Below are 47,052 nucleotides of genomic sequence, written 5' to 3'. Positions count from 1 at the left end.
CGCGGAATCCAATTCCAATCTGGATCACCTTTGTGCCCTTGCGATCTCGTACGGCAGTGAATGGTAATTGCTTTCGCACCTACTTGTTCAACCATTTTAGCGACATCGAAAATTTTTATGCTTTCAAGATCCCAACCAAGACGGGTTTTTACTGTAACCGGAATTTGTACTGCTTTAACAACTGCCGTAATCATTTTCTCCATGTAGGGAATATCTTTCAGTAATCCCGCACCAGCACCATGTCCAACGACATTCTTAACCCAGCAGCCGCAATTAATATCTATCAGGTCTGGATTTTTTTGTTCGGCGATTCGAGCTGCTTCAACCATTGAATCGATGTTCGCACCATAAATCTGAATTCCAGCAGGACGTTCCTCATCGAGCAAGCGTAATTTTTTGTGTGTCTTTTCAGATTTACGAATCAGCCCTTCTGAGTTCACGAATTCAGTATAGACAATATCTGCACCAAGTCTCTTGCATATCAATCTGAAGGAAGCATCCGTAACATCTTCCATTGGTGCAAGAAGTAATGGTTTATCGATATTTATATTTCCAATTTTCACTTAAAATGATTAAAGCTTATGGATGTCTAAGATATAACAGTAATATAATCTCTGTTTTAAAAATAAATCAAATAAAATAGAAAAGAAAGACTTTGAGATTTAAGATTTTCCTCTGAAAAGATGCCACCTCCTCAAAATCAAATCACCATTTAGAGAGATGGTATCTTTCTCATTTCAGTAATAATCCAACTTTTCTGCAGCAAATGCATTCCAGCAGTTTGGCTTTTTTAAGCTGACTTAATTGGACCCTGAAGGTTGTTCATCAATTCAGAATTTCACCAACCTTCAAGCTCTTTTTCTTTTATTGAGACATTTTTACTGAAACTCGAAAGAGTGTTAAACTAATTATCAAACCTATAAATGTAAAAATACCTGCTGTTATAAATGGGCTTTGGTACCCAAAAAAATTGAAAGCAAATCCACCCCAGAGCGGACCAAGAACTCTGCCAAGCGAACCCATCGAATGATTAATTCCAAGCACTTTTCCTTGCTCAGTCGGTGAAGCTGTCTGCGAGACCAAACTGAAAATAACAGGACTTAAAATCGCAACACCAAACATTGTAAATCCAAAAAATATAATTAATAGTAATAAAGAGTTGCTTTGCGGAATCAAAAAAAGTCCAATCGTCATAATGATTATCCCAAAATAAAGGAGAGACTTCTCTGTATATTTTCTTGTAAGTACTCCGATCAAATATCCTTGAACAAAGATTGTAATTAGCCCTATTACCCCAAAGAGATAGCCGATTTGTGAATCTGTCAATTTCAACATTCGATATCCTAATATAGGTGCCGTGCCGTATGTGTTGGCAATTGAAAATGTTAAAATGAAAAAGATTGTAATTAACGCACCAGTTTCTCTCTTGGAAAAAGCAGCAATATAACCTTCGATGTTGAGTAGTGAAGTTTTTCCCCTCGGTTCATCAGATCGGAATTGCAGTGATTCATCCAGCACAAAGTGTGCAATTAAAAATGCGATCAACGAAAACCCTGCTGCAGCAAGATTAGGAACAAGAAAACCATAGACACTCAAGGCGCCGCCGATGAAAGGACCAAGTACGAAACCGACTCCGAATGCTGTGCCGATAAGTCCCATTCCTTTGGCACGTTCACTTTTATCTGTGACATCTGCTATGTATGCTTGTGCAGCAGAAAGACTTCCACCGCCAATTCCAGCGACACAACGTGCGAACAGAGCAATCCAATAATTTGTAGCGAATGCATAGAGCATGTAAGCAAAAAATGAAACAACGAGCATTGAAGTGATAACAGGCTTTCTTCCAATTCGATCTGATAAGCGTCCTAAAAATGGTGTCGACAAAAATTGGAAAAATGAGAATGCTGCAATGAGCATCCCGATCTCGAATTCATTTGCATGAAAATAGATCTCAGAATAGTGCGGAAGGATTGGAATAATTATTCCAAACCCAATCAAGTCAATAAGTACAACAAGAAAAATAATCGATTTGCGTGCAGATTTCATAATAAGTTACTTACTCTTCCTCATATACAACGGGTTTATTGATTACTTTTATTTTATCGACTTGAAATTGGAGCTGCTCTTCGGATGGAAAAAGATTTTGGAAATCTGATTTTGCGAAAAATATCTCGAAACGGGAAATATATTCTTCAAGTTTTTTCAGGTAATAAGAGACATTTTCGACAGGCGAATTTGAATTATAGTACTCCATAAGCTCGCAATTTTCATAAATCGTGACGTTTGGATCGCTTCCAGTGATGAAGTAAGTAATTTTATCTCCAGGTTCATATTTGCTTCCGTAATATTTTATTGCAAGCTCATAGGCAGCACTTTTCGTTCGCTTTCCACTTTCCACGGCACTTGTATAAACCGAGTAAGCATCTCGGAGAGTTTCTCTTTTTGATAAATCTTGAATCGAAATTGCGTGATTGATTATATCAGCACGTAAGTTCATATAAACTTTTGGTATACCATCGAGGTTGTTCGTAATTATTGATTCGATACAAAACTTTATAAAGTTCCTTGCATACTTTTCAATTGAACGGGATATGAGAGACGATCCCTTGATTATGAGTCGATTATCATAAGTTAATAAAGCGTAATTTTTTTTCTTATAGCTCATCATTTGCGAAAATCTGCCGCTAAAACTTAAATTTATTCCCTCAGGCAATTCATCATTAATTTTATCAACCAGAGTTTTCTCTGAAATTTCATCCGAACTTTCATCTTCTAAAGTAAAATATAGTCCATCCGTATCAACTTCGATTACTTTACAATTCTCTTTTACAAATTTGTCAATTATTTCTTTGAGAATCTTCTGTCCGGAATTAGTTACAGTATCAGCTTTTTCGTAATCATTAAAAATTCCTTTGAAGTAACCAAGATAGCCGTAAAACGAATTAATAAAAATTTTAAATGTGGATTGCATTGAATCGTATTTCTGACGAAGCTTCGTATTTTTTTCTTTTTGCATCAAATGCTTTAGTTTAATCCTCTGCTCAGTTAACTCTTTTAATAATTTTAGAAAGATTTGTTTTTCATCAGATTCGGGTGAGAGTTTTTGGCTGAGAATTATGGAAGGATACAGCGATTCAACGTCTGCGTGAACGATATTATTATAAACTCCAGTATAAAAAATATTTGTGTAACCGCCGGTTGTCTGTCCTCCGACTTTTGCCTGCGGGAGCGCTCGTTTTTCTCTAAGATATTCCCTCACCATTAATAGTTCAATCCGAGTGGATACGCCAACTCTTATAAGTTGATCAAAATCAAGCGGAAGCATTTGAGCCTGATAAAAATAAGACGGAAAAAGAATCTCACTCAATCCTTTAACTTCGTTGACATCATCTTTTGCATATTCGATTAATATTTCCGGATCGTTATCCCAATACCAGCTAATTTTCTCCCCTTCGATGTAAATACGATCTTCTGCCGCAACATTAAAATGCTTTGCCGAATATTTTAAACCGTGGTCTTCCATATCGCGTTTAACTGAATCATATTGAATGACGAGCGGCAGTGTGTCAACTATCTGTCTCCCAACGATGGTTACATAATCGAATCTTGATTCCCAGCCGGAAGATGAATCGACTGATTCAACCAGCGGGACACTTTTATCGCGACCAATTCGAAACTCCACCTCATTATACTTACACCTTGCACAAATATAAGGTAGATCAAATGAGAGAATATTATGCCCTTCAATAATATCTGGATTGCGCTCGATGATAGTATTCATCAATTCGATTAACATTTCTTTTTCAGAAAGTTTTTCTCCGGAAATCACCTTTTCCCAACCGCTATTATCCGATAACACGATTACAATAATTCTATCCGATGGTCGTGATGGCTGACTGAATCCTTTCGTGAAGTAAGTTTCGATATCGAGCTGCATTCGGATTAAGTCTTCGTATTCAAGCCCTTTGAAAAACGTTTCGCCGCTTTGCAGTAGAAATTGTGTTACTGGATCGGTTTTGATATAAATCTCTGGTACATCGGAAAAAATTGTCGTGGGAACATTTTCGATTTTTAAATTCCTATAGATTGTTCTTACAGCCCGCCACATACTGTTCCAATCATCAAATACACTCAGATACTGGTACTCTCCGCTTCCCTCCATTTTTTTTTGCCAAAACTTTTCATTAAATCCTTTAAGGAGAATATTATCTGTTAGGTAAAAAAATGGATAGAAATCTTTCTCTGACTGAATAATATAATTTCCTTCTCTGCAGTAGAGTCTCATCCTATTGGCTGAAATTTGCTGAACATAGATTATATGCTGTGTGTTCCCATGACCCATTATAAGTGGATCAAACTTAATCAATCGGGTGATTTTGTCCCTCCTGAGGATTTTTTATTTGATAAAATTTTATGTTCACCTGAAAGCTGATTCCAAGTATCCGACCTCGCTTGTTCCATTAAAGAAAGATCCTGTTTCGAGTATAATTCTTTGTTATAGCTTGTCAGGGGAATTATTACGTGGGAAGTCTTTGCATTAATTCTTTCTATATGAACCCAAGTCGGATGAGATTTAACCAAAGAAATGCGGCTAGTATTTGTTACCAAATTCTTTTCGAGCTCAATTTCAAGAATTACTCCTGCTTGCTTAAATCTTCCTCTTTGATTTGAGATGAAATTTCCGAGTGAAAACGCAACAAGTCCAGTATCGAGTTTTGATTCATCACCAAGTTCTATTAATTCCAGAGGTTGAATAACATGTGGATGTGAGCTAATGATAATATCTGCACCAAGTGAAAAAGTCTTCTCCACTATACTTTTTTGCCAAGAATTAGGATAAAGTTGATATTCATCACCGAAATGAAAATAGACAAGAACTAAATCCACCCCTAATATTTTGCATCGATTGATATCAGAACTGATCTGATTATCATTAATCTGATTTACAAGATAACTTTTCGCTTCAGGCAATCGAACTCCATTCGTGCCATAAGTGTAAGCTAAAACAGCAATTTGGAAATCAGCGATTTTCAATACTCTAATTGAGTCTCTATCATTGGAAGATAAAAATGTACCAACTCTTGTGATCCCGAGATCATCAATTAAATTGGCTGTACGAATCAATCCCTTCTCGCCTCTATCGAGACAATGATTATTGGAGGTCACTAATACATTAAAACCAGCATTTTTAATTGCATGTAAAAATTCATCAGGCGAGTTGAAGAGTGGATAACCAGAATATGCACCTCCTGCAGTTACAGTTTCGAAATTGCCAATAACTATATCTCCGCTTGATAGTAATTCACGAACGAATCTAAAACTTGGATTGAAGTCATAGCTTTTCAACGAATCAATATAAGCACCCTCTGCTTGAGGTTTATGGCACATTAAATCGCCGACACAAAGGATATTGATGGTTTTAATTGAATCACTGTTCGTAATTGTAAACTGAGAGACGTTATTATCCGAACTCAACAGTTGGAAGAGAGTAGAAATGTATACGATAGAGATCAAAGCCCAAATTTTGAACATCGCATTGAGGATAAAAAAGAGGCGTAATTATTTAATAGTCAAGAATTCTTAACATTGTAACCTGCAAAAGCAGGGTAACTTTTAAAAAACTACGCCTCTAAGTTAAAATTTTAGCTGCTTTTTTCAGCTTTTCGGTTAATTCTTTCTTGCTGAATTTCATTCCGAAAATCTTGGGCTTTTTTTCTTAATTCCTGCAATCCTTTTCTTAAACGAGTTCCAGCGGCATTTTGCCCCTTCATATAGAATTTCTCGTAATCAGGCTGCATAGAGTCTATAAAGAACTTTAATTCTTCTAATTTGCTCATTTATTCCTCCTATTTTTTGGAAAAATGTAATTATTCATAGGACAATATAAACATTTATAATCCGAAAACAAGCTTTTTCTAACATTTTACCACTTTTTGTTTTTTTTCAAAGAATAGCGATGAGCTGACTCAAGTTGCTTCATCATCTTATCTAACTTTAGATATAGTTTTTTATGCTTTCTTCTCTTTTTTGCTGATAACGAATAGGAAGTAATTATAGGCATTGCAATTGTCGTGTCGCAATAACATACAACAGCATCAGGGAGTCGATTCGGATCAACTTTCCCCCAGCTAACAGCTTCTGCCGGTGTAGCGCCTGAAAGTCCACCCGTATCTGGTCGAGCATCAGTAATTTGCAGAAAATAATCGTGTCCTTTTTCATCAATTCTTAAAACTTCTTGAATTTGGGGTTCAGTTTGAAGCATAAAATTTTTTGGAGAGCCTCCTCCAAATATTAAAACTGCACTTTTTCCTTCGTTTAGTTTAGCATCCAGCACGATTGCAGTTGTTTCATTAACATCTTTATTGACATCAAATTTTAGTTTACTTCCATGAAATTCTAGCGCTGCTACATTCATACCTATTGAACTATCTCCAGGAGAAGAAGTATAAACGGGAACTTTGTGGAGATACGCATTTGATAAAAGACTTTGATGGGGGATTTTCAGCGCTTTCTCCCTTTCATACACAAATTTTCCTAAGATATAATGAAATTCTGCAGTACTCATTTCTTTCTGAAATGCGGCGGATCTTAGGACTTTTCTATAGAAAGAATCTGTGGAAAGAAGCACATTATAATCAAATACTATGTCATAAATCCGAACAACTTCATTTTCACGAAGTGAAACGTCATTATAAAAAGGACTCCCTTTGTGCAGATTTAAACCAATTCCGAAATGCGTATCATGATATAAATTTGCACCTGTGCTCACAATCCAATCAATAAAACCAGCTTTAATTAATGGAACAATGCAAGTTCCACCCAGCCCGGCAGGAGTTAATGCGCCAGTTAAGCTCATCCCGACTGTGACATCCGGTTCTAACATTTTATCAACAAACAACCTGCACGCATCATGCAATCTGCCGGCATTATATGCTTGAAAATAATTATCCACTAAATCCACTATTTTTACATTCGATGGAATTGATTTAGTCGAGATCTTTTTTCCTGAAAGATATTTCTTTTTCATTTTATAATTTTTCCTTTTTCTGAGGATTTACCTATAACAAATATAAAAATCTCAAAGAGATTCCAAAATTAATTCGGAAATATCTTTAATCTCTACAAGATCACTTGCCGTTTCGAATGACTTCACTCCATCATTGAGCATAATCATGCAAAATGGACATGCAGATGCAATCACATCGGGTTTCAGTTTGAGAGCTTCTTCGACGCGCTCAACGTTGATCCGTTTCCCTTCAGTTTCTTCGAGAAACATTCTCCCACCTCCAGCTCCGCAGCAGAATCCTCGATCTCGCGTTCGATTCATTTCCACTAAATTAACTTTGTTTATTTTGCTGATCGAATTACGCGGTTCATCGTAGATTTCATTGTAACGTCCAAGATAGCACGAATCGTGATAAGTCACAGTTTTAGCTAATTCATTTTGTAGATTTATAGAACCTTCCTTAATCAGTTTTCCAATTATTTCTGAATGGTGATAGACTTCGTAATTACCGCCAAACTGTTTGTATTCATTTTTCAATGAATGAAAACAATGAGGACACGCAGTGATAATTTTTTTGATGTTGTATTTTTCAAGAGTCTGGATATTTTCTTTCATAAGAATTTGTGCAAGATATTCATTACCCAATCGACGAGCGGCATCTCCATTACATTTTTCCTCCTTGCCAAGGATCTTAAAACTTATCCCCCCTTTTTTCATTAATTGAGAAAATGCTCGGCTGACTTTTTTATACCTTTCATCAAATGAACCGGCACAACCGACCCAAAACAAATACTCTGCATCGTTGTTATGATTTGCTATTGGAATATCCAATCCTTCGGCCCAATCTGCACGTTCTTCATAACTGAAAGCCCAAGGGGTAAAATTTGTCTCAAAGTTTTTGAATACAACGTTTAATTCATTCGGGAAGTTAGCTTCGGATAAAACTAAACCTCGCCGCATCTCAACAATTGAATCTACATGTTCAATCATCACGGGACACTCATGGACACAAGCATTACAAGTCGTACATGCCCAAATTTCCTCATCAGAAATATAATTATGCACAAGAGTTTTAATCTGATCTTCTCCCGTAATTGCAGAATTTTGCTTAGCTCTGTCTAAAACTCTTTGGCGAATATCCATAATCACTTTTCGCGGTGAAAGAGTCTTTCCCGTATTATTCGCTGGACAAGCTGAAGTACATCGCCCGCACTCAGTACAAGTGTAACCATCGAATAATTGTTTCCAAGTTAGATGCTCAACATCTAAAGCACCGAAATGAGTCAAACTTTCATCTTCGAGATTAATTGGAGAGATTTGATCCCTTTGTTGTTCAAGCTTAGCGAAATAAACATTTGGCAAGGAAGTAATTACATGGAAATGTTTTGAAAAGGGGAGGTAATTCACAAAAACAAATATCGTTACGATATGAATCCACCAAAATAGTTCGTAATAAAAATTCACATCAATTCCTGAAAAATCAAGATTTGCACTAATAGCAGGACTCATGAATCTCGAATCATATTCACTAATGTTTGTGTTAAAAACATTCTGAGCCACCATCGAAGTTATAACAATTAAAATCATTCCGAGTATGAATGCAGCATCAAGATTGCCGTCATGCTCGGATTTTAATCGTTCAACTTTCCGGATGAATCTTCTATAAATTGCTGCCAGAACGCTTAAAACGATTAACACACTGAAAATATCTTGTGTTGCCGTAATGATACTATAAACGCTCTTTAATCCAGAAAAATGAAAATCATGGATGAATCCTTGAATTATAGATTCAACAACAACAATAATTAAAGCTAAGAATCCCCAAAATATGAATGCATGCATGAAACCTGCGAATGGTTCTCGCAGCAGCTTAGATTGCCCTATACCAATGAGGATAACATTTTTGAATCGCAGTAAAGGCTTATCGAACCGATTATCTTTTTGCCCGATTTTCAGGTAGCCAAACATTCTTCTTAAGTTATAGAAGAAAAATGTGAATGCGGTGATTAGTATAATTGTGAATATTATTGTTTTCATAAATCTTTTTGGTTTAATTTTTCTTGAAAAAATTCAATGGTTCGTTCAATAACGAAATCGAATTTTTTATTACTTCCTTGAAATGGATGAACGATATCAAACGTATGACCGGTTTTTTCAATTAAAAGCAATTCGGAATTTTCAATCTTTGAGGATTGATAGAGCTCATACGCTTCAGCTACAGGAACGGCGAGATCTTGTTCACCATGAACAATAAGTGCAGGTGCATTAATTTTCGCGATTTTGCTCATCAGATCAAATCGATTCATGTTTTCTATTATATCTTCCAAAAGCACACTGTTCAAACGCATAACTTGATTTGTTCGAGTGTTCAAAACTTCGAAAAATCCATTTTTCATCCATGCACTCTTCTGTCTTTCTGAATATCTATCTAATTGCGAAACAGCAGCCCAAAGTGCCAAGGCTTTAACATCAGAGTTTTCAGCCGAGTAGATTAATGAAATCGCTCCACCTCTTGAGTGTCCTATCAATCCTATTTGATTATTTTTTGGTTTAAAACCCAAACCGCTATTTTTATAAAAGTTAACTACTTCTCCGAGTTCTTCAACTTCGAGTGTAATTGTATTATTGGCAAACTTATCCAATTCAGAAAAATTGAATAAGTCCTCCCCAACTCCATTATGAGAGAAATTGAAACCAACTGCGAAGAAACCAGATTCTGCAAGTTTTTCACATAGGAAAGGACCAAAACCCCAATCTTTAAATCCCTTAAAACCATGTACTAAAAAAACACATGGTGAAGTATCGGGGGCAGAAATAAAATAGGTCGATATCCTCACAAGATTTCCTCGGGAAGTTACCAATTGAAAATCTTTCTTCATGCAGTACCAATTTTAAAAAAGAGGTTTATAAAGTCAAGGAAATGCCAATAAAAAGATTAACCACTTTGACCAAGACAGATAATAAAATTAGTCGAATAGTTTTATTTTATCTGAAATTTATAAAATTCTTTGATATTAGAAGTTTTGATTTTATATTTGGTACAAATTTTTCAAAATTTTATTAGAATGAAGAAAATTTTATACATAGAAGACAATCCTGACTCACAAGAGCTCGTAAAAATATATTTTCGTGGTCTTGCTGAACTTGATTGTTTTGATATGGCAGAAAATATTATGCAAATAGTTACTGATAATCATTACGATTTGATTCTGATGGATATCAATCTCCCCGGCAGAATCGATGGAGTTGATGCAGTAAAGCTGCTTCGACGGGACGAACGATTTAAGAAGATTCCAATTATTGCTGTAACGGCGTATGCAATGGTAGGCGATCGGGAAAGATTTCTTGAAGTTGGATGTGATGACTATATTTCTAAGCCGTTCTTTAAACAGGCTTTACTTGATAAAGCGGTTAAATTCTTATAAACCCCTCACGAAAAGTGATAAATTCAATTCAAAACATCAAAGAAAATTTTTAAATCCACTAATAGGATCAACAATGCGAATAGAATTTTCAATTTTCTGTTTTGAGATACGAATGAATATTGAGCTCCCATTCCTGCCGAGAGGATAGCACCAATTCCAGCCGGAATACCTGCGAGCAGGAAAATATATCCAAGTGTAAATTGAGGCAGGCTTGAATTTTGCAATCCAGTTATAATATATGATACGGCCGCTGCGAATGCTGAAAAAATAATTATTATATTACTTGTCCCAATCGCTTTCTTAAATGGAAGTTTGAATATATAATGCAGAATTGGAACAGCAATGATTCCTCCGCCTACGCCCGCAAATGCCGAAAGTGAGCCAACCATTCCGCCAAAGATAGGAGCAAACAAATATGAATACTTTGCTGGTTTTTGATCCTCAACATCTTTGATCCCATTCTGCATGAATAGACGTATTGTAACAAGAATTAGTACAAAACCAAAAATCAATTTTAGAGTCTTCGCTGGTAAACTAACAGCAACAAAAGATAGTGAGGAACTCGCTACAACTGCAAATAAGCCAAAGAGTATTCCAACTTTGATATTAAGATTTTTGTTTTTAAGGTGTCTATAAGTCCCAGCCGATGAAGCTGCAGTTGAAGCAAAAAGACTTGTTCCGATTGCGAGAAATGGGATTATCTCATTTGAGAAGCCGTGGAACTTAAAAAGGTACAAAAATGCAGGTACCATTATTACACCGCCACCCAATCCAAAAGCGCCAGCAATAAAACCAACTAATAAGCCGAGCAAAAGATATGCTGCAGCAACGAGAATTTCCATTAATTTATATTCAAAAGTTTATTGTACAGCTTTCGGTTCTTTAATATTTTTACCGTTTCCATAAGTTGGTGGTCGGACTTCAACAAATATTTGATTCTGCCGTTTTCACCATTAAGATGACTTGCAAGTTCTGAAATTAATATCCAGTAAATTTCATCGGCGTTTTTATCTATCAAATTATTCACGGATAAATTACTTTTGTTTTTTATTGCATGAAGCTCTGAAATAATTCCTGCTAAATTATTATCTTTTCCGGCAATTTCAATGACGTCGTCAAGTTCCTTTTCGAATTTTGATTTGTAGTTAATCTTATTTAACAGTAGATAAGATTTAAAATCTTGAATAAATGTGTCCTTCGGTATTTTGGCTAAATTAATATTTTGATTCTCATTCAAGTATTTAGCAGCAAACTTGAAAAATATAGCTCTCTTGTAAAAATCCAGCGCAATATCAGAAAGCTCAGGATTGATTATTACTGAATCCGGAGTCACACCACCCGAACCTTTTACTATGCGATTATTTTTAGTTTTATAATTTGTATTTGTAGAATCAGCCGATTTAATTATTACACTTTTAGACATAGCTGAATGTTCAGATTTTTGGATACATCTCCCGCTGGGAGTGAAATATTTTGCTGTAGTTAATTTCAAAGTTGCCTTGTAAGGCAAAGGAAGTATGGATTGCACGAGACCTTTGCCAAATGTCGGACTCCCTGTAATTATTCCTCTGTCTAAGTCTTGCATGCATCCAGCAACAATTTCACTGGCACTTGCCGAATTCTCATCAACGAGAACGGCAAGCGGAATATTATTGAAAACTGGGCTTTCAACTGAAGAATAAGATTTATTTGATTCTGGGGCTCTACCTCTCATTTCGACTAATTTTTCACCCGGGATAATAAATTTTTCAAGGACATCTACGGCACTTTGCAGCAATCCTCCAGGATTTGACCTTAAATCTAAAACAACCATTTTAGTTTTTTCTTTATGATTTAAAGAATTTAATGCTTCTTCAATCTCTTCCCCTGCTCTGCGGGAGAAACGATCGAGCTTGAGATATAAAATCCCATCTTCACCTGGGATGAAATCTGCAAAAGATAAATTCTTAACCTGAATTTCTTCTCGTATCAAATGAAATTCTATTTCGGTAGATTCCTCTGATCTTCTGATTTTGAAATGAACTTCGGTGCCAGGCTCACCTCGAACCAAACTACTTATATCATCATAATTATCTCTATTAATTTTATTCCTATTTATTTCGATTATCACATCTCCGACTTTTAATCCCTGCCGCTGAGCAGAATAACCGGCCATTACTTCTGTAATTGAAATTTCATCACCTTTAAGGCCGATCAGAATTCCTACGCCTCCATATTTGCCGGTAGTGAGCAGGTCAACTTCTCCTTTCTTGCTTTCATCAATAAATACTGAATATGGATCAAGAGTTTGAAGCATTCCTTTAATACCACTTAGCATGAATTTTTCGGGTGATATTTCATCCACATAATTTAGCGTGACATCTCTATATACTTTGCCAAAAAGTTCTATGTTTTTGTTGATCTCAAAGTAAATGTCACTGCTTGCGACAAAAAATCCGACCGAAAAAGTTAAAAGAAACATTGATATCAGTATTATTTCAAATCGTTTCATAAGCTTTTATCCAATTCCATTTTCTCTTTTATTATATTGACAATCTTTTCGTGAATTTTATTGACGTTCTCGTAACCGTTTATGATGTGTACACGATTTGGCTCTCGCTTGCTTATCTCAACATATCCATCACGGACCCTGTCAAAAAATTCCTTACCCGTCGATTCTATTCTATCATGACTTTTTTTATTTGCCGTCTGTCTTCTAAGTGCTTCTTCATACTCAATATCAATAAAAAAGGTAAGATGCGGCAGACACCCATCGATTGCGATTTTATGAAGCGTATTTATGTCTTCTGGTGAAATCTCACGTCCTGCTCCTTGATAAGCTGTAGTCGAATCATGAAATCGATCTGAGATTACAACGTAACCTTCCTTTAACTTTGGGAGAATTGTTTCTTGAACCAACTGAGTGCGGCTGGCACAAAAAAGGAATATTTCACATTCTCTTACCATTTCAAGATTTTTTTTTGAGAGAAGAATTTTTCGGATCTCCTCTGAGACTTTTGTACCGCCTGGTTCTCTGACAATAATGACCTTTCGACCTTGCTCCAAAAAATACTTTTCAAGAAGTTTTACATGCGTGGATTTGCCTGATGCGTCTATGCCTTCAAATGTTATGAACATACTACTTTCGGATTATGAGGTTAATTTGATTTGGAGAAGTTTCTATTAATTCCGATCCTATCGGGGCGAAAATAATTGGCGTAACAATGTTCGTCGAATCTAAATTTACATTGCTAAGATCAATGAATGCTTTTATTGAATCTGTAGTAAGTCCAGTAAGAATTTTTATCCCCCCACGAAGTTTTACACCAATTTCATTAGGTATTAAAACGACAAACTTGCCTTCTGGAGAATTAACCATTTCGACTGGAATTGATTCAAAAGTCTTGTCTGCAATTTGTTCTACTTTGAATTTAACCTGTATCGGAATCTTTTCATATACAATCACATTCATCATTGTATCTTGAAGTGAAGTTGAGATATCAACATCTTCAAATAAATTTTTTAGTATAATTTCATTGGTATAAATCGAATCAATTTTTAATAAGTTCTTACTCGAACCGCGGATTTTGATTTCGCTTGGCGTGACGTAAATCGGTGAAACTATTGCATGCTCATTCTTGAAAGTTAATTTTAAATTGGGTATAACTTTAATTTTTTTCTCGTAGGTCCTTTTTAGTGTCAGCAGAATAGTTTCGGGTTTAACGTCAAGTATTTCGAAATTAGGCAAAAGGTCAAATTGTTCGGGATTAAATTTAGAAAGTTGAATTACAGAATTGTTTTGATACTGACTCAAGTCAATAATGACTTGTTTATTTACGTCTAATTTAGTCCGCAAAAGATTCCAGCCTGATGCTTTTACTTTTAATCGTACATGAGATGGGATATCTTCGTCGACCGATAAATCAGTAGTAGTAGCTGAAACTTGTAATGGAATTTTCAGATTTACAACAAATTCACCATTAAAGGATACAGCTCCCCACAGAATTGCAGCAAGCAAAAGAAAAGCTAATCCGATGAATATTTGATTTTTTTTCATAAAAAAACTCCACCTAATAGTGGAGTTCTAAAATAAATTATATAATGGTAAAATGCTATTTAAGATTTTTGAAATAGTCCAATAATAACGACTTATTTGCTCTTGAAATTTCGCGTCCTAGGATTGGAAACCCAGGGGTTTTTCTTGCCAAGCGACGAAGTTCTTCAACCGTCATTTTCGAAAGATTTTCATCTTCAAACGTTTCAGTCACTTCAATTGAGGATTTTTCTTCAGTACCGAAAAGTTCATCAATTGATTCTTTTTTAAGTGAAGAACGTTTTTGCTTTTCCTTAACTGGCGTACTTTTCTTTTCACTTTCATCAACAACAAAATCAATTTGATCATCCGGACGGGGTATTACATGAATTGAAACTAACTGACCCACTCGCTGAGCGGCAGCAGCACCAGCATCAACGGAAGCTTTCACAGCCGCGACTTCACCAATTATCTTTACTGTAACTAATGCACCCTTAACAATTTCTTTTCCAAGCAGTTTAACATTTGCAGTTTTCGTCATTGCATCAGCTGCTTCTATTGCACCTACTAATCCCTTAGTTTCAACTAATCCAAGAGCTAATTCCATAAGAATTAAAATATGTTATTTTGATCTTTTGGGTAAAATTAATTCGACATCTGAATGTGGACGCGGAATTACATGAACTGAAACAAGTTCACCAACGCGTTGCGCGGCGGCTGCACCTGCATCTGTTGCAGCTTTTACTGCTCCGACATCACCACGAACCATAACTGTAACATAACCACCACCTATGGTTTCTTTTCCAATCAATTCGACCTTCGCGGCCTTTACCATTGCGTCGGCAGCTTCAATCGAACCGACAAGACCTTTTGTTTCAATCATGCCAAGGGCATCAAGTGTCATATTTGTGCTCCAAATTTTTTGAAAATATAGCTAAGCATTATTTCTTTGTCAATTAAAATTCTTTCTTTTTTTCGAATTATTTTATCCAATTTTTTTCGAATTTGAACTCGATTTTTGTGAATAAGACTTGGTTAGACATATTATTGACTATTTCAGTTCCAAAAGTATAAATCCAAATTGCTCAAGTTCAATCAATTTATTAGCAGGTCTTCCCATTCGAATTTCATCGATTCTGTATTTTTTTCCAAATGAATTATTAAAATTTGGTTTTAGAGCTTTAAATTTTTCTGGCAAAAAATTAAGATCAACCGTTTTAACTGTGTTAGAGAAATTATAAATACTAATAATGTGATTTTCTTGATTGGAACGGATATAAGCTAGAATTTCATCTCCGAAATCAATTGGGTCAAATGATCCGTAAACTAAACTTGAATTTCTTTTTCTGAATGAAATCAAATCCTGATAGAATCGGAATAATTTATTATCCCCGTCCAGTTTGCTCCAATCAATCTCACCTTTTTCGAAAAGTGAAGAATACTCCATTTCGCCAATTTCTTGACCATTGTGGATTAATGGGACTCCAGGGAGTGAAAAAATAATCGCTGAAGTTATTACTGCTCCATCATTTCCAAAAAATCCAGCTGCACGCGGTTTATCATGATTCTCATTGAATCTCATGCGAAGAGAGTTTTTGGGGAACATGAATTTTTCTGTTTTAATAACTTCAGTGATCATTGATGGCTTTTTAACTCGTGCGAGGATTCCACTAAAATTATCATAAACATTCCATGAATACGTCATATCAAAAGCAGATAAATGATGCTCCGGCAATGTCCCCTCGGATAACATAAAAATTGTTTTTATCTCATCCAATTCCTTCCTTGCTTCTTCCCAAAATTCAGTTGGGACAAGTTCAGAAACATCACAACGGAAGCCATCAATGTCAAATTCGCTGATCCAATATTTCAACATTTCAATCATATATTTTCTTAATTCGATTGATTCGTAATTGAAATCTGCTACATCCATCCAATCCGAATTTGGGGGAATAATTTTTCCTGATTCATTTTTGGTGTACCAATCAGGATGATCATTAGCGAGGGGATTGTCCCAAGCTGAGTGATTTAGTACAACATCGATTATTACTTTCAGCCCTAGATTGTGAGCTTTACTTACAAGTTCCTTCAAATCAGCGGGAGTTCCGTATTCAGAATTAATACCATAAAAATCCCTCACCGAATATGGGCTTCCCAATCCCCCTTTTCTTTTAATTTCACCGATTGGATTAATCGGCATCAACCATAAAATAGTTACTCCAAGTTGATTAAGTTGTTCAAGCCGATTCGTAATTCCCTTGAAGTTTCCTTCTTTTGAGAAAACACGCGGATAGATTTCATATATAATTCCTTCATTGATCCACTTGACCGAATGACGGGCATTCATATCCGAATATTTAGTTTTTAGCAGATCCTCTGAAACTGAATATTCCGATACGCGGATTGGTTTATAGATGCCGCCTGGTCCACCATGATCTTCAACGAGAATCGTAATGACATTATCACCAAGTCTTATGTAATCAGTAATATCAAAATAGAAACTTTCACTATATCCCGTATGTCTGCCGACTTCTTTACCGTTTATCCAGATTATTGCATCATCATCAATTGCATCGCACTTGACTGCAACTTTTTCAAGGTTTGATGGAATTGAAAACGTGTTGAAATACCATACCCAGCCATCGAATTCGAATCCGATCTCGTTTTCCCAAAAAGATGGGACTTCGATTTCTTGCAGTCCCACTTCATCGATTTTCTCAAACCATTTTTTTTCGAATCCATTTTTTTCAGGATCGATTTTTATTTTCCAGTTTTTATTCAATTCGAAATCCCAATAGTTTGTTTGGGCTGCGCATGACGTAAAAGCTAATAAAAAGATAAAAATTAAACTTAAGGATTCATACTTAATTCTTTTCATCTAAATAATCCTGTAAAATAGTTGCTGCAGAGAATTTATCTATCAGAGATTTATCTCTTCTTCTTTTTTTTGATTTAACTGTTTCTAGAATTTTTTTTTGAGCAGTATAAGAGCTTAAACGTTCATCTCTGCGAATAATTTGTATATTAACAAGCTTTTGCATTTCGTCAATAAATTCATCTATTAATGAACAAAGTTTCGATGGCGTCCCATTCATATTCAATGGATAGCCGACTAAAATCAATTTGACACTATAAGCTTCAGTAATCTCTGCAATTTTTTTAATTGAATCTTTTGAGTTTTCAATTGTATCAAGGGTTGTAGCAAAAAGATTTGTTGGATCGCTGATCGAAATTCCAATTCTTCTCTCGCCATAGTCGATTGCAAGGACTCTACTTTCCACAACAGTATATTCTCCTCAATTCGTCTCCTCAAATCTTTCGACTACATCAATGCCTTTTATTTTTTTTAATCTTTCAATAATTCTAATTAAATGCTCCAAATCTTTTACTTGGACACTGATAGTTCCATAGAAAATGGAATGATGAGTTTTGATTGAAATCCCTTTAATATTTGTATTGTAGGTATTAACAATTGTCTGAGAGATTTCATTAAGCATCCCTGGAGTATCTTCACCTAATACTTTTATGCCAGCTATGAAGAAAGAACCGTTTGTTTCCGGCCACGAAACCTCCATGATTCGGCTGTCATATAGTTTTGATAGTCTTTGAAAATTTTTACAAGTGCTTCGGTGGATTTTAACTCCTTCCCCGCGTGTAATAAATCCGATTATTTCATCTCCCGGTACAGGATTGCAGCATCTCGCGAAATTATGAAGAACATCAATTTTATCGCCCTGAATTAATACACCACCAGTGGACTCCCTTGCAGTATCGGCGAATTTATTAAATGTGAATTCTCCATCTGTTTTCTGCGAATCATCTTTTTCAATTTGATCAACTTTGCTCTCAAAAATTTTCTCCGCTGGGAATCGCCCGTTTCCTATTGCTCTATACAATTCAGTTAGATTATCGAATTTGTAGCCGCGTGCAAGTTTCAATAAATCATCATTATTTATATGAAGTTTTGACTTCTTCATAGTTTTTTCAAGAAGTGTTTTTCCTTCCTGAACAAAACGACTTTCTTCTTTTCGAATCCACTTACGAATATTAGTTCTAGCTTTGTGAGTTACCACAAACTTTTCCCACCCGCGGTTTGGAGTTTGATTTTTTGATGTGATAATTTCAACTTGATCACCACTTTTTAATAGAGTATCAAGGGGCTCGATCTTTCCATTAACCTTCGCTCCAAGACAATGGAATCCGACATTCGAGTGGATTTCAAATGCAAAATCAACTGGAGTTGATTTGGACGGAAGCACTTTCAAATCACCTTTTGGTGTGAATACGTAAATTTCATCTTGGTAAAGATTGAGCTTAAAGCTTTCAATTATATCTTTCTGAGCTTCCTCTCTGCTTGCTACATTTTCGAAAACATCACGAATCCAATCCACCCACTCTTCAAGCTCCTTACCGGTTGCTTTATAACTATTTTTGTACTTCCAATGAGCTGCGACACCACGTTCTGCAACTTCATGCATCCTTCGTGTACGAATTTGAATTTCAACCATTCTACCATTCGGTCCTATAACAGTCGTGTGCAAAGATTGATAATTATTTTTTTTGGGGAGTGCTATGTAATCATGTAGACGATCTGGAACTGGAGTATAAATTTGAGTAATAATTCCGAGCACATTGTAGCACTCATAAATATTTTCAGTCTCGAGAATGATCCTTATTGCAAACAGATCATAAATCTCATCAAATGAATTAACACGAGTCATCATCTTCCGATAGATACTGTAAAAATGTTTGGGCCTTCCGATTATTTCGAAATCGATTTCCTCAGTTTCAAGTTTTTTCTTTATCGGGTCAATGATTTTTTTGATAAAACTTTCGCGCTCTCGCCGTTTATCACGCAATTTCTTTCGGATGTTTTCATATGCAGATGGTTCTAAATATTTAAAGGAAAGGTCTTCCATCTCCCATCTAACTTGTGCGAGTCCAAAGCGATGAGCAAATGGAGCATAAATTTGGATTGTTTCCTTCGCAATTCTTCTTTGTTTATCCGGAGAAACAAATTCAAGAGTTCGCATATTATGCAATCGATCAGCAAACTTAACAAGAATAACACGGATATCTTTTACCATTGAAAGCAGAAGCTTTCGATAATTTTCTGCTTGACTAGCGTCATGCTCCTTTATCACTCCCCCAATTTTTGAAACTCCATCAACAATTTCGGCAATTGTAGGATTGAATTCTTTTGCCAAATCAAGCGGTTCAAATTCGGTATCTTCTAAAACATCGTGGAGAAGGGCTGCGGCGATTGATTGGTCATCTAATGGAATTTCATCTGCAATGATCATTGCTACGCCATAGGGATGCTCAAAATAGGGTTCGCCAGATGCACGTAAATCGTTCTTGTGAGCTTCGATACTGAAATCGAATGCTTTCCTAATCAAATTTGTATTAACAGATCGAAGATTCTTCTGGCAACGGTTGAGAAGTTGGTCCAGCATCTTTTTCTGCTTAGTATTTAGCATAAATACATATTCCTTACCATAAATATACTAAGGGATTATCGAAAATCAAGAGTATTATAGCAATTACATTTTATTAGCAAAAATGAATATGTAACATGCCCTATTTGAGACAGCGCTAAATTTAAGTTGTTATTTGGTTAATTCGTAGATAGACTTTCTCAAAGAAGAAATCTTATTAAATCTGGCTGCTAATCTCTCTCTAACAGATGCTTCAAGATTAATTGAATAAATGTTTTCAATATTTTTCAGTGCGCCTTCATAACTACCAATTTCAAAATTCTTTTGTGCAAGAATATGAAGTACGACTATTTCGTTATACCCATTCATTTTTGCATTTCTAATAGATTGTAGGAGCTTACTGTAAAAAATAACCGATTTTTTCGAGTCAATTTCTTCATATGCTCTTGCAATTGCCCATAGAAAAAATCTGTTCTCAGGATATTTGGCTAATATATCTTCACAAATTTTTATTGCTTTAATTGGAGTTTTGTAATCAATATAGATCCAAGCTAATGAATGCATTGCCAAATGTTTGAAATAAGTTTCTCCACTTAAACCTTTCTCGATCATGGCAATTCCTTTGGGTTTTTCATCACTTAAAAAAGGAAGCCACGAAAGAATTTCAGATTTTCTACTTCTCCAATATTTATAAATCCCGATAGCAATTTGTGCATCATTTGCATCTCTTTCATTTTCTAAGTATGCCTCAAAAAAGTTTAATGCTCGATAACCTTCCGTAAATGTTTTAAACCAATTGCCCTGATACCAGCCGGCAAAAGCTCTAAATCCATGAAGCAATCCATAATAATATTTTTTTCGTGAATTGTGGATTGAATTATTTTCAATTTTTTCTTCTGCTGAGTTTAAAAGTTTCTCGAACTCGGTTTTATCCAATTCATCTTCAAAGTCAGTCACTTTAGAAATCATTATAGATGCATGCATGAGTTCACTCATCGGATTATTTTTTTCGATCCATTTGATGTGCGAAAAAATTGAATCCGCTGCGGGGTAATTCTGTAATAAAATTTGTTGCACTCCCTCGCTAATTATCTCATCCACTTTTTTATTTGGATCAATCTGTGAGAAAGTTGGTAGAGGGAAAATGGCAAATAGAATAATTATTCGGAATGGCAAACTGAAGTGGAATGAACGTATCATCAAAATTATTTACAATTATTAAGAATGTTCAAATCGTTCCAAAAGTACGATCACCAGCATCTCCTAATCCTGGAAGTATATAACCTTTGGAATTTAATCCTCTGTCTAGTGCTATGGAGTAAATTTTCACATCTTTATGATTTTTGTTTACTGTACTCACACCAATAGGGGCAGCAAGTAAACACACAAGAGTTATATCTTTTGCACCTCGATCTTTTAAAAATTGAATTGCCGCACTCGCGCTTCCACCCGTTGCGAGCATCGGATCTATGATTAATACTTTTGCACCGCCAATATTCATTGGTAGCTTTAAATAATAATCTACTGGCTTGAGAGTTTCTTCATCCCTATACAGACCAATATGCCCCACTTTAGCATCTGGGATCATCTCAAGAAAAGACTCAACTAAACTCAAACCTGCTCTTAAGATCGGCACAATTACAATCTGGTGTTTTAACTGAAATCCAGTAGTTTTTTCGAGAGGAGTTTCAATTTTCGTTTTTTTGAGTTCAAAATTTTTTGCAACTGCTGTTATTAATACAGATGAAATTCGTTTTATAGAATTTCTAAATTCTAAAGAACTAGTTTTTTTATCTCTTAAAATTGATAAATCTCTCTGAGCAAGAGGATGATCGACTAGAATAAGATTTTTTAATTTCATTAATCAGTTCCTGCTTTCCTTCCCATGATGGATAAAGTTTCTATGAATGTAGATAATACTGGCGTGTATGCGTAATCCACAGCATTCAGTTTGTTCATTGTTATATTATTTTTTATAGCGAAAGATAATAAATTAGCTTTGCCTATGATGTCTTCGCCTCCGATCAGATCAGCACCAATGATTTTTTTTGTTCTCGATTCATAAAAAATCTTCACAAAATGTTTCTCCCCATTCGGTATAATTTTAATACGTGAATTTCCAACTGCTGATAATTCTTCGCAATGAATTCCAAAATTTTTTATTTCTTTCCAAGTTAATCCGACATGTGCAATAGATAGATCACCCAGTTTGAGAAGAAGATTCTTTACAACTGATTCTGCATAAAATGATTCGCCAGCAGCATTTGCTCCGGCAACATGACCAAAATTATGAGAAAGTGTCGCCAGGGGTAGCCACATAGGTTTCTTTGTAATAAAATTTTCAACCGAGATGCAATCGCCTGCAGCAAATATATTATCATCGCTGGTTTGCAACTTTCTATCAACTCGAATTGCATTATCCTTATGGTGGGATAATTTTGACGCTTGTGATAAAGAAGTATTCGGTTCAAATCCAATGGTAACTAATACAAAATCTACTGAATGAACCTCCCCATCTATCACAATCGCTTCGACATAATCATTTTTCAGTTTTGGCGAAACTGAAGAAACTCCGCCAAGAAATTCAATTTTATCAGAGTGTAACTTGTCCAATACAATTTTTTGCACTTCTTCAGAATATCCATTCAGTGGAAGTGGATTACTATCAATAAGCAGCACTGAGCCCGAATACTTACTTACGAAAGCAATTGATTCCAATCCGGTTAGCCCTGCACCAATGATGACCGAATTTGTAATTTTTTTCTCTTGGATGAATCGTTGAATTGCACGCAAATCATCAACAGTTTTAAGATAAAAAACATTTTTCAATCCTTTTGGAAATTCAGGATGAAATCGTTTAACTGAACCTGTACACAGAATCAGTTTATCATAGTTATCATTAAACTGAATATTATTTTTTGTGTCCCGAACAAAGATTCTCTTTTTGATTCTATCAATAGATTCAACTCGATGAAAGTTTTTCACCCTAACTTTTTTTTCGGATTCATAAGATTCTGGATTGTAGAACAGAATTTTTTCGTAATTATCAATTTCTCCGCTGAGTACATACGGGATCTCACAAGTGCCGATCGAAATGTATTCTCCGGCTTCATACATAACAACTTCGTGCTCGGGGTTAACTCGTTTAGCTTTTGCAGCAGCAGCTGGACCTGCCGCACTACCGCCAATCACTATTATCTTACGCTTAAGCATTTTTTGAGTTACTTATTCTTAAAAAGTAATGTTAAGGGGACTCCTTCGAAACCATATTCTGTTCTAATTTTGTTCTCGATGAATCTTTTTGTGTTTTCTTGTATCGATCTAGGATCATTCACAAAGAAAGAAAAGATTGGAGGGCTCGATTTAATCTGAATACCATATTTAATCTTCACCTCTTTTCCAGTTGTTGTAGAGGGTAAGGAAATATTCCTAAATGTCCTTTCGATAAACTCATTTAATTCACTCGTTGAAATTTTTTTTCCCATTTCATCCAAGATTTTTAATGATAAATCTATCACTTTATAAATCCGCTGTTTGGTAAGAGCCGAAATGAAAATTATTGGGATGTAATCCAATTCACCAAGTTGAATCTTCAATGCTTTTTCTAATTGTTGCGCCGTCTTATCATCTTTTTCTACCAAATCCCATTTGTTGATGCAAATAATAACTCCTCGTTTTCGTTTGACAGCTTCATTAATAATCCGCATGTCTTGTTTTTCAATTCCAAAGTTTGCATCAATTAACACAATAGCAATGTCGCATCTGTCAAGTGATTTCAATGTTCTTAAGACACTGTAAAATTCTATATTCTCATCAACTCGGCTGCGTTTTCTCAAGCCTGCGGTATCAACTAAAATTATTTCTTTTCCGTAATACTTAAGTGTGGAATCAATTGAGTCGCGGGTTGTACCTGGAATGTCCGTAACTATATTTCTGTCATACCCATGTAATGCATTTACGAAAGATGACTTCCCTACGTTTGGTCTGCCCACTACTGCAAATCTTGGTATGGATGAAGTTTCAGAAATTAAGTCAGTATTTAGCGGAAAATCTTTTGTGAGAATATCCAGGAAGTCACCGACATTTCTTCCGAACTGACCGGATAGATTGTGAACAGTTTCAAATCCTAACTCATATAATGCCGGCACTAAATTCTCTCGCTCTGCAGAGTCAGTCTTATTTGCCACAATAAAAACTGGCTTTTGAGATTTTCGCAAGTGATTTGCAATTAACTTATCGACGGGCATGACGCCATCTATAACATCGAGCAAAAAAATTACTGAATCGCTTTCCTTTACTGCAGCATCAACCTGTTCAATTATGGCTTGCTCAAATACGTTTTCTGAGTCAGGTACGAAGCCCCCGGTATCAATAAGATTAAATATTTTCCCGCACCATTCAACTTCGCCGTAATTACGGTCTCTCGTCACACCACTTACTTTATCGACAATAGCATCGCGCTTACCAACGAGCCGATTGAACAACGTAGATTTGCCGACGTTCGGTCTTCCAACAATTACAACAATTGGTATTTTCATTAATGCAAAATATATTCAAGAGTGGTACTAAAATCAAATAATTAAAAGGCAATCTTCAGATTTAACTGCGGATAATATTCTGTGAATAATCCCAAATCCAATCTTTCCATTGTTAGGTTTGCTTTTAATTCTGCGTTATAACTATTCGCTGTCCAGATTGCATCTGCTAAGCTCAGTACATGATTTAAAACAACTGCTAAGACTGCTTTAGCCGCAACGTTGTAATAATCGTTTGCATTCCCTCGGAGTCCGGAATAATGGAGAAAGTTTGCAGAAAGATTATCGTAATATCTTTTTGAATTTGGATCAGCATCGTTCCAACCTTTGTTGTACTGAGGATATTTTCCAATCAATTCATAATACTGTTGATGCCCGTGCGGATAAAGTGTATGCGAAAACTCTTTGACACTTTTTTCCGCTGCAATAACTTCATCCCAATTCACTCGCTTCCATGGATTAAGCGATGAATCAGGATTAATAAGAATACTGCTTGTCCCGCCAAGATCCGCTGCAAATCTGTTGAGCCATTCAGCATATCGAACGACACTCCAATATGAATCAGCAAAGTTTTTAAAAACAACTGTTTGATCATCCCCTTTTTGGATGTAAGAAAAATTAAAATACCAGGCAGCGGCTTCAATCAGTAAAAATATTCCCCCCTTGATATAACTTTCCGAATAAATTTCGCCAGCACCGGGAATCAAGGCCGATAGCACTCCAGCTAGAAATACAGATTTTTCACTTGACGAAACTGACATAGTTTTTGTATCAAGCGCTTGATAGTTAAAATTTGCATTTAAATCAGTTCTTAGGTTTCCGGTTGAATAATTCTCGCTCATTCTTTGTGCGAATATCGATTGAGTGATGAGCAGCAAACAACTAACAACAAATAGTTTTTTCATAAACGGGTCTCAGTAGGTTCTAAATTCAATTAAATATTTCTTCATTTTATAAAAACGGATTCAGACTTGTCTGAAAAGTCAGAATGACCGTTTTGTGTAACTTAAATTCATGATTAAAATTCGAATCCAAATAGAATTCCAAAATACATTCGCCATTCTTTTCCGTATCTGATTGTTTCTTTAGTAAACGCATTTTCTCTTCGGAACTCATCGAAAGCATATGATGCATTGAAAAAGATGCTCGTAGGGAAAAGATAAAAAGAATTCAGTTGTAACCTAAGTTCTCCACCAATTCCCTTTTTAAAATCACTCAACTTTGTACTAGTTCCATTCCATGCATTCCCAAAATCGCCATAAATAGAAGCATAAATTTTATCGATGTATAAATGCCCAAGGCGCGTATCGATATGTTCAAAAACAGGAAACCTATAAGTTACATTAACATGAGCGAATTCATTACCGCTGATTGAATAGAATGGATAACTTTTCATCCCGATTAAACCACCGAGATAAAAGTCGAAGAAATCATCTGTCTGCGGACCTAAAATCGTCCCACCGCGAAGCTGAACAGTGAGAGAATGTTTCCAGCCAGGTAATTTCATTGCCTGAAGTAAATTCAATTCGAATCGATTAAAATTAGTCTTTTCAAATCGAGTTACCAGTGTGCCTGAATTCTCATCATAAAATTCTTCAGGATTAAAATCATTTATTGAGTACTCGTATTGAAAATCGATTTTAGTTCCATAAGGATTTATTTCCATATCTTTCGTACGGTCAAAATTCTCCAAGCGGTATGCAAGTCCAACATTCCATCCTTTCAAATAAACATCACGCGTTGTTGGATATAGTAAATTACCTGGAAGCAAAAAGCTTCCAATGATCGCCTCATAACGGCTATACACAACTTTAAGCTCAAGATTGTGAAGTTTTGAGAAAATCGGATGCTTGGCAATAAAATCAAATTCTAAGAGATTGTAGCCAACTTCTATTGGTATTTTCAAACCATAATTAATAATTCCACCGACAGTATCCGGAAACAAACCGATAACATTTTCACTTGTTCTGCTGACATTGAACGCTTGCAAAGATATTTCCGGTTTCAAACCGAGTGAAAATAGTCCTGGAATTCTATCGCGATATTCGAGTGATGCAAAAATATCTCTTTCCCAACGTGTATTGATAGCGGCACTTCCGAAAATGTTGAAACGGTTAAGCATATCGCTTGAATAGAAATATACTCCAGGTTTTAACAATTCAATTCCTTTTGCTTTCTTGCTGTAATTATCCAACCTAATAAAAGGTATGATTGCGAGCTTTGTGAATGTGCCTTTATAATTATTTATTTCATAATCTGGGGTAATTCGATCATCAAAGTTTTTCAATCGCTGAAAGTTAAATTCAGCTCCCGACAACGAATTAGTATTTTTATTTAATCCATCACCAACAGTTTTGGGTAAATAATTAAAATTTGAAAGATCAATTTCGTTCGTATTTTGCAGTTCATATATTTTATAACCAGTCGATTCGTATCCTGCATATACAATTTTATTTGATTTATAAGGCGACGGCATGAATGCTCCTCCGAGAACATTTGTTAACTGTCTCTTATTATTCGAATTCAAATTAATGCTGTAAAGATTGAATATTCCATTCTCGTCTGCCGAATAAATTAATGTGCTGTCATTCTGCATTACAGGATTTCTTTCATCAATTTGAGTGGAGCTCAATAGAAATTGAAAACCGGTTCCATCAGTATTAATTCTTGCGATATCTCGGCTGCTATTCATTGAATAATCAAAAACAACAAATTCACCATTCGGTGAAAATTTTGGATTGAAAACTTGCTCCCCATTAGAAAATGAAGTAATGACTTTGAAATTCTTCCCTTCCGTATCGACTATTCCTATGTTTATGGTTCCATCTTTTTGAAAGATAAAAACAATCCTACTGCCATCATGCGAAAGTGAAGGATTATTTGCACGCATCCCAAAGGTTAATCTTGTTTCCTCTTCAGTTTTCAAATCGTAAACATAGATATCGTGAATGCTTACCCAATTTTTATTTTTCTCTGTTAACTTGGAGTAGTAAAGTTTCAAGTTGTCATTGCTAACTGCCAGAGTGGAACCAATGCCCCCTTGAATCAATTTTGATTTCTTTTTCTCAACATCATATTCATATAAAGAACTGATGAAATAATCGGCACCTTTATTTGATATATAGTAAATCTTTTTTCCATCAGGTGAATAAGTAGGATAAAAATTTCCAAATCCTTCCGTTTCAATTTTTTCGCCGTCAACTAAGTTTTTTCGGATGTTCAGTGTCCGTTGCTCGTAATCATTTCGTAAATAATCCTGCCATTCTTCGTAGAGTTCAATTCCGGAAATTCCAATCGCCTTTTTAATCGCACCATCGATTGTAAACGAAAAGCCGGAGCGAAGATTGTTATTAATCTCAATTAATTTTGATTCACCATATTTTTCAGCGATGTATTTAACAAGCGCAAATCCTGAATTATACACTGATTCATTGCCGAGACTCGTCTTGTCGAATACACTCATTTCATTCCATGTAAGCATTCGTCCATTCATTACGTATTCACGTAAAATCATGTCTCGGTGCGAATCCCAAAAATCATAGTTGAATTCTTTTCGCATATATTGTGCAGTCCCTTCAGCGAACCATGGGGGAACATTGATCATTGGAACTGGATACGAAATAATCATATTCGGAAAACCATACAAAACATCCGGCCGTCTTTCGTCCTCATAGTTCAACCATTGAAGATAGAGTGCGGGCAGAGTACGCGGTGCTTTCATGGCAGCTTGAAGCTGGATCATGTGAGTGAATTCGTGAGAGATTACATTGCGAAGCCAGTTGTGAGTTCCACGAAGGTCCGTATCTAATGGAGATGCCCAGATTTCAATTTTATTATCAAAAAAATATGTCGCTCCATTTGCATAATCGTCTATATCTTTTATTACAAAGTGAACTTTATCTGGCTTGTATCCATAAAATGAAGTCAGTGGTTCGTAAATCTCTTCCATTATTTTTGCGACAACCTTTGCCGTGCGTTCAGCTCCATCGTGAAAGTGAACCGCAAAATTTTCACGATCAATCGTCAACCAATTCACCTCCGGATGATACTCGTTGAATTGAGCGAATCCAAGATTGAATGAGAAAATAATTAATAAGATAAATAATATTCTCTGTGCTTCTTTGTGAACTTTGTGGTGAAGAAAACACTTAATTTTCACCACAGAGTTGCACAGAGCAATATGTAAATGACTAAAGAACAAATCGTCTAATTCCTTCCTTTAATAGCTTCACATTGAAATTGATGAAGAGTTGAAGTCCGGATTGAACCTTCATCGCAAATCCAATGATATCATAACTTATTTTATTAATATCTTTCAATACTTTTTCTGACTTTGTGCTCTCTGTGTCCTCTGTGGTGAAAAGTTTTTTATTTTATAACCGCAATCTTAATAATCGCAAAATCTTTTTTTATTCCAGCAACAGCTTCAACGCGTGCAAGATATATCCCACTCTGAACATTCGACACATCCCAGACTGTTTCAGATTCAATTCCACCCTTGGCTGAGTTATTCAGTTCGGTAATGAAATCTCCAGCGAGATCAAAAATTCTAATGTTAATTTTCGCATCCTCACTGACGTAATATCTGATGTTAGTTTTTCCATCGTAGACTGGATTCGGCCAGTTATAAACAAGGTTCTTCGAAAGGAATTCTTGTTTCCTCAAATTACTTTTTGGAAAAGACGATGAATTCTGGGAGAGAAAATTCCCTTTCAATCCGTTCCAGTGAATTTCTTTTTCCGATGAACTGAGTTGAAATACTTGATACCAACCGCTGTCGCTGACGGTATGATAATACAACTTTCCATTCTCGTTGACTAAAACAGAAGAATTCCTTGAACCAACACCGAGTGAAACTCGAAATTCATTAAGCAGTTTCCCGGTAAGCGGATCGAAGCAAAGCAACTGTCCATCTTCGGATTCGACAATCAGGTCCGGAGTTTTATCCGAATTCAAATCAGCTAAATAAACGTTTCCCACAAAGTTTTTCTTCGTTGGATGATAGATAGGAAAATTCATAGCCAGGGGCCCGTTATTATTATAAGCAAGGATTTTATCACCGGCATTCACAATTATATAATTATTTCCATCGTTTTTAATATCGCCAAGAGAGAACGAGGTGACATCTTTTGAAGAATTGATTTTGAAATTGGTAACAGAACCATTTCGGTCAAAAACTTCTATCTCTCCACCCTTGTATAATATAATTGATTTCACATCATTCGTTGGAAGAAGGTCTCCTACACCAGGAAGTGATATAGCATTATCAATCAGATTTCCGAGTTGTACGGGATGGGCGGACCTTAACAAATGAGCATTATTTATTTTAACTGATGTTACATATGAAAGACTATTAAATCCAAAGGATAAATCAGCAATCTGTCCAGTTCCATTCACTATCCTTGTGATAGTTGAATCATTTGGAGAAAATCGATAAATATTTCCTAAGGAGTCATCAAAAACTAAATGAAAATTACCATAGGGTACTGGGATTGAATATACTAAGTATTCTACAGCAATCAAGTTTGAACCGAGTTTTTGCCCTACTGAGAATGAGGAGACAGTAAAAACAGAATCCTGCACAAAAATTAATTTCAAACTATCAGGTTCTAAATAAGCAAAGTGATGTTTTTCGCTGAGACCAATTCCTTTCAAAATAAAACTAAGAGGTTTACCTTTAAGCTGATTAGTAATAGGAATATTCTGCTGTAAATTTTTATCATAGTAACCGAAGAAATTATCCTTTGAATAATAAACTCTGTTTGAAGTCAAAAAATTTGGTAATAGATAGTAATTGCTTGATTTATCAGCGACCTTTGTTTTATAAACTTGTTTTATCTCATCGCTTCCAATACTCAAATCAAAAGTCATTGAATTACCATTGTTCGAAAAATTATTCAACTTAATATAGCTTGGTGCATTACTGTTTGCGTTGGAATTCGGCAGACTCGTTCCACTGAATTCATTCTTATAAAGTTTAGCCGAATTTCCTTTGAACCAAAAATCGTTTGGTTCACCATCTCCAACCACAACATCCCCGAAGATTGTTGTAAACTGTACGCCAATATCTTGAATCCCATCAGCTTCTTCGAGGTCGATGCCGCGATTATTTTTATCCGCATTGATTTTATTATCAATTAATTTCGAAGCAATAATATTCTCATCGATATGCCAAATCAAAATCCCAGAGCCGGGTAAAGCCCAATCAAATTCATCCACGTCAATTACAACGCCATCAACAGAATCAATTTGGTAATATCTGAATCCAGTTGTGTCTTTAGGAAATATTTTTTCAATTATTGAACCGTCAATGACTGTTTTTATTTTGATTCCATTCCCTGCTGCATCACGCTGGCGATTTTCAACCAAAAAATATTCTGATGGATTGACCGGAATTTTTATTGCAGTTTTTTTTCTGTCAGAAGACGATAAAGACGTAAGTACACTTATTCCATTCTGTGAAAGATCGTATTCATCGAATTTTATCCAACCGAGATACCATTTTTCCCAAGCTGATGGTTCAGGCGGGAACAATCCGCCATAATTGAACATTGCTTGTCCATCCATTAATCCGAATCTTCCAATAGCGGTCAGTCCAGTCTCCGTATCGAATAAATCAGGTAAGCCAATGTAACTTGCAAAACTTGCAGCCATCAGTCCATTAATGCTTAACTCGAGTAAAGCTGTTCCAGTAAATGAAAAAACTTCACGGCTCTCAGTTTCGGGAATTATCATCGAATTTTTAATTTTAAATGATGACAATCCGACACTAACTCCATCGTAGGAACTTCCAAAAAATTCCTTTAGAGTTTTTATATTCAAAAAAACCGAAGGAATGTCTTTATCGAGATTGAAGTTCTCAGTTAAATTTATATCGCGTCCAACTCCAGCATGAAAAATCGTGAATACATCGTATTTTGAGAAATCAAAACCAGGATTTAACGAATCTGCTTTCTTCCAAACTTCTTCAAAAAGTTTCCCAAGATTTTTCAGGTCGCTTGAGCCAGCTGGAGGTGAATATTTACTCATTACTTCCGGCAATTCAACGATCTTATCGAGAACGAGAAAGTTTATAATAACTTTTCCATTGGAAACTTTTCGATAATAATTTGAAAGAAATTTAAGATGATTTTCAAAGTAGCTATTATCGTGAGGAAGAGGATCAATAATTCTATTCCCATAATCTTTTGAATAGTGGGAACCAAATTTTCCATTTCCGTATGTTGCAGCATCTTTGTCGGCTGCAAACTCGACCATAACAGCTAATAAATTATATACTACAGAATCTGAAATAAAAGCTTTTGGCTGATAAATACCCTGTGAAGGATTTATTTTTTGAACTAGTGATTGTGAGAATCCGAGATTATAAACGACGAGCAGAATAACAAACGCTGATTTTTTCATACTTTGAAACTTTGTGAATCCTATCAATGAAAGCTTTCTTAAAAAAATAAAAGTCATGCTCGGACAATTGAACATGACTTTCATACTAACAACTTAATTCCAACGATCAAATCCCTGAAGGAAATCCTTTAGATGGTTTTAGAATCGAACCCCAGCCGATCTGCAATGTGAATCGGAGTGTTTCAGCAAGTGGATGATTTTCCATTCCTTTGAATACTGAAGTAGTAATATAACTGAAATCGAACCCGTACATTTCATAACGAATTCCAGCTCCGAGTGTGATGAATTTCCTATTTCCATAGTCCGGGTCTTCATAAAAGAATCCGGCACGGACTGCAAACATAAATTCGCCAGGGATACCGTACCAATATTCCAGTCCCATCGAAGTGACTATATCCCTTAACTCTTCTCTAAATGGTTGATCTGCCCAAGCAGTGAAAATTGTTTCGTAAAATTCCTTACGCTTTACTGGTGCGGCTGTTGTATCGACAGTACCGCGAAATGCTTTTCCCTTATCAACCAAGAGTTTGCTGAAATCAACTGTGTAAGTGAGAGAGTTGTAATCTAAATCGAGCAAACGCACCGCCATGCCAAGTCTGAAATTTGTCGGGATCGGATCTGCCTGTTCTTGATCAATGTAATATATTTTTGGTCCGATATTACTTAAGTTCATTCCTATGCTCAGTTTCTTACCAAGATTTCCAATTAAAGGAATTGGAAGATTTTGAGGTCTCCACATTCCAGCAACGTCAAAACTTACAGTAGTTGCAACACCTTTACCTTCTTCTAATTCTGTACCTTTGTCTGAAAGACGGCTGTGGATTAATCTAAGATTTCCACCAATTCCCCACGAGGGAGAAAGCTTTGTCGCATAACCAAAAGTTAATGCAGCATCAAATGATCTGAATGTGCCAATCGGATCGGGACTATTAGATGCAGTTCGAACAAACTCACCGTAGTTCATGTAAGTCACACTTGATGTAATGCTTCCGCTAATGCTTGGCAAGTAATGTCGAAACGTCAAGTAGTCGTAAAACAAATCGAGCTTGAATTGAGGCAGCCAATTTGAATGCGTGATGCTTAATTCTGTTCCATCTAAGAATGCAATGCCTGCTGGATTCCAGAAAATTGCCGCCGAGTTATCCGCCAATCCTGAGCCTGACTCACCGATGCCGCCAGCCCGCGAATCTGGGGCTAATAATAAAAATGGTACTGCAGCTTCGCCTTGTGCATAAACTGAATTTGTTTGAAAAAATAATCCTGCGAGCGCAACGATTATTAATATTTTTGATGATATCTTCATCTTAATTTATATCCTCCGATGATTAAAACTATTATCTTACTATTGCTAATTTACCAATCGCTTCGTTTTTGTAATTATTATCGAGCGAATTTACTATTATTTTATACAAATAAACACCATTACCAAGCTGATCTCCTTCAGCATCTCTTCCATCCCAAGAGACTTTTATAAATTTTTCAACTGCGTTGTTTCGCTCAATGGTCTGAATCAGTCTGCCCGCTATTGTATAAATTTTAATCTTAAAATTCACAGGCTTATCAAAATTGTGTTGGAATGTGAAGACTGTATTTCCAGCCGTAGGATTTGGATAATTAAATACGTCTCTTATGGTTACAATATTATCCCCGACCACTTCGAAATCAGTCGATAATGCTGATGGATTGTTGAAAACATCCCATGCTGTAACATTTAACCGATGCGAGCCTTGGGAAAGCTGACTCAATTGATATTTCACTTCCCCTTTTTTATTTCCTTGATCTAATGCACCTTGAAAATAATTTGTTAGATCAATTGGGTTGGTGATATCTTCGTCCAAAACAGCTTCCATCTTGTGCCCAATTCCGGTACCAGTTGTGTTTATACCAGTCTCGTCTTCTAATTTGATAATAAGCATTGGCGAAGTTCCAACGAGATAAGCTCCTGAAGAAGCATCATTATCAAAGAAGATGTCAATTTTGGGACCGAGCTTATCAGTAATATTAATTGTATCGGCAGCAACGACTTTGATGTTTTCAGTCATTCCAAAACCATCCACATCTGTACTACTGAAGTAAACCGTAACTTTGCCTCGATTGCTTTCATATGAAACATCTTTCGGCACAACGAATTCAGATTTAAATTCTCCATTCCTAATCATGCTTCTGCCGCGAAATATTATTCCGCCTGAGAGTTCAATACCCCCAAAGAAAGCATTAAAATAAGGCCATTCTGGTATTTCCTGAAATCTTTTTGAATCGTATACGGTGATCAATGCTTCACCACTCAAACTCGTCAATACATTTCCAGTCGAATCCTTAATTACTCCTGCAAGAGAGGTATTTGAAAGAGACTTGATCTCAACAATTGCATTAGTCGATCTTGAATTAATTGAATCCACACCTGCAATGTGAATTGGAACATTCAAGAATATTGTCGGGTCACCAAAAAGATGATACTTCTGATCATTATCGTCTATTCGATTTTTCTTTGTGAGAAAATATGCCATCCCAATCGTTGGCTGAGTTGAATTTGAGTTACGCCAATTGAACATTTTCGTAAAAAGTTCTTCATTGAGTTCGGCATTTAAGTGAGACCACACTGCCCGTGCAGAGGTGAAAACACAAATCGCTCCGCCATCATCTTTTATAAGCAACAGCTCAGCAGAACTTTGACTTGCAGGATTATCGTACTCACCGAAATCACAAGTTGCCGCAGAGAGAAAGAACAATCGATTTTTGTTCTTGAACTGCGGGATCGAAATCGCTTTTTCAAATACGAATTCGTGTGTCCAAACTTCAGGATTGCCATGCCCGATAAAATTCAAAACTAAAGTCCCCTCATTCACGGCATTAGCTATCGCTTTATTCACATCCGGTTTTCTTCTGCCGCTTGCGGTCTCAACAGTCGGATATTGAATTAAATAAATCTTCTTCTTATCAAAATGCTTTGGAGCAGTTACCGTACCACGTGATAACCTTTCAGTTTGAGAAGTGTGCAGATCGCCATCATCTCCTTTTGTGGTTTTTCCATCATCTGCAACGTAGGTAATTAAATTTCTCCATTGACCGAAATCTTGTGTATTCTCATAGCTGATAATTTTATCGACCGCGGTTTTTGCTTCTTCAGTGGAACGGCATGTTATTCTCCCCATCACAAGATCGACATTCAAATCATTTCCAATTATCCTTGCATAAAAATCATCTGTCGGGTAACTATAAATTAGAAACAGACTTTCTTGTGTCTCATACGGCGGAATGAAATTTTTTCCATATGCTTCGATGTTTCGATAGTCATAGTCACCATCGCCAAACAGCAAAACATAAACAGGTTTGACTGTCCAATTCTGATAAGCGAATCTTAAGAAATCTCGAATGGCAGAGACATCTAAAATTCCTGAGCTAAACTCATTATAAATTTCTTCTAATCTTACGATTGTCGTTTTAATAGGATGTCTCTTTCGAGTTTCTTTGTAAGACTTCAACCTATCCGCTTGAGATTTAAATTCTAATGGAGTAATTATTATAAATTCAGCTCCCTCGGTTGAGCCGTGTAAATTTTGATTGCTGATTTTCACAACTTCTACCGGATTTGTGAAACCATTTTTTCCAACGGCATAATATCGAGATGGATTAGTTTCAGACTCATTAGCTTTGAAATTAAATTGCATTCCACTGACAGACCCGCCGCCGATGAATTTAACATCGCTGAAATCAGTCACATCAAATATGTTTATCTCACTGCTGCTGAAATTCCCGACGCGGTATTCATTAACAGCAGTTTTAAGAGGAGAAAAAAACATGATTTTGTCTGATTCTGCACTCAGAGATCTGGGGTAGTGAATTTCAAAATAATCAAGATACCCATTGGCGACTGGATCAGTAACATTGTAAGTTAATCGCAAAACACTTCGACTATCAGGAAGTGTTGAACTACGTGTAAAAGTCCGAGATGCTTTTTGAGCATAATATCCAATTCCATCATCGATGGAAATTGGATTTACCGGAATCGATCCAAGCAGAGAAGAATTTTCGTCAACTGAAAAAGTTACAATGGAGGGAGCACGTGATAGAACATTTATCTTATACGATATTGTTTGTTCAGGAATCAAGCCAGGTAATTTATTTGTGTAGACTCTATAATTAGTCCTATCATTAAATTCATCACCGAACCATTCTCTTCCGGTTTTTGAAACTTTCTTTTTGAATTCATGATTTAGTATGAATCCAGTAACTGAATTTACTACTTCAGTTGCCGGTTCGGTGGACGACGCTTTTAGAGAAATTCTTTTACCATTTGAACCACCCCAGCTAAGCCAATAATAATTGTTATCAGAATAACTGTGAAAGTAATGAGAGAAAGTTTTTAACGAACTATTATACTCCCAACTTTTTGTTCCTCTTCCATAAAACACAATTGCATCTGAGTTATCAAACTTACCATCATCCTCACCGATAACTTGTATCGCATTTTCAATTAGATCAGTTGTACGGGGCTGTTCCGGACGCTCATCAAGCATTCTTCCGCCATTATTGAAAATTTTTATAGTACGTGGATCTACTCCACCCAGTTCAATACCCTTTGCTTTCAAAAAGGCATTATCCATTTTGTAAATGCCTTCATCAGTGATCTTTATTCTATACCAGTTCCCACTGCTAAGAACACTATTTGTTACTTTCTTAAAGTTCTTAGTTCTTTTTTCAAAAGTCCAATTCCATGCAACATTTGAGTTCAATAGGTCATCCACCACGAATGTAGATTTTCCAGTCAAAGACAGATCTGAGCTCATAGGTCCATAGGTTACTTGTACAACAATCTTTTTGAAAATGCGAACAAGATTTTGTGATGTAATTTGCTGGTAAGGAAAAATTTTAATAGTTCCAATGATTTGATCTCTAAGAAATCCAACTTCTTCTAATTGAGCAATCGCCGGTGCATCGGTCAAATTCGGTTGAAACGACGCTGATGCAACTTCACTCTCGGTTAAGAAACCATTTTCATAAACTAAATAAGGTACAGTTTTAAGTTTAGTACCTTGAATATCTACAAACTCAGTTGAAATAATGGAAACAACATTACCGTAAAGCGACTGCAAACCTATATTTTGTGAACGGTAACGATAATCCAACGAACCGGCATTTCTAAAATCAGCGCTGGATGCTTTCCTAAATAAAGGAAGAATCTCATTTCGTTTACTCTCTAATTTAGTGATGTCTTCTATATACTGAGGAGTAAACTCAAAAGTTATCCCTCTTGCGGATGATAGCAGAACCTTAATATCATCAGCTGCATTGATAGTGCCGGCAAAGATGAGGATAACGTATAAGACTGGGAGAAAGATTACTTTTTTCATAATAAAAAACCGACTGTTCATAAATTCATGAACACCCGGTTCCCCTTTTTAATTTCTTTACAATACATTCTTATGTCAATTGATATATTTGTTTGAATTATATCGTAAAGAGATTAAATAGTCATTTTCCTTTTTTGTTCGGCACAAATATAAATACTTTTTTGAAGTTTTGTCAAGTTATTTAACATTGGATGCAAAAAATTGTTTCTTCATAATCTTAATAACTCTTTATTTTTCCTCATTGCATCGATACAAAATTGAATGTGATCATCGAGTTTAATCCCTATTTCATCAGCTCCAAGAATTATATCTTCCCGGCTTACGTTTCTTGCAAATGCTTTATCCTTCATTTTTTTAAGAACCGATTTTACCTCTACTTCCTCGACAGTTTTATTAGGTCTTACTAATGCGACAGCGGTAATGAAGCCCGCTAATTCATCACAAGCAAAAAGCGACTTTGCCAATAAAGTATCCCGCGGAACATCTGTATATGATGCATGACCAAGTATTGCACGCCGGATCTTTTCACTTACTCCCTTCTCGGCTAAAATCTCAGCCCCCTTCTTTGGATGTTCTGGAGCTGTTGGATACATTTCATAATCAAAGTCGTGCAGGATTGCAGTGACACTCCATTCTTCATTTTCCTCATTAAATTTTTCGGCATAAGCAAGCATACATACCTCAACAGCAAATGCGTGCTTTCTCAATGCATCACTTTTAGTGTATTCAAATAGGATATCGATTGCTTGCTCTCGATTCATTCCACTATTCCAAAATTTTTTTATCTTTATTTTATTTTCAATTATAAATTTTACATTATACAATCACAGATGGGCAAATATCATTTAGAAAACAAATCTCACACTTAGGTTTTTTGGCATTACAAACATGTCTTCCATGATTTGCGATTCTATGCGAAGTTTTCACCCAATCTTTCTTTGGGATAATTTTCGTCAGCTCATACTCAATTATTTCTGGATCATCAGTATCGACGAAGTGGAAAAGTTTTGAAAGTCGTTTGACATGCGTATCAACGGCAAAAGCAGGGGTGTTAAATGCATTACCAAGAACCACTGAAGCAGTTTTCCTTCCGACTCCAGGAAGTTTTGTTAATGATTCCATATCTGAAGGAACTTTGCCACCGTATTCATCTATCAATTCTTTACAGCAGGCTTTAATGCTTTTAGTTTTCTGTTTATAAAAACCAGTTGAAAAAATTTCTTTTTCCAAATCTTCCTTACTTATTTCGATAAAGTCATGAGGAGTCTTTAATTTTTTGAATAATTTCTCAGTTACGATGTTTACCCGTTCATCAGTACATTGAGCGGATAAAATCGTTGCAATCAGCAGTTCAAATGGATCGTTAAACTCCAGCTGGATTTCCGAGTCAGGATAATTCTTTTTCAATCGCCTTAGAATTTCAGCATTTCTTCGTCCGTCAAAATATCTTTCTTCATGTTTCATTATTAGATCTAAATCCGATTTTTGTTAATTCAATTCAAAATATTCAATTGGAAGTACTCATACAATACTTCAAATAAAAAAGTTATTATAACAAATTGATTATTCAATTGGGAAGGAAATGGTGAATGTCGAACCGACACCGACTTCACTAGCAGCTTTGATAGTTCCTGAGAGAGCTTCGACAAATTCTTTGCAAATTACAAGTCCTATCCCGGTTCCTTTTTCGTTATTAGTTCCTAGGGTTGACTCCATATCATCAACAGAAAAAATTCGGTTTAGCCGTTCTGATGCGATCCCAACACCATTATCCTGAATTGATATTTCAACCAAACGATCATATTTCGATAGTTTGATCGTAACTTTACTATTAGGATGACTGAATTTAATTGAATTTGAAATCAAATTTCTCAATATAGTATGAAGCATTTCCCTGTCCGATTTGAAATGGACAATTTGATCGGAAATAATCAGTATAGCTATATTCTTACTCTTCGCATACTGACTTTCGAAATCAATAACCGAACTGATAAGTTCGTATAAATCTACAGTCTCTTTTCGAACCGCAAGTTTTTTCACCTGGAGTCTTGACCAATGTAAAAGATTCTCAGTAACTTCCAATAACACCTTGGATGCTTTATAAACGATCCTGCTGTAATCCGAGATCTGCTGAGTTGTTAGACTATCAGTTTCTGAGATCAGAATTTCCGAATAATTAAGCAATGAATTAAAAGGTCCTTTGAGGTCATGGGCTATAACCGAAAACAATCTGTCCTTCATTCGAACATCTTCTTCAAGTGAAATATTTATTTGAGAAAGTTTCTGGTTAAGCCGCTCCAATTCATCTTTCTGCTGCAAAAGTTGTGAAGATACTTTTCTCTTGAAGTAATAATAGCGCAATAGGCCAAGTACAAACAATACCATGATCAGCAAAGTGACTGCAAGCCAATTGCGAAATATCTTTTCTTTTTCTATTTCAGCTTCTTTAAGTTTGTTATCCTCTCGTAACTTATAAAGCTCTGACTCTCTCTTATTTTCTTGATATTTTAATTCCCATTCGCTCACATTAGTGCTTAGCTGTTCAAGTCGTAAGTTATTCAAAGCCTGCATATAATTCTCATAGTATTCTAATGCTTTTGCATGCTCGCCAACCTTTTTCATTATTCTTGAATAAAGAAAGCTGCCATCTATAATTAAGTCAATAAAATTTTCTTGATAAGCGATTTCAAGTGCATTATCTAAATTTTTTCTTGCAGTAGTCAAATCCTCCTGCTCATAATTTATCTTAGCAAAAGAATAGTAAGTAGTTGCGAGCGAAAATTTATCATTTGCTTTCCGTGCAGTATCTAAGGCGGCATAGAATATTTCTTTTGCTTTACTGAAATTTCCCAAACCTGCATATGCCTCACCTAAATAGATCATTGAATAGGCGACTGAATTCAGTTCATATGCTTCGTGATAATGTGTAATTGCTTCCAGGCTCGCTTGTATTGACTTCTGAAATTCCTTCCGCTGAAGATATAAAATGCTTAGTAGATGATTAGAATATGCAACACCGAAAGTATATCCCAATTCTTTTGAGGCCTTCAGCGATTTCTCGAATCCAGATTGTGCCTTATCGAAGTGGTTTAATTTGAGATATATATAACCAATATTGTTGCTTGTCACTACTATTCCAGTACTGTCTCCAATGCGTTCACGAATCGATAGCGATTCGGTATAATGTTCCAATGCTTTTTGGTAATTGCCCAACCGCCAATGAACTACCCCAATATTATTAGCAGACATTGCTATACTTGACTGAATATTGAGTTCTTTTCGTATCTCATAAGCTCTGTAATGATACTTCAGAGCTTCAGAATTTTGACCTTTTCTCCAAAAGAGCATACCGAGACTTGAATTAGAAAGGGCTTCATTTTTTCTATCATCGACTGCTTTGAACAGCATCAGAGCTTTTTCAAAAATTAATATTGCACTGTCGATCCTTCCACTTTTTTCATATGTATCTCCGAGATTGTCATACAAAGCCGCCATCTTTGCAGAATCATTCAGAGATTTGAAAATTTGAAATGAAATTTTTTGGTTCTGTTCTGCTTTATCATATATCTTTAATCGGTAATAAGCCTTCCCAATCAATTGATTGGATGAAGCAATCGACGACCGAGAATCTAATTTTAATGATAATTCCAGAGCTTCATTACCCAATTTTAATGCTTCATTTGGCTGTGGTTTGACTATTAATTCACCAAGTTCGATAAGCAGCTCAATGCGTTCTTTTCCAGTTGATTTTTCTAAAAGGTTTTTAAGACTATCAATCTGACTTGAATATGAGATATTAAAAAAAAGAGATATGAATAAAAGTTGTATAATAAATTTATTGATAGTATTCATTGGTTGAAAAAATAAAAAAAATTCAAAAACATTCCCGAAGGCGCTCTATTTCATTTATAACTTTTTTCATGGGAATTTTCCTTGTTCATATTAAGAAAAGACTATCTAACATTCAAATGAAATCTCTAAAAATAAAAGTTAGATGCAAACAATAATTAACAACTTAATTTATTAAGAAGTAAATTTTCATTTATCTGCTTCCTTGTGTGAATTTAACAGCTCATAAATTAGCGTGTTCTTCAACGACTTTGAAGGCTTAAAGCCGAACTTCTCTAATAGTTTAATCGATTTAATATTATCAAATGCTACTTCGGCCTCGAGAATACTCAGTCCTAAATTCTTAAATCCAAACTCAATCACTTTGGGAATCACTTCTTGCATGATACCCTTGCCTTGTTGAGTTGTAAGCAGTTCAAAACCAATTTCTGCTTTTGAGTGTTCAATTGAGATTTTCCAGAGACAGATCGTACCGAGTAATTTATCTTCTCCCTTCCGAGTTATTCCCCAATAAGTCAGTTCGTTCTCTGAGATACTTGAATTAATCTTTTTTATGAACTCTCTGGCATCATTAACAGATTGAGCTCTTGGTCTATTTAGATATTTCGCAATATTCTTATCAGCTCGGAGTGCGAATATTTCATTGTCATCCTCTCTTACAACTTGACGTAAGCAAAACCTTTGAGATGTCAACTCGGGAAAAGACGAGAAATTGGGTCGATTCATAGTTTAATTTATGAAAGAATTAAATTTAATAAAACACAATGTAGTTTCACGAATCTCGATGCGAAGCACAAAACGTCATTATCAAAGATATAAAATCATACATATTTGCATTCGCGTTACGGCTTATCCAGTCTACAAAGAATTTGAGAGAGTGTTAGAAAAAAATCAATTTTGTATAAGCGTTGAAAAATCAATTGAAGAAATAAAGCAATACTCCAACTACAAATACGCTTCCCAAATCAAAGCACATTAAAACTAAACTCCTACGGTTAAATGATACTCAAAAGCAGATAATGAAAATAATTTAATTGTTGGGTGCTGCAATGCACAAAACAGGAGAGAGATTTATGAGTCGAATCATGCCTATCGGCAGACAAGTCTAATAAGGTATCTTAAAATGGAAGATGCTTCGAATTTCTTCTAAAATGTAAGACGAATTTATATCCATTAGCTAACGGATGACCTTTTTAGAGCAGGCTCATTTATTTTTATGGGTGGATCATTTTTCAGCGGGATTTTTCATGAAGCAATAAATTATCAATTTAGTCTGCGAGTTAATTTATCCCTCACAAATAACAGCTTCATACTCTTGCAGAAGTCTATGCACAGGATGATGCAAAAAAAATTGTTGAGGAATTTATCGCAGCCTGGAATAAGGTGATGAATCTTGACCGGTTTGATTTGAAGTAAACGACCCGCTAGTCATTCTGATTCCGATTTATCGATTATGGGTTTGGTAATATGTCCATTTGCGGTTTGTGGGGAGGGGCACCACTATCTTTCGTTACAAATCTTAGTGCAGTGCAGAACCAACCAAGTTACCACTACGCCCGCCATTGGTTACATTGTGTTTGGCAATTTTCAATTTTTTATTCTTTTGTAATTCATTTACTATTAAGTTTGGTATGTTATTCAGACAGACATTGTTAATATCAATAGTAAAATCTGCTCGGCTATAAGAATCTTTAAAATAGTTATAATCTGCTTTGATCTCTTTTAAATATCTTCTTTTCCTTGTTTTATCCATTATTACCGTAATAGGATTTGAGTCTTTGTCATAAAATGTTAATCTGCCTAATACATTCTCAAACGAATCCTTTATATAGATTGAATACAAGTCATTAGCAGCTTTGTGTTTTTTGTATACCTGAAGATACGAAAATTTTAATCCTGATGGTGTCCCTGAAATTACGGAATCAGTGTCTTTGGAAAACAGACTGTCTAAAACTATGCTTGCTTTTTCTCTGTACTCATTCATTGAAAAACATTCATCTTGAATCCTTTCTATGGATTTTTTGTAATAATTTTGGATCTCAATATCCAAGTCGTAGAATTTGAGACCAATTTTATCAGCTAATAATCTTCCAATTGTTGTTTTTCCAACACAACTAATCCCAATCAGATATAAAATCATTGGCAACTGTTAAAATTAAAAATCATATTTACGTTTTTCCATCGGAATAGATTTTACTTTTGCGATATTTTTCAATATTGTTTTTAATGTAGAATCTAATCTTTCTTTATCTGGGGGAGTTCCACAAAATAAGTCATCCAATTCATTGTCATCGGCTTCCATTATTTTCCGAGTTAGTTTTTCAGCTTTCTCAATGTATTCAGTCTCATTTTTACGGTCATAAGATAGAAAGCCGTAACGCAAAGTTAAATCGTGAGTCAATTGTTCGGCTTGGATTAAAATACCATCGTATGCTTCTGTTGATAAATCGCTTGTATCCATATGTAAGGTGTCTGTTTTGCTTGCTGTTAACGTTCTCGGGCATTACGCCTGGCGGCAGGCAGGTTCGAGCGGGTTTTGAAGCACAAAACTCTCAATAAGCACTGAACCTGAATAGAAGAATTACTTTTCAATTTTCCACTGCACCCGTCATTACGCAAAACCCGTGTTAGCGGTTCGTTGTTTTTTCATTCTATAATTAATTTACCATCTTCTGTTAAAATCAATTTTTCATTTTTTTCAACTTCAAGAGTAATCTCTGGCGTGTCGTCCGTTCCAATTATATTTCTGTAAATTTTATATGTATAGATACCGTTTGTAAAAGTAATAACATGGTTACCACCACTCCCTTGAAACTCTAATTCTCCGTTGTTTATAATTAAGTCAGGTTTTGACGATTCTTTTTCGCCAATTTTCCAAGAAGCATATCTGTATTTGTAGTCTGATAATTTATCTATTCGGATAAGATAATTTTTGGTGATTATTTTATATGTTGGACTTTGAAAAGTTTTTAACGAGTTGTGCAGTTTTTCTCTTTCCTTTTCAATTAATGCTTGAATTTGATTTTTTTCAAACTCACTTTGATAGTTCACTGCTATTATTTTTCCTTCGTAGCTATCTATCCAAACAGCACCATTGTCTAACATAATACCTCTCCAACCAATTTCAGACCATTGTTCCACTTTTGAATTTGAAATCTTGTCTGTAAGTGATTTGTCAAATATTTCATTGAATCTCATCTTTAATTCTTTTCCGTTTTTTACACTTGGTATCGGATACTCTCTCGTTAACGGATAATTAACTACTTTAGAAATGCTGTCAATGTTGCCCTCCTTGAATAATGTTATTACGTTCTTGATAAATGTCATTTTGTTGTCGTCAAATTCTTCAATGTCGTCAAACATTTCTTGTTTTAGTTTTTGGTCATCTGTTGTGTCAACCAATTTTTCATCTGTTGTTGATGTATTTTTATTGTCGGTTTGGTTGCACCCGAAAAGAAAAAGTCCAATTACAATTAATGTCAGTTTAAAATGTTTCATTTCTATTTATGTTCATTGCCTGCTGTGGCTTACAACAATGCCGCTAACGGTCAGGGACTAACGGACTATTTTTTTGCGGGGGTTCATTGCTCGTCAGTGTCGCATTGCACGAAAGTAAATTTTTTGCTCTCATTTTCATCTTGCTTATCAACCCTGCCAAAAAATATTTTCGTTTAATCTTTTTGTTAGTTGCAGTTTTACTTTTCATAGTCGTATAATCAGTCCACGATTTATTTCTTTTGGAAGTTCGGACTTCTCAATTATCTCTCCCGTTTCTTTGTCAACGATTGACGTAGGTTTGGAGTGCGCCTTCAAATATTTTTCTCGTTCCTTTTTCTTTTCCGTCAACTCTTTGATTTTATCGTCAAGTTCTTTCCAAAGTTTGTCTAAGGAAAAATCCCAGACAGTTCTTGTTGAAATTGCAACTGTCGCATTTGAATATGAGGAGGTTTTTCTATTGGTATTCTCTTGCTTATTTGTCTGCGCAACTTGGACGCTTGCTTGAACGAGGGTGTATTTCTTGATTTTGTCAATGAGCGTTTTCAAATATGTTTCATACCGTTTAAGTTCAATGTAAACTGTTAGCAAGTCGTATTTCTTGCTGTCAATATAACTACTTGACCGTTTTCATTGGCGATGCGAACAACTTCTTGCTTGTCAATCTTGCGGTCTATGTCGCCAAGTTTTAGAATTAAGTTTGCCATAGTGAAGTATTTTTAGTTAGTTATTTTGTCGTATGCGTGACAAATAAATTCATCTGAATTTCTCTGGTCAAGCCGTGTTAAGTTACAAAGTATTTCTTCTTCACCTTGCTCGTCATTCTTCTTGCAACTTAGACAAAGTTGGGGTTTCGGAATTAAGTCAGGGTTAAGTTCGTTTCCGCTATCGTCAAAGTAGCCGAAAATTTTATCCATTTGATGTCACTTTATTTTTGGTTAATACTTGCTGACACTTTGAATTTGTGATGCCGTTTGTTCGCAGCACAAAAATTGTCGCTAACGTGTGCGGCAACAACGCCTGCCGAAGGCGACCCTTCGGGAGTTGCTTTTGCCGCTACAAAAAGATGCGGCGGAAGCCGTTATCATCAACTCATTTCCTGCAGCTTAAGCTGCAAACTCCCGACAAGTCAGGACGGTAAAAAACATTGAGCAACTTTTTAGTTCTCATCAAATGTGGGGGCGTAGTTGTTAGGCGTTTTAGGCGCATTGCCCTCACCTGAGAATACTATAACGAATTCTTGATAAGTCTTCATCCGCAATCGGTTTTCGAAATACAAACAAGTGTTCGTGCATTATGAGATAGAACTTAAAACTCTTCGCCTTAGCTTTCCAGCGTTGAGCATATTTTGTATTGTGCTGAGTCTTAATAATTTCCTCTTTCAATGCAAAGCCATTCCGGAGGCAACGTTCGAGAACGATTTATCAATACTAAACCTTCTGTTGCGAATTATTGATAGCCTGGAATAGTAGAACAGCGTTTTTATATGACCCAAAAACTGCTCTAATTTTTGGGCCCCAATCAGAATATTGTAGCCACGCATCTTCATTTTCACAAAAGAATTCTGTAAACGACTCAAGATCCTTGATCTGATCAAATTCCTTCTTCCAATTCTTCTTTTTAAGTAATGTTCGCATTTAACTTGTACTCCTAATATCTTTAGTTAAATCTTTAAACAATTTGTTCTATCTCCCAGAAAGCCTGTGGATAGTGCCTCAAGAACTCATCGATATTCCATGATATGTCTGCACTATCAATACCGCAGTCGTATAACTTACGTCCACCGAATCTAAGAAAATGAGTAGCATTGAATATACCGTTGTTGAGGGAAGCTTCTATGGTACGATTTTGCAAGTTTATCATTATTTCTAGTAATTCTTTTGTATTTACTTTTTTCATAAAATGCCCTTGTAGCAAGATGGTTAGATACGTTCTTGCAACAAACTAATTTCAATGGTCTTTGAGTGTAGTGCTGAAAGTGTTTCATAATCTATAAATCTGACCCGTTCCGATATAGGTTTGAATGCGTTGTTGGATAATTTGGAGTGATATTCTTTCTTTCTGTTTTTGTCGGCAACAATTCTGAAGTGCACGTTGAGGTCTTGAAGTTCGATAAATTTAAGAAGCGAATTATTAATATCGGAGGAATGTTCAACTTCGAAGAATGAATCCGGCATTTTTCTCTCATTGAACCACACAACATCAATTGTCTGAACTCGCTTAACAAGGTGATCATAGCTGAAAGGATAAATTTTATGAACCGTAACATATTCGGAAAGAGGCTTCGTTAAAAATGTTTTATTTTTGTCTTGGCTCGGTACAAAAGTATTGAACTTTCTCAAATTCCCAATTTCAACCAAGAGACCTTGGTAATATGAATGTGCATATTCAGATCTCTTCGATTCTCTTACTACTGGAACAATTGATTCTGGCAACTTCTGCTTGAATTCTTTAAGCGCCCATAATCCAGGGCGTATTTTAAAGAAGAATCTCGGGTCCTGAACAATTCGCCTTATTGAGGCAAAGGGTGTTTTTGT

Annotated in this window: 40 protein-coding genes; 2 read left to right on the top strand and 38 right to left on the bottom strand. The window is 35.6% G+C overall.

What is annotated here, in order from left to right:
• The 8 genes from FJ213_04575 to FJ213_04540 all read right to left on the bottom strand — a co-directional run.
• On the bottom strand, nucleotides 1-515 hold a 515-nt coding region (locus FJ213_04575; protein MBM4175434.1), incomplete at its 3' end, for a tRNA-dihydrouridine synthase family protein.
• A 349-nt stretch (nucleotides 516-864) separates the two neighbouring features.
• Entirely contained in the window at nucleotides 865-2,046 is a 1,182-nt protein-coding gene (locus FJ213_04570) for an MFS transporter (GenBank protein ID MBM4175433.1), read from the bottom strand.
• A 10-nt stretch (nucleotides 2,047-2,056) separates the two neighbouring features.
• On the bottom strand, nucleotides 2,057-4,366 hold the full coding sequence (locus tag FJ213_04565) for a DNA polymerase (protein ID MBM4175432.1): 2,310 nt from the start codon (nucleotides 4,364-4,366) through the stop codon (nucleotides 2,057-2,059).
• A complete protein-coding gene (locus FJ213_04560) occupies nucleotides 4,363-5,532 on the bottom strand; it encodes a CapA family protein (GenBank protein ID MBM4175431.1) in 1,170 nt (389 codons plus the stop codon). The genes FJ213_04565 and FJ213_04560 overlap by 4 nt, the downstream gene beginning before the upstream one ends.
• Before the next feature lie 110 nt (nucleotides 5,533-5,642).
• The gene (locus FJ213_04555; protein ID MBM4175430.1) at nucleotides 5,643-5,837 is read right to left on the bottom strand and encodes a histone H1; all 195 of its coding nucleotides are present in this window, start codon (nucleotides 5,835-5,837) and stop codon (nucleotides 5,643-5,645) included.
• Nucleotides 5,838-5,923: 86 nt separating this feature from the next.
• Nucleotides 5,924-7,027: a deoxyhypusine synthase gene (locus tag FJ213_04550; protein ID MBM4175429.1), complete on the bottom strand. Its 1,104-nt coding sequence runs from the start codon at nucleotides 7,025-7,027 to the stop codon at nucleotides 5,924-5,926.
• Between the two features lie 51 nt (nucleotides 7,028-7,078).
• On the bottom strand, nucleotides 7,079-9,043 hold the full coding sequence (locus tag FJ213_04545; GenBank protein ID MBM4175428.1) for a 4Fe-4S dicluster domain-containing protein: 1,965 nt from the start codon (nucleotides 9,041-9,043) through the stop codon (nucleotides 7,079-7,081).
• Nucleotides 9,040-9,885, bottom strand: coding sequence for an alpha/beta hydrolase (locus FJ213_04540; protein MBM4175427.1), 846 nt, complete (start codon nucleotides 9,883-9,885; stop codon nucleotides 9,040-9,042). The genes FJ213_04545 and FJ213_04540 overlap by 4 nt, the downstream gene beginning before the upstream one ends.
• Before the next feature lie 186 nt (nucleotides 9,886-10,071).
• Here FJ213_04540 and FJ213_04535 point away from each other — a divergent pair, with 186 nt between their 5' ends.
• Nucleotides 10,072-10,431 (top strand): response regulator, encoded by a 360-nt coding sequence (locus FJ213_04535; protein MBM4175426.1) that lies wholly within the window; start codon nucleotides 10,072-10,074, stop codon nucleotides 10,429-10,431.
• A gap of 23 nt (nucleotides 10,432-10,454) precedes the next feature.
• On the opposite strand, the gene FJ213_04530 is transcribed toward FJ213_04535, so the two are convergent.
• From FJ213_04530 to FJ213_04425, 22 genes are all read right to left on the bottom strand, one after another.
• Nucleotides 10,455-11,273: a sulfite exporter TauE/SafE family protein gene (locus FJ213_04530; protein MBM4175425.1), complete on the bottom strand. Its 819-nt coding sequence runs from the start codon at nucleotides 11,271-11,273 to the stop codon at nucleotides 10,455-10,457.
• A complete protein-coding gene (locus FJ213_04525; GenBank protein ID MBM4175424.1) occupies nucleotides 11,273-12,922 on the bottom strand; it encodes a S41 family peptidase in 1,650 nt (549 codons plus the stop codon). Before FJ213_04525 ends, FJ213_04530 begins: the two co-directional genes overlap by 1 nt.
• Nucleotides 12,919-13,548: a dTMP kinase gene (gene tmk / locus FJ213_04520; protein MBM4175423.1), complete on the bottom strand. Its 630-nt coding sequence runs from the start codon at nucleotides 13,546-13,548 to the stop codon at nucleotides 12,919-12,921. The genes FJ213_04525 and tmk overlap by 4 nt, the downstream gene beginning before the upstream one ends.
• Before the next feature lies 1 nt (nucleotide 13,549).
• The gene (locus FJ213_04515; GenBank protein ID MBM4175422.1) at nucleotides 13,550-14,467 is read right to left on the bottom strand and encodes a hypothetical protein; all 918 of its coding nucleotides are present in this window, start codon (nucleotides 14,465-14,467) and stop codon (nucleotides 13,550-13,552) included.
• 55 nt (nucleotides 14,468-14,522) lie between these two features.
• Nucleotides 14,523-15,050, bottom strand: a complete 528-nt coding sequence (locus tag FJ213_04510) for a BMC domain-containing protein (GenBank protein MBM4175421.1) — start codon at nucleotides 15,048-15,050, stop codon at nucleotides 14,523-14,525.
• Between the two features lie 15 nt (nucleotides 15,051-15,065).
• Nucleotides 15,066-15,347 carry an ethanolamine utilization microcompartment protein EutM gene (gene eutM / locus FJ213_04505; GenBank protein MBM4175420.1) on the bottom strand — a complete coding sequence of 94 codons (282 nt, stop codon included), beginning with the start codon at nucleotides 15,345-15,347 and terminating at the stop codon, nucleotides 15,066-15,068.
• 147 nt (nucleotides 15,348-15,494) lie between these two features.
• Complete coding sequence (locus tag FJ213_04500; protein ID MBM4175419.1) at nucleotides 15,495-17,321, bottom strand: hypothetical protein; 1,827 nt, start codon at nucleotides 17,319-17,321, stop codon at nucleotides 15,495-15,497.
• On the bottom strand, nucleotides 17,308-17,724 hold the full coding sequence (ruvX, locus tag FJ213_04495; GenBank protein MBM4175418.1) for a Holliday junction resolvase RuvX: 417 nt from the start codon (nucleotides 17,722-17,724) through the stop codon (nucleotides 17,308-17,310). The genes FJ213_04500 and ruvX overlap by 14 nt, the downstream gene beginning before the upstream one ends.
• A gap of 15 nt (nucleotides 17,725-17,739) precedes the next feature.
• Entirely contained in the window at nucleotides 17,740-19,923 is a 2,184-nt protein-coding gene (locus FJ213_04490) for a bifunctional (p)ppGpp synthetase/guanosine-3',5'-bis(diphosphate) 3'-pyrophosphohydrolase (protein ID MBM4175417.1), read from the bottom strand.
• Nucleotides 19,924-20,052: 129 nt separating this feature from the next.
• Nucleotides 20,053-21,081, bottom strand: a complete 1,029-nt coding sequence (locus FJ213_04485) for a hypothetical protein (GenBank protein ID MBM4175416.1) — start codon at nucleotides 21,079-21,081, stop codon at nucleotides 20,053-20,055.
• 28 nt (nucleotides 21,082-21,109) lie between these two features.
• A complete protein-coding gene (locus FJ213_04480; GenBank protein ID MBM4175415.1) occupies nucleotides 21,110-21,742 on the bottom strand; it encodes a uracil phosphoribosyltransferase in 633 nt (210 codons plus the stop codon).
• Entirely contained in the window at nucleotides 21,742-23,094 is a 1,353-nt protein-coding gene (locus FJ213_04475; protein ID MBM4175414.1) for a hypothetical protein, read from the bottom strand. The genes FJ213_04480 and FJ213_04475 overlap by 1 nt, the downstream gene beginning before the upstream one ends.
• Nucleotides 23,095-23,102: 8 nt before the next feature.
• A complete protein-coding gene (locus FJ213_04470; protein MBM4175413.1) occupies nucleotides 23,103-24,413 on the bottom strand; it encodes a ribosome biogenesis GTPase Der in 1,311 nt (436 codons plus the stop codon).
• A gap of 47 nt (nucleotides 24,414-24,460) precedes the next feature.
• Nucleotides 24,461-25,321 carry a hypothetical protein gene (locus FJ213_04465; GenBank protein MBM4175412.1) on the bottom strand — a complete coding sequence of 287 codons (861 nt, stop codon included), beginning with the start codon at nucleotides 25,319-25,321 and terminating at the stop codon, nucleotides 24,461-24,463.
• A 113-nt stretch (nucleotides 25,322-25,434) separates the two neighbouring features.
• The gene (locus FJ213_04460; GenBank protein ID MBM4175411.1) at nucleotides 25,435-28,569 is read right to left on the bottom strand and encodes a biopolymer transporter Tol; all 3,135 of its coding nucleotides are present in this window, start codon (nucleotides 28,567-28,569) and stop codon (nucleotides 25,435-25,437) included.
• A 215-nt stretch (nucleotides 28,570-28,784) separates the two neighbouring features.
• Nucleotides 28,785-31,904 (bottom strand): T9SS type A sorting domain-containing protein, encoded by a 3,120-nt coding sequence (locus FJ213_04455; GenBank protein ID MBM4175410.1) that lies wholly within the window; start codon nucleotides 31,902-31,904, stop codon nucleotides 28,785-28,787.
• A gap of 22 nt (nucleotides 31,905-31,926) precedes the next feature.
• Complete coding sequence (porV, locus tag FJ213_04450; protein ID MBM4175409.1) at nucleotides 31,927-33,123, bottom strand: type IX secretion system outer membrane channel protein PorV; 1,197 nt, start codon at nucleotides 33,121-33,123, stop codon at nucleotides 31,927-31,929.
• A 31-nt stretch (nucleotides 33,124-33,154) separates the two neighbouring features.
• Nucleotides 33,155-37,192 carry a type IX secretion system sortase PorU gene (gene porU, locus FJ213_04445; GenBank protein MBM4175408.1) on the bottom strand — a complete coding sequence of 1,346 codons (4,038 nt, stop codon included), beginning with the start codon at nucleotides 37,190-37,192 and terminating at the stop codon, nucleotides 33,155-33,157.
• A 188-nt stretch (nucleotides 37,193-37,380) separates the two neighbouring features.
• Nucleotides 37,381-37,932 (bottom strand): HDIG domain-containing protein, encoded by a 552-nt coding sequence (locus FJ213_04440; GenBank protein ID MBM4175407.1) that lies wholly within the window; start codon nucleotides 37,930-37,932, stop codon nucleotides 37,381-37,383.
• 55 nt (nucleotides 37,933-37,987) lie between these two features.
• Nucleotides 37,988-38,635 (bottom strand): endonuclease III, encoded by a 648-nt coding sequence (gene nth / locus FJ213_04435; protein ID MBM4175406.1) that lies wholly within the window; start codon nucleotides 38,633-38,635, stop codon nucleotides 37,988-37,990.
• Nucleotides 38,636-38,734: 99 nt separating this feature from the next.
• Nucleotides 38,735-41,023, bottom strand: coding sequence for a tetratricopeptide repeat protein (locus tag FJ213_04430; GenBank protein MBM4175405.1), 2,289 nt, complete (start codon nucleotides 41,021-41,023; stop codon nucleotides 38,735-38,737).
• 186 nt (nucleotides 41,024-41,209) lie between these two features.
• Entirely contained in the window at nucleotides 41,210-41,746 is a 537-nt protein-coding gene (locus FJ213_04425) for a GNAT family N-acetyltransferase (GenBank protein ID MBM4175404.1), read from the bottom strand.
• A gap of 10 nt (nucleotides 41,747-41,756) precedes the next feature.
• Here FJ213_04425 and FJ213_04420 point away from each other — a divergent pair, with 10 nt between their 5' ends.
• On the top strand, nucleotides 41,757-41,999 hold the full coding sequence (locus FJ213_04420; GenBank protein ID MBM4175403.1) for a hypothetical protein: 243 nt from the start codon (nucleotides 41,757-41,759) through the stop codon (nucleotides 41,997-41,999).
• 540 nt (nucleotides 42,000-42,539) lie between these two features.
• Here FJ213_04420 and FJ213_04415 read toward each other — a convergent pair.
• From FJ213_04415 to FJ213_04380, 8 genes are all read right to left on the bottom strand, one after another.
• Nucleotides 42,540-43,160, bottom strand: coding sequence for a hypothetical protein (locus tag FJ213_04415; protein MBM4175402.1), 621 nt, complete (start codon nucleotides 43,158-43,160; stop codon nucleotides 42,540-42,542).
• 15 nt (nucleotides 43,161-43,175) lie between these two features.
• Nucleotides 43,176-43,481, bottom strand: a complete 306-nt coding sequence (locus FJ213_04410) for a hypothetical protein (protein ID MBM4175401.1) — start codon at nucleotides 43,479-43,481, stop codon at nucleotides 43,176-43,178.
• Between the two features lie 185 nt (nucleotides 43,482-43,666).
• Nucleotides 43,667-44,383, bottom strand: coding sequence for a hypothetical protein (locus FJ213_04405; protein ID MBM4175400.1), 717 nt, complete (start codon nucleotides 44,381-44,383; stop codon nucleotides 43,667-43,669).
• Nucleotides 44,384-44,722: 339 nt separating this feature from the next.
• Nucleotides 44,723-45,064: a hypothetical protein gene (locus tag FJ213_04400; protein MBM4175399.1), complete on the bottom strand. Its 342-nt coding sequence runs from the start codon at nucleotides 45,062-45,064 to the stop codon at nucleotides 44,723-44,725.
• A gap of 170 nt (nucleotides 45,065-45,234) precedes the next feature.
• Nucleotides 45,235-45,432, bottom strand: coding sequence for a hypothetical protein (locus tag FJ213_04395; GenBank protein MBM4175398.1), 198 nt, complete (start codon nucleotides 45,430-45,432; stop codon nucleotides 45,235-45,237).
• Nucleotides 45,433-45,945: 513 nt separating this feature from the next.
• The gene (locus FJ213_04390) at nucleotides 45,946-46,152 is read right to left on the bottom strand and encodes a hypothetical protein (protein ID MBM4175397.1); all 207 of its coding nucleotides are present in this window, start codon (nucleotides 46,150-46,152) and stop codon (nucleotides 45,946-45,948) included.
• A gap of 34 nt (nucleotides 46,153-46,186) precedes the next feature.
• Complete coding sequence (locus tag FJ213_04385) at nucleotides 46,187-46,414, bottom strand: hypothetical protein (GenBank protein MBM4175396.1); 228 nt, start codon at nucleotides 46,412-46,414, stop codon at nucleotides 46,187-46,189.
• Between the two features lie 23 nt (nucleotides 46,415-46,437).
• A complete protein-coding gene (locus FJ213_04380) occupies nucleotides 46,438-46,950 on the bottom strand; it encodes a hypothetical protein (protein MBM4175395.1) in 513 nt (170 codons plus the stop codon).
• Nucleotides 46,951-47,052 lie beyond the last annotated feature (102 nt).

This window comes from Ignavibacteria bacterium (assembly GCA_016873845.1).
In the GTDB taxonomy this organism is placed as follows: domain Bacteria; phylum Bacteroidota; class Ignavibacteria; order Ch128b; family Ch128b; genus JAHJVF01.
Note: the sequence above shows the minus strand (reverse complement) of the source record. Positions and strands in the feature narration are given on the sequence as shown.

Coding starts and splice junctions, on each gene's coding strand:
- FJ213_04510 (MBM4175421.1), bottom strand. CDS start 15,050: ATGGAATTAGCTCTTGGATTAGTTGAAACTAAGGGATTAGTAGGTGCA.
- FJ213_04555 (MBM4175430.1), bottom strand. CDS start 5,837: ATGAGCAAATTAGAAGAATTAAAGTTCTTTATAGACTCTATGCAGCCT.
- FJ213_04480 (MBM4175415.1), bottom strand. CDS start 21,742: ATGAAATTAAAAAATCTTATTCTAGTCGATCATCCTCTTGCTCAGAGA.
- FJ213_04475 (MBM4175414.1), bottom strand. CDS start 23,094: ATGCTTAAGCGTAAGATAATAGTGATTGGCGGTAGTGCGGCAGGTCCA.
- FJ213_04440 (MBM4175407.1), bottom strand. CDS start 37,932: ATGAATCGAGAGCAAGCAATCGATATCCTATTTGAATACACTAAAAGT.
- FJ213_04570 (MBM4175433.1), bottom strand. CDS start 2,046: ATGAAATCTGCACGCAAATCGATTATTTTTCTTGTTGTACTTATTGAC.
- FJ213_04455 (MBM4175410.1), bottom strand. CDS start 31,904: ATGAAAGTCATGTTCAATTGTCCGAGCATGACTTTTATTTTTTTAAGA.
- FJ213_04550 (MBM4175429.1), bottom strand. CDS start 7,027: ATGAAAAAGAAATATCTTTCAGGAAAAAAGATCTCGACTAAATCAATT.
- FJ213_04540 (MBM4175427.1), bottom strand. CDS start 9,885: ATGAAGAAAGATTTTCAATTGGTAACTTCCCGAGGAAATCTTGTGAGG.
- porU (MBM4175408.1), bottom strand. CDS start 37,192: ATGAACAGTCGGTTTTTTATTATGAAAAAAGTAATCTTTCTCCCAGTC.
- FJ213_04385 (MBM4175396.1), bottom strand. CDS start 46,414: ATGAAAAAAGTAAATACAAAAGAATTACTAGAAATAATGATAAACTTG.
- nth (MBM4175406.1), bottom strand. CDS start 38,635: ATGAAACATGAAGAAAGATATTTTGACGGACGAAGAAATGCTGAAATT.
- FJ213_04410 (MBM4175401.1), bottom strand. CDS start 43,481: ATGGATACAAGCGATTTATCAACAGAAGCATACGATGGTATTTTAATC.
- FJ213_04515 (MBM4175422.1), bottom strand. CDS start 14,467: ATGAAAAAAAATCAAATATTCATCGGATTAGCTTTTCTTTTGCTTGCT.
- FJ213_04395 (MBM4175398.1), bottom strand. CDS start 45,432: ATGGATAAAATTTTCGGCTACTTTGACGATAGCGGAAACGAACTTAAC.
- FJ213_04425 (MBM4175404.1), bottom strand. CDS start 41,746: ATGAATCGACCCAATTTCTCGTCTTTTCCCGAGTTGACATCTCAAAGG.
- tmk (MBM4175423.1), bottom strand. CDS start 13,548: ATGTTCATAACATTTGAAGGCATAGACGCATCAGGCAAATCCACGCAT.
- FJ213_04525 (MBM4175424.1), bottom strand. CDS start 12,922: ATGAAACGATTTGAAATAATACTGATATCAATGTTTCTTTTAACTTTT.
- FJ213_04420 (MBM4175403.1), top strand. CDS start 41,757: ATGAAAGAATTAAATTTAATAAAACACAATGTAGTTTCACGAATCTCG.
- eutM (MBM4175420.1), bottom strand. CDS start 15,347: ATGACACTTGATGCCCTTGGCATGATTGAAACAAAAGGTCTTGTCGGT.
- FJ213_04490 (MBM4175417.1), bottom strand. CDS start 19,923: ATGCTAAATACTAAGCAGAAAAAGATGCTGGACCAACTTCTCAACCGT.
- FJ213_04545 (MBM4175428.1), bottom strand. CDS start 9,043: ATGAAAACAATAATATTCACAATTATACTAATCACCGCATTCACATTT.
- FJ213_04560 (MBM4175431.1), bottom strand. CDS start 5,532: ATGTTCAAAATTTGGGCTTTGATCTCTATCGTATACATTTCTACTCTC.
- FJ213_04530 (MBM4175425.1), bottom strand. CDS start 11,273: ATGGAAATTCTCGTTGCTGCAGCATATCTTTTGCTCGGCTTATTAGTT.
- FJ213_04535 (MBM4175426.1), top strand. CDS start 10,072: ATGAAGAAAATTTTATACATAGAAGACAATCCTGACTCACAAGAGCTC.
- FJ213_04485 (MBM4175416.1), bottom strand. CDS start 21,081: ATGATACGTTCATTCCACTTCAGTTTGCCATTCCGAATAATTATTCTA.
- FJ213_04415 (MBM4175402.1), bottom strand. CDS start 43,160: ATGATTTTATATCTGATTGGGATTAGTTGTGTTGGAAAAACAACAATT.
- FJ213_04430 (MBM4175405.1), bottom strand. CDS start 41,023: ATGAATACTATCAATAAATTTATTATACAACTTTTATTCATATCTCTT.
- porV (MBM4175409.1), bottom strand. CDS start 33,123: ATGAAGATATCATCAAAAATATTAATAATCGTTGCGCTCGCAGGATTA.
- FJ213_04465 (MBM4175412.1), bottom strand. CDS start 25,321: ATGAAAAAACTATTTGTTGTTAGTTGTTTGCTGCTCATCACTCAATCG.
- FJ213_04390 (MBM4175397.1), bottom strand. CDS start 46,152: ATGCGAACATTACTTAAAAAGAAGAATTGGAAGAAGGAATTTGATCAG.
- FJ213_04405 (MBM4175400.1), bottom strand. CDS start 44,383: ATGTTTGACGACATTGAAGAATTTGACGACAACAAAATGACATTTATC.
- FJ213_04500 (MBM4175419.1), bottom strand. CDS start 17,321: ATGAAAAGAATTAAGTATGAATCCTTAAGTTTAATTTTTATCTTTTTA.